Here is a 56,557-nt window from a genome sequence, read left to right as displayed (position 1 = left end):
CGGCGCCTGGACGTCCCGGCCAAGGTCAATGGCTCGGCACGGTTCGGGCTCGACGTGCGGCTGCCGGGCATGCGCTTCGCTGCACTGCGCCTCGCGCCCATGTTGGGCGGCGCACCGGGCCGCGTGGACGCGCAGGCGGCACTTCGCATGCCCGGTGTGGAGCGTGTCGTCACCTTGCCGGCTTATGCGGGCTCGACGGCCGGGATCGCGGTCGTGGCAGACAGCTACTGGCGCGCGCAGCAGGCCGTGGACGCCGTGGAGGTGGACTGGCTGGCGCGCCCGATTGGGGCGCTGGATTCGCGTCATGTGGACGGGGAACTGCGTCGCGCCGTTCGCGAGCGGGAGGGCTACCGCTTCTATGAGAGGGGTGAAGTGGATCGGCCTCAGGAGCCGGGTGCGCGGTCCGTCGAGGCCTGGTACAGCGCGCCTTTTCTGGCGCACGCAACGATGGAGCCGATGAACGCGACTGCGCGTGTCGGCGACGGTCGGGTCGAAGTCTGGGCGCCCACCCAGGTACCGCAGATGTGCCGCGCAGCTGCTGCACGCGTCGCCGGCGTGCCCGAGGACCGTGTCGACTTGCATGTGACGCTGCTCGGGGGCGGCTTCGGTCGCCGCCTGGAAGTGGATTACGTCGCGCAGGCAGTGCGGGTGGCCATGGACATGCCGGGCGTGCCGGTGCAACTGGTCTGGTCGCGCGAGCAGGACATGCGGCACGACTTCTACCGACCCATGCACGTCGCGCGGCTGCGCGCCGTGCTGGGTGCGCACGGCGAGCCGGTGGCGCTCCAGGTGAAGTCGGCTGGAGATGCGATCTCGCCACGCTGGATGGAGCGCGGACTGCCGGCGCTCGCCGGGCCGATCGACCTGCCGGACAAGACGGCGTCCGAAGGGCTGTTCGACCAGCCCTACGCGTTCGAGAACCAGCGCATCGAGCATGTATTCATGCATACCGGTGTTCCCGTCGGGTTCTGGCGGTCCGTGGGGCACTCGCACAACGCGTTTTTCACGGAGTCGTTCATCGACGAACTCGCCGCGGGGCTGGGGCGTGATGCGGTGGAATTCCGCCGTGTCCTCTTGCAGCGGGCCGCTCGCCATCGCGCCGTGCTGGATCTGGCGGCCGAGCGGGCGGGCTGGGGCTCGCGGCCCTTGCCTGCGGGACGCGCTCGCGGCGTGGCCTTGCACGAGAGCTTCGGCTCCGTCGTGGCCCAGGTAGCGGAGGTGTCGCTCGACAAAGGGCAGGTGCGCGTCCACCGCGTGGTGTGTGCGATCGACTGCGGCACGGTCGTGAACCCGCAGATCGTCGCCCAGCAGATGGAGGGTGCCGTCGTGTTCGGCTTGACGGCCGCACTGCACGGCCGCATCGACATTCGCGAGGGTGTCGTCCAGCAGGGGAACTTCCCCGAGTACCGCATGCTCACACTTCCCGCTGCGCCGCTGGTGGAAACGCACATCGTGCCTTCCGAGCGGCCGCCGTCGGGTGTGGGTGAGCCCGGTGTGCCGCCTGCGGCTCCCGCGGTCGCGAACGCGCTCTTTGCCCTCACGGGCCAGCGCCACCGGTCGTTACCAATCGAGCTGTAGGCCTGCGGGTTTTCCCTGTGCTATAGTCGCGGGCTCCGCTGACGAAGGCGCTGCGAAAGCAGCAAGCGACGGCAGCAGAGAAAAGAGCTTCGGTCTCGACGGACGATCAAAAGTCGGTATAGAATCTAAGGCTCCGCTGATGACGAAAGCGAGACGCGACGAAAGAAGCGGATCGCAAACGAAGCGGCGAAAAGAGTTGACGGATCTCTTCAAAATCTGTCATAATCGAGGGCTTCGCTGATCGCGGCGAAGACGGGCAAAAAGAAGGCGGCGCAAGCGGCCGGATGGATGCCAGAAGGTTCGTTAACAACATACAGCCGATAAGCGTGGGCGTTTGATGGCGACTGCCAAGTTCTTCGGAACAAATCAAACGCTCAACGAAAAGAAGTGAAGTTCACTTCGATTCCTAGAGCAAATTCAAGATCGAACTGTAGAGTTTGATCCTGGCTCAGATTGAACGCTGGCGGAATGCTTTACACATGCAAGTCGAACGGCAGCACGGGGGCAACCCTGGTGGCGAGTGGCGAACGGGTGAGTAATACATCGGAACGTGCCCAGTCGTGGGGGATAACGTAGCGAAAGCTACGCTAATACCGCATACGAACTCTGGTTGAAAGCGGGGGATCGCAAGACCTCGCGCGATTGGAGCGGCCGATGGCAGATTAGGTAGTTGGTGGGGTAAAGGCTCACCAAGCCGACGATCTGTAGCTGGTCTGAGAGGACGACCAGCCACACTGGGACTGAGACACGGCCCAGACTCCTACGGGAGGCAGCAGTGGGGAATTTTGGACAATGGGCGCAAGCCTGATCCAGCCATTCCGCGTGCAGGATGAAGGCCCTCGGGTTGTAAACTGCTTTTGTACGGAACGAAACGGTGCTGGTTAATACCCGGCGCTAATGACGGTACCGTAAGAATAAGCACCGGCTAACTACGTGCCAGCAGCCGCGGTAATACGTAGGGTGCGAGCGTTAATCGGAATTACTGGGCGTAAAGCGTGCGCAGGCGGTGATGTAAGACAGGTGTGAAATCCCCGGGCTTAACCTGGGAACTGCATTTGTGACTGCATCGCTGGAGTGCGGCAGAGGGGGATGGAATTCCGCGTGTAGCAGTGAAATGCGTAGATATGCGGAGGAACACCGATGGCGAAGGCAATCCCCTGGGCCTGCACTGACGCTCATGCACGAAAGCGTGGGGAGCAAACAGGATTAGATACCCTGGTAGTCCACGCCCTAAACGATGTCAACTGGTTGTTGGGTCTTCACTGACTCAGTAACGAAGCTAACGCGTGAAGTTGACCGCCTGGGGAGTACGGCCGCAAGGTTGAAACTCAAAGGAATTGACGGGGACCCGCACAAGCGGTGGATGATGTGGTTTAATTCGATGCAACGCGAAAAACCTTACCTACCCTTGACATGTCTGGAATTGCGCAGAGATGTGCAAGTGCCCGAAAGGGAGCCAGAACACAGGTGCTGCATGGCTGTCGTCAGCTCGTGTCGTGAGATGTTGGGTTAAGTCCCGCAACGAGCGCAACCCTTGCCATTAGTTGCTACGAAAGGGCACTCTAATGGGACTGCCGGTGACAAACCGGAGGAAGGTGGGGATGACGTCAAGTCCTCATGGCCCTTATGGGTAGGGCTACACACGTCATACAATGGCTGGTACAGAGGGTTGCCAACCCGCGAGGGGGAGCTAATCCCATAAAACCAGTCGTAGTCCGGATCGTAGTCTGCAACTCGACTGCGTGAAGTCGGAATCGCTAGTAATCGCGGATCAGCATGTCGCGGTGAATACGTTCCCGGGTCTTGTACACACCGCCCGTCACACCATGGGAGCGGGTTCTGCCAGAAGTAGTTAGCCTAACCGCAAGGAGGGCGATTACCACGGCAGGGTTCGTGACTGGGGTGAAGTCGTAACAAGGTAGCCGTATCGGAAGGTGCGGCTGGATCACCTCCTTTCTGGAAATACGCGGTAGTTCAAGTCGAACGCTCACACTTATCGGTTGTTGGAAGATGTCGCCAGCGACGTATTGCTCGCAGCTGAAGCGACCGGCCTGGGTCTGTAGCTCAGTTGGTTAGAGCACCGTCTTGATAAGGCGGGGGTCGTTGGTTCGAGACCAACCAGACCCACCATCTCCAGGAATGAACCCGGGGGATTAGCTCAGCTGGGAGAGCACCTGCTTTGCAAGCAGGGGGTCGTCGGTTCGATCCCGTCATCCTCCACCAAATGTTGTTCGGCGCGGCGCTACAATGCGCGCTTCCACCTCCACTTAACACCAAAGCGGCTTGATCGCAAGACCAGGCTGCTTTGTTGTTGACTCCGGCATCTGCTGGAATCAATCGGCTGTTCTTTAACAATTCATAGAGTTGAATCAGCGTCGTTAGCGGAAACTGCTTTCATGGCAGACCGTGCCGCTAGCGACATTTGATTGCGTCAACCAAACTTCAAGACTTCGAAGCAATTCGAATGTGATTTTGAAGACGGCATAACGCGCGAGGTGAAAGACCTCGCAAGTACTTGAATCGACGGCGAATCCTCGTGAGAGGGGTCAAAGTTATAGGGTCAAGTGACTAAGAGCATGTGGTGGATGCCTTGGCGATTACAGGCGACGAAGGACGTGATAGCCTGCGATAAGCTTCGGGGAGCTGGCAAATAAGCTTTGATCCGGAGATTTCCGAATGGGGAAACCCACCGCGCAAGCGGTATCGCATGATGAATACATAGTCATGCGAGGCGAACCGGGTGAACTGAAACATCTCAGTAGCTCGAGGAAAAGACATCAACCGAGATTCCGAAAGTAGTGGCGAGCGAAATCGGAAGAGCCTGCTAGTGATAGCGCAGAACTTAGCGGAACGATCTGGAAAGGTCGGCTAAAGAGGGTGATAGCCCCGTACGCGAAAAGATCTGTGTGGTACTAAGCTAGCGAAAAGTAGGGCGGGACACGTGAAATCCTGTCTGAAGATGGGGGGACCATCCTCCAAGGCTAAATACTCGTAATCGACCGATAGTGAACTAGTACCGTGAGGGAAAGGCGAAAAGAACCCCGGGAGGGGAGTGAAATAGATCCTGAAACCGCATGCTTACAAAAAGTCGGAGCCCGCAAGGGTGACGGCGTACCTTTTGTATAATGGGTCAGCGACTTACATTCAGTGGCAAGGTTAACCGAATAGGGTAGCCGCAGGGAAACCGAGTCCGAACAGGGCGTCCAGTCGCTGGGTGTAGACCCGAAACCAAGTGATCTATCCATGGCCAGGATGAAGGTGCCGTAACAGGTACTGGAGGTCCGAACCGACTAGTGTTGCAAAACTAGCGGATGAGCTGTGGATAGGGGTGAAAGGCTAAACAAACTTGGAAATAGCTGGTTCTCTCCGAAAACTATTTAGGTAGTGCCTCGCGTATTACCATCGGGGGTAGAGCACTGTTTTGGCTAGGGGGTCATGGCGACTTACCAAACCAAGGCAAACTCCGAATACCGATGAGTACAGCGCGGGAGACAGAGCACCGGGTGCTAACGTCCGGACTCAAGAGGGAAACAACCCAGACCGCCAGCTAAGGTCCCTAAAATTGGCTAAGTGGGAAACGAAGTGGGAAGGCTAAAACAGTCAGGATGTTGGCTTAGAAGCAGCCATCATTTAAAGAAAGCGTAATAGCTCACTGATCGAGTCGTCCTGCGCGGAAGATGTAACGGGGCTAAGCCAGTTACCGAAGCTGCGGATTTGCACGCAAGTGCAAGTGGTAGGAGAGCGTTCTGTAAGCCTGTGAAGGTGTCTCGAGAGGGATGCTGGAGGTATCAGAAGTGCGAATGCTGACATGAGTAGCGTTAAAGCGGGTGAAAAGCCCGCTCGCCGTAAGCGCAAGGTTTTCTACGCAACGTTCATCGGCGTAGAGTGAGTCGGCCCCTAAGGCGAGGCAGAGATGCGTAGCTGATGGGAAACAGGTCAATATTCCTGTACCGATTGCAAGTGCGATGTGGGGACGGAGAAGGTTAACTCAGCCGGGTGTTGGATGTCCCGGTTCAAGCCTGTAGTCGTGCCTGGTAGGTAAATCCGCCGGGCTTAGATGAGGGGTGATAACGAGGCGGCTTGCCGCCGAAGTGAGTGATACCCTGCTTCCAGGAAAAGCCACTAAGCTTCAGCTTGCAACGACCGTACCGCAAACCGACACTGGTGCGCGAGATGAGTATTCTCAGGCGCTTGAGAGAACTCGGGAGAAGGAACTCGGCAAATTGACACCGTAACTTCGGAAGAAGGTGTGCCCTTAGTAGGTGAAGTCCCTCGCGGATGGAGCCCAATGGGGTTGCAAAAAATCGGTGGCTGCGACTGTTTAATAAAAACACAGCACTCTGCAAACACGAAAGTGGACGTATAGGGTGTGACGCCTGCCCGGTGCTGGAAGATTAAGTGATGGGGTGCAAGCTCTTGATCGAAGTCCCAGTAAACGGCGGCCGTAACTATAACGGTCCTAAGGTAGCGAAATTCCTTGTCGGGTAAGTTCCGACCTGCACGAATGGCGTAACGATGGCCACACTGTCTCCTCCCGAGACTCAGCGAAGTTGAAATGTTTGTGATGATGCAATCTCCCCGCGGAAAGACGGAAAGACCCCATGAACCTTTACTGTAGCTTTGTATTGGACTTTGAACGGATCTGTGTAGGATAGGTGGGAGGCTTTGAAGCCCGGTCGCTAGATCGGGTGGAGCCAACGTTGAAATACCACCCTGGTGCGTTTGAGGTTCTAACCTAGGCCCGTTATCCGGGCCGGGGACAGTGCATGGTAGGCAGTTTGACTGGGGCGGTCTCCTCCCAAAGCGTAACGGAGGAGTTCGAAGGTACGCTAGTTACGGTCGGACATCGTGACGATAGTGCAATGGCATAAGCGTGCTTAACTGCGAGACTGACAAGTCGAGCAGATGCGAAAGCAGGACATAGTGATCCGGTGGTTCTGTATGGAAGGGCCATCGCTCAACGGATAAAAGGTACTCTGGGGATAACAGGCTGATACCGCCCAAGAGTTCATATCGACGGCGGTGTTTGGCACCTCGATGTCGGCTCATCTCATCCTGGGGCTGTAGCCGGTCCCAAGGGTATGGCTGTTCGCCATTTAAAGAGGTACGTGAGCTGGGTTTAAAACGTCGTGAGACAGTTTGGTCCCTATCTTCCGTGGGCGCTGCAGATTTGAGGAAGCCTGCTCCTAGTACGAGAGGACCGGAGTGGACGCACCTCTGGTGTACCTGTTGTCACGCCCGTGGCATTGCAGGGTAGCTAAGTGCGGAAGAGATAACCGCTGAAAGCATCTAAGCGGGAAACTCGTTTCAAGATGAGATCTGCCGGGGCCTCGAGCCCCCTGAAGAGTCGTTCTAGACCAGGACGTTGATAGGCTGGGTGTGGAAGCGCAGCAATGCGTTAAGCTAACCAGTACTAATTGCTCGTGCGGCTTGACCCTATAACTTTGATCAAACCGATCAAGGTCTTATGCCGGGTTGAACGCAATCAAACACAGGGCGCGCAACGCGCGCCCGCTGATTCCAACTCTATGAATTGGCTTTGCAGCCCCACAGGCTGCAGGGCAAAAAGTTATGCCTGATGACCATAGCGAGGTGGTCCCACTCCTTCCCATCCCGAACAGGACAGTGAAACGCCTCTGCGCCGATGATAGTGCGGGTTCCCGTGTGAAAGTAGGACATCGTCAGGCTGTTATAGCGAGGCGCCCCGTCTACGGACGGGGCGTTCTCATCAGTGCTCCCAACGAGCCTTGATGAGAACGCCCAAAAGCGTGCTACAATGTGAGTCTTCACCGACAAAGCGAGCCGAAGCCATCTGGCAGACAGCAGGCGAACCGGTAGAGACCACAGAGTTTGTCAGGACTCTTCAAAATCTGTCATAATCGAGGGCTTCGCTGATCGCGGCGAAGACGGGCAAAAAGAAGGCGGCGCAAGCGGCCGGATGGATGCCAGAAGGTTCGTTAACAACATACAGCCGATAAGCGTGGGCGTTTGATGGCGACTGCCAAGTTCTTCGGAACAAATCAAACGCTCAACGAAAAGAAGTGAAGTTCACTTCGATTCCTAGAGCAAATTCAAGATCGAACTGTAGAGTTTGATCCTGGCTCAGATTGAACGCTGGCGGAATGCTTTACACATGCAAGTCGAACGGCAGCACGGGGGCAACCCTGGTGGCGAGTGGCGAACGGGTGAGTAATACATCGGAACGTGCCCAGTCGTGGGGGATAACGTAGCGAAAGCTACGCTAATACCGCATACGAACTCTGGTTGAAAGCGGGGGATCGCAAGACCTCGCGCGATTGGAGCGGCCGATGGCAGATTAGGTAGTTGGTGGGGTAAAGGCTCACCAAGCCGACGATCTGTAGCTGGTCTGAGAGGACGACCAGCCACACTGGGACTGAGACACGGCCCAGACTCCTACGGGAGGCAGCAGTGGGGAATTTTGGACAATGGGCGCAAGCCTGATCCAGCCATTCCGCGTGCAGGATGAAGGCCCTCGGGTTGTAAACTGCTTTTGTACGGAACGAAACGGTGCTGGTTAATACCCGGCGCTAATGACGGTACCGTAAGAATAAGCACCGGCTAACTACGTGCCAGCAGCCGCGGTAATACGTAGGGTGCGAGCGTTAATCGGAATTACTGGGCGTAAAGCGTGCGCAGGCGGTGATGTAAGACAGGTGTGAAATCCCCGGGCTTAACCTGGGAACTGCATTTGTGACTGCATCGCTGGAGTGCGGCAGAGGGGGATGGAATTCCGCGTGTAGCAGTGAAATGCGTAGATATGCGGAGGAACACCGATGGCGAAGGCAATCCCCTGGGCCTGCACTGACGCTCATGCACGAAAGCGTGGGGAGCAAACAGGATTAGATACCCTGGTAGTCCACGCCCTAAACGATGTCAACTGGTTGTTGGGTCTTCACTGACTCAGTAACGAAGCTAACGCGTGAAGTTGACCGCCTGGGGAGTACGGCCGCAAGGTTGAAACTCAAAGGAATTGACGGGGACCCGCACAAGCGGTGGATGATGTGGTTTAATTCGATGCAACGCGAAAAACCTTACCTACCCTTGACATGTCTGGAATTGCGCAGAGATGTGCAAGTGCCCGAAAGGGAGCCAGAACACAGGTGCTGCATGGCTGTCGTCAGCTCGTGTCGTGAGATGTTGGGTTAAGTCCCGCAACGAGCGCAACCCTTGCCATTAGTTGCTACGAAAGGGCACTCTAATGGGACTGCCGGTGACAAACCGGAGGAAGGTGGGGATGACGTCAAGTCCTCATGGCCCTTATGGGTAGGGCTACACACGTCATACAATGGCTGGTACAGAGGGTTGCCAACCCGCGAGGGGGAGCTAATCCCATAAAACCAGTCGTAGTCCGGATCGTAGTCTGCAACTCGACTGCGTGAAGTCGGAATCGCTAGTAATCGCGGATCAGCATGTCGCGGTGAATACGTTCCCGGGTCTTGTACACACCGCCCGTCACACCATGGGAGCGGGTTCTGCCAGAAGTAGTTAGCCTAACCGCAAGGAGGGCGATTACCACGGCAGGGTTCGTGACTGGGGTGAAGTCGTAACAAGGTAGCCGTATCGGAAGGTGCGGCTGGATCACCTCCTTTCTGGAAATACGCGGTAGTTCAAGTCGAACGCTCACACTTATCGGTTGTTGGAAGATGTCGCCAGCGACGTATTGCTCGCAGCTGAAGCGACCGGCCTGGGTCTGTAGCTCAGTTGGTTAGAGCACCGTCTTGATAAGGCGGGGGTCGTTGGTTCGAGACCAACCAGACCCACCATCTCCAGGAATGAACCCGGGGGATTAGCTCAGCTGGGAGAGCACCTGCTTTGCAAGCAGGGGGTCGTCGGTTCGATCCCGTCATCCTCCACCAAATGTTGTTCGGCGCGGCGCTACAATGCGCGCTTCCACCTCCACTTAACACCAAAGCGGCTTGATCGCAAGACCAGGCTGCTTTGTTGTTGACTCCGGCATCTGCTGGAATCAATCGGCTGTTCTTTAACAATTCATAGAGTTGAATCAGCGTCGTTAGCGGAAACTGCTTTCATGGCAGACCGTGCCGCTAGCGACATTTGATTGCGTCAACCAAACTTCAAGACTTCGAAGCAATTCGAATGTGATTTTGAAGACGGCATAACGCGCGAGGTGAAAGACCTCGCAAGTACTTGAATCGACGGCGAATCCTCGTGAGAGGGGTCAAAGTTATAGGGTCAAGTGACTAAGAGCATGTGGTGGATGCCTTGGCGATTACAGGCGACGAAGGACGTGATAGCCTGCGATAAGCTTCGGGGAGCTGGCAAATAAGCTTTGATCCGGAGATTTCCGAATGGGGAAACCCACCGCGCAAGCGGTATCGCATGATGAATACATAGTCATGCGAGGCGAACCGGGTGAACTGAAACATCTCAGTAGCTCGAGGAAAAGACATCAACCGAGATTCCGAAAGTAGTGGCGAGCGAAATCGGAAGAGCCTGCTAGTGATAGCGCAGAACTTAGCGGAACGATCTGGAAAGGTCGGCTAAAGAGGGTGATAGCCCCGTACGCGAAAAGATCTGTGTGGTACTAAGCTAGCGAAAAGTAGGGCGGGACACGTGAAATCCTGTCTGAAGATGGGGGGACCATCCTCCAAGGCTAAATACTCGTAATCGACCGATAGTGAACTAGTACCGTGAGGGAAAGGCGAAAAGAACCCCGGGAGGGGAGTGAAATAGATCCTGAAACCGCATGCTTACAAAAAGTCGGAGCCCGCAAGGGTGACGGCGTACCTTTTGTATAATGGGTCAGCGACTTACATTCAGTGGCAAGGTTAACCGAATAGGGTAGCCGCAGGGAAACCGAGTCCGAACAGGGCGTCCAGTCGCTGGGTGTAGACCCGAAACCAAGTGATCTATCCATGGCCAGGATGAAGGTGCCGTAACAGGTACTGGAGGTCCGAACCGACTAGTGTTGCAAAACTAGCGGATGAGCTGTGGATAGGGGTGAAAGGCTAAACAAACTTGGAAATAGCTGGTTCTCTCCGAAAACTATTTAGGTAGTGCCTCGCGTATTACCATCGGGGGTAGAGCACTGTTTTGGCTAGGGGGTCATGGCGACTTACCAAACCAAGGCAAACTCCGAATACCGATGAGTACAGCGCGGGAGACAGAGCACCGGGTGCTAACGTCCGGACTCAAGAGGGAAACAACCCAGACCGCCAGCTAAGGTCCCTAAAATTGGCTAAGTGGGAAACGAAGTGGGAAGGCTAAAACAGTCAGGATGTTGGCTTAGAAGCAGCCATCATTTAAAGAAAGCGTAATAGCTCACTGATCGAGTCGTCCTGCGCGGAAGATGTAACGGGGCTAAGCCAGTTACCGAAGCTGCGGATTTGCACGCAAGTGCAAGTGGTAGGAGAGCGTTCTGTAAGCCTGTGAAGGTGTCTCGAGAGGGATGCTGGAGGTATCAGAAGTGCGAATGCTGACATGAGTAGCGTTAAAGCGGGTGAAAAGCCCGCTCGCCGTAAGCGCAAGGTTTTCTACGCAACGTTCATCGGCGTAGAGTGAGTCGGCCCCTAAGGCGAGGCAGAGATGCGTAGCTGATGGGAAACAGGTCAATATTCCTGTACCGATTGCAAGTGCGATGTGGGGACGGAGAAGGTTAACTCAGCCGGGTGTTGGATGTCCCGGTTCAAGCCTGTAGTCGTGCCTGGTAGGTAAATCCGCCGGGCTTAGATGAGGGGTGATAACGAGGCGGCTTGCCGCCGAAGTGAGTGATACCCTGCTTCCAGGAAAAGCCACTAAGCTTCAGCTTGCAACGACCGTACCGCAAACCGACACTGGTGCGCGAGATGAGTATTCTCAGGCGCTTGAGAGAACTCGGGAGAAGGAACTCGGCAAATTGACACCGTAACTTCGGAAGAAGGTGTGCCCTTAGTAGGTGAAGTCCCTCGCGGATGGAGCCCAATGGGGTTGCAAAAAATCGGTGGCTGCGACTGTTTAATAAAAACACAGCACTCTGCAAACACGAAAGTGGACGTATAGGGTGTGACGCCTGCCCGGTGCTGGAAGATTAAGTGATGGGGTGCAAGCTCTTGATCGAAGTCCCAGTAAACGGCGGCCGTAACTATAACGGTCCTAAGGTAGCGAAATTCCTTGTCGGGTAAGTTCCGACCTGCACGAATGGCGTAACGATGGCCACACTGTCTCCTCCCGAGACTCAGCGAAGTTGAAATGTTTGTGATGATGCAATCTCCCCGCGGAAAGACGGAAAGACCCCATGAACCTTTACTGTAGCTTTGTATTGGACTTTGAACGGATCTGTGTAGGATAGGTGGGAGGCTTTGAAGCCCGGTCGCTAGATCGGGTGGAGCCAACGTTGAAATACCACCCTGGTGCGTTTGAGGTTCTAACCTAGGCCCGTTATCCGGGCCGGGGACAGTGCATGGTAGGCAGTTTGACTGGGGCGGTCTCCTCCCAAAGCGTAACGGAGGAGTTCGAAGGTACGCTAGTTACGGTCGGACATCGTGACGATAGTGCAATGGCATAAGCGTGCTTAACTGCGAGACTGACAAGTCGAGCAGATGCGAAAGCAGGACATAGTGATCCGGTGGTTCTGTATGGAAGGGCCATCGCTCAACGGATAAAAGGTACTCTGGGGATAACAGGCTGATACCGCCCAAGAGTTCATATCGACGGCGGTGTTTGGCACCTCGATGTCGGCTCATCTCATCCTGGGGCTGTAGCCGGTCCCAAGGGTATGGCTGTTCGCCATTTAAAGAGGTACGTGAGCTGGGTTTAAAACGTCGTGAGACAGTTTGGTCCCTATCTTCCGTGGGCGCTGCAGATTTGAGGAAGCCTGCTCCTAGTACGAGAGGACCGGAGTGGACGCACCTCTGGTGTACCTGTTGTCACGCCCGTGGCATTGCAGGGTAGCTAAGTGCGGAAGAGATAACCGCTGAAAGCATCTAAGCGGGAAACTCGTTTCAAGATGAGATCTGCCGGGGCCTCGAGCCCCCTGAAGAGTCGTTCTAGACCAGGACGTTGATAGGCTGGGTGTGGAAGCGCAGCAATGCGTTAAGCTAACCAGTACTAATTGCTCGTGCGGCTTGACCCTATAACTTTGATCAAACCGATCAAGGTCTTATGCCGGGTTGAACGCAATCAAACACAGGGCGCGCAACGCGCGCCCGCTGATTCCAACTCTATGAATTGGCTTTGCAGCCCCACAGGCTGCAGGGCAAAAAGTTATGCCTGATGACCATAGCGAGGTGGTCCCACTCCTTCCCATCCCGAACAGGACAGTGAAACGCCTCTGCGCCGATGATAGTGCGGGTTCCCGTGTGAAAGTAGGACATCGTCAGGCTGTTATTCGACGAAGGCCCGGCAGAAATGCCGGGCCTTTTGTTTTTGTCTCGCCGCGCAGCAGACTGTTTTCTCCCGGATCGGATCGGATCGCGCTGTTCCGTTCACAATGCAACGGCGACGCAATGCGAACGCTTCCGTCCGCTCAGGCATTGGTGACGAAGCCGCGCTCATTCCGCAGTGCGCGACTTTCCGCCAGCTCCCTTAGCAGCGTTTCAATCCATTCGCCAAGCTCCACTGCAGGAGCGAAGCGCGAATGTAGGACTCGCAAGTACGGTGTCGCCGTCGCCCAGGCAAGGAACTCCCCGCGCGGAACCCGCTGTACCTCCAGCAACTTGAATTTCAACAGCACCTTTGCCGCATGCATGGCGTGCTTCTGTGGATTGGCAACGAACGCCTGCAGGCGGCTGCGGGCGCGCCCTAGGGCCTCCGCCACCGTGACAAAGGGCCGGCCGTGGCCGGGAATGACGAGTCGTGGTTCGAGGCCTTCAATGACGTCCAGGGTCGCCCCGACTTCGCCGAACGCGCGCTCCCCTTCCAGTTCGGGAAAGACGATGCCAAACCCGTTCTCCCACAGCGCATCGGCGGAAACAAGCGTGCGCGTCTCCGGGTGGAACAGGACCACCGAATGCGGATCGTGGCCTGGTGCCGCGTGGATCTCCCACGTCCCACCCGCAAGGGCGATCCGCGTCCCTGGGCGCAACACGGAGTCGAACCGGAATCGAGGGCACTCCTGCCCTGTCGGGGTGTAGCTGAGGGCCACCGGATCCCAGCTTCGCACCGAATCCACCTGCCCGGGCGGGATGAAGGTGCGGATCCCTGGATACCGATCCTGCAGCGCGGCGTTCCCACCGCAATGGTCGCTGTGCAGATGCGTGTTCAGCAAGGTCGTCAGCGGCCGAGCGCCGATTGCTTGCGCAACAAGCGACAGGGTCTGCGCCGAGTGCGTCCAGTACCCGCTGTCGATCAGCGCTGCCTCGCCATCGTGCAGCAAGACGACGTTGTTGGAAGACAACCAGCCCCGCTCCAGCACGAGCACCCCCGGCGGCAAGGCAATCGCGCTCACCGCCGGCTCCCCTCAGCGCGCCGCACGCAGTTCGCGCCGCAGGATCTTGCCCACGTTGGATTTCGGCAGCTCATCCCTGAATTCGATGTACTTGGGTTGCTTGTAGCCGGTCAGGTTGTCGCGGCAATGGCGCGCGACCGCGTCTTCGGTGAGCGTCGGATCGTTCTTCACCACGAAAACCTTGATCGCCTCGCCCTGCTTCTCATCGGGGATGCCGATGGCGGCGCACTCCACCACGCCGGGACACAGGGAAATGACATTCTCCAGCTCGTTGGGAAAGACGTTGAAACCGCTCACCAGGATCATGTCCTTCTTCCGGTCCACGATGCGCGTGTAGCCGCGCTCGTCCATGATGCCCACGTCGCCTGTGCGGAGGAAGCCATCGCGGGTGAAGGCCTTGGCATTCTCTTCCGGCTTCTGGTAGTACCCGGGTGTGACGTTTGCGCCGCGAATGCAGATTTCGCCGGCTTCCCCGGGCGGAAGATCCACTCCGGCATCGTCCTTGATCGCAATGTCGATGCCGGGCAGCGGCACGCCGATCGTGCCGGAGAACTCCGTGGCATCGAGCGGATTGTTGGTGCCGATCGCGCAGGTCTCGCTCATGCCCCAGCCTTCCACCATCACGCAGCCCGTGGCCTGCCGCCATTGCTGCGCGGTCCCTTCAGAGGCCGCCATTCCGCCGGCTTGCGAAACATAGAGCTGCGAGAAGTCGATCGAGCGGAACTGCGGATGCTGCAACAGCGCATTGAACAAGGTGTTCACCGCCGGCAGCATGTGGAAGGGGCGCTTCTTCAGTGTCTCCACGAAGCGCCCGATGTCGCGCGGATTCGGGATCAGCGTCAGGTGCGCACCCGAGCGGATGGCAAGCAGGCACAGCGTGAGCGCGAAGATGTGATACAGCGGCAGTGCGGCGATGCCATTGGTCCGGCTCACATCGCCCACCTTGCGCAGGGCGGGCGTGAACCAGGCCTCAGCCTGCAGGATGGCCGCGACGACGTTCCTGTGCGTCAGCACCGCGCCCTTGGACAAGCCCGTCGTCCCGCCGGTGTACTGCAGGAAGGCGGCCGAATCCAGCGTTTGCGGTGTCGGGCGCAACGTGGTCCGCGAACCCGCGGACAACGCCTGCGCCCAGGGCGTGACGGTGCGCCCCTCATGCAGGGGCAAGCGGAAGGGAGGCACCATCTTGGCCAGGTGCCGGACCGCGAAGGTGAGCCAGCGGCCGTACACCGCGCCGAGCAAATCGCCCATGCCGGTCACGACGACGTGCCGCACCGGTGTTTGCTCCACCACCTGCTCCAGCGTGTGGCAGAAGTTCTCCAGGATGATGATGGCCGTCGAACCCGAGTCCCTCAGCTGATGCTCCAGCTCGCGCGCCGTGTACAAGGGGTTGACGTTCACGCAGGTCATGCCTGCACGCAGCACCGCCGCCATCGCCACCGCGAACTGTGGGATGTTCGGCAGCATGATCGCCACGCGCGCCCCCGGCTCCAGGCCCTGCGACTGCAGGAACGCGCCAAGGGCGTGCGACAGGTCGTCGAGCTCGCGGTAGGAGGTCCACCGCTCCATGCAGACGCTGAACGGGCGATTCGCATTCGTGCGAAAAGACGCCTCCAGCAGCTGCGTCAAGGACGCGTACTGCTCCACGTCGATGTCATGCGGCACCCCTTCCGGGTACTGCCTCAGCCAGGGCCTGTGCTCCATCGGTCGCTCCTTCGCGGCGGATTCTGCGGGGCGGGCAAGCCGCGGGTTAGCGGGCTTGTCCTAGGATGCGGTGCAGCTCGGTCTCGCAAGCGACAGATTCGTCGGCAAACAGCAGCACCAGGAGGCGCTGTTCGCGCTCGCGGATCGTGCCCAGGAAGCGCTCGGCTCCGCCTTGGTGCCGGGCGACCGCCGCGAAGGTGTCGAAGCCGCCCTCGAGAAACGTCTGCAGCGAGCCCAGTCCCGCCGCCGTGGCGGGTCGCCGCATCATCCTGAGCACGGTGCGCAGCCCTGGTAATCGCGTGAGCCGTGTCATCTCGGTGCCCAGTTCGACCACCGCGTCCAGCTGCCGCTCGCGGTCCGCGCGGCGCCCCACGGCCTTCCACGCATGCACGTAGGCTGCGACGTCCTGCGCATCCGCCAAGGGACGCGCCCGAGCCATGGCGTGGTCCAGCGACTCGGTGAGGGCATGCAGCTCCGCGAGCGCGGCGGCAGTCTGCGCCACGTCCTTGGGGAACATCCTCTCCACGGCGCCGGCGATGCGCGCGAACTGGGTGTCGCGTTCTGCGTAATCGCGCTCGCCATACAGCTCCTCCAGGAAGAAGCGTGCTGCGGCGCCGTAGATGCCGGAAGCCAGGAGGTCGGAATAGCTGCCAGCAAACCGCGCAGCCTGGAAGCGCTTCAGGCGCCCGACGGCCTGGGCGATGTCCGGCACCGACCGGCTCTCCTCGCGCAGGCGCTCGACTTCGGCCACGGCGTCCCGGATTCTTTGCGCGGTGCTCATGCCAGCCGCAGTCTAGCGGTCCCACGCCGGGCTGCGCGGCACGCAGCCCGTGGGATACTGCGCCGGATGCCCAGACATTCGCGCGTGGCGCGGCTGCTGGCGGTAGCCTGCGGCGCCCAGATGGTCCTCGTGCTGGCTGCGCTTGCCTGGCGGTGGACGGTCTCGCCAGCGCAAGCCATCGCCGTGGCACTTGCCATCCTTTTCGTGGCGCCGGCCGCGCTGGGCGTCGAGCTTGCGATCCTCTCGCGCGTCGGCACGGCTGCCGCCGTGCCGCAACCAGCGACACGGGAGCTCTGGCGTGCCTGGTGGATGGAGACCACGCATCTTTTCCGCACCTTCTACTGGCGCCAGCCCTGGCGCTGGCGCGCCCAGCCTGATCATCTCCCGGTCGCGACCGCCGGACGTGTCGGCGTGGTCCTGGTGCACGGCTTCATGTGCAACCGCGGTTTCTGGAACGACTGGATCCAGGAACTGCGCACGCGCGGGCACGCTTGCGTCGCCGTCAACCTCGAGCCGCCCTTCGGCCCCATCGACGCGTACACGGCCTCCATCGACGCCGCCGTCGCGCGCATGACCACGCATACCGGCCGAGCGCCCGTCCTCGTCTGCCACAGCATGGGAGGCCTTGCAGCACGTGCGTGGTGGCGAAGTACGGAAGGCCGGCATGCGGTGGCGCACCTGGTGACGATCGGCACGCCGCATCGCGGGACGTGGCTGGCGCGCTTCAGCCGCAAAACCAATGGCCGGCAGATGCGCCTCGGCAGCGAGTGGGTGACGCAGCTCGCACGCGATGAACGCACCCGTCCCCTGCCGCCCGCAACCTGCTGGTACTCGAACTGCGACAACGTGGTGTTTCCGGCCGACACCGCGACCTTGCCCCAGGCGGACAATCGTTTCGTGCCGGGCGCGCCGCATGTCGCCCTCGCGTTCACGCGCGAGGTGCGAACCGGCACCCTCGAACTGATTTCCCGTCTGCAAGTGTCCTGTCAAGGTGAATCGTTCACTGGAACTGCTGCCGAGAATATCTAACGCCACTCACGGTCGCGTTCATAAGCTTTCCATCACACAGGGGGATAGCAAATGGATGCATCGACGGGCGGCGCGCGTGGCGCCAGGTACGCGGCCACGATCCCGGACGGACCGGGGCACGGGCTCTCGCTCGTCATGGACGAACTCGCGCATGGCGTGTTGCTGGCCTCGGCGAAAGGGCACCTGCTGCATGCCAACCAGGCCGCACGGCAAGAGCTCGCCCTGGGCCGCGTCCTCACCGTCGAGGAAGGGCACTTGCACACGACCGACGCAGCGCAATCCAAGGTGCTGGTCCAGGGTCTTGCACGCGCGGAGACGGGCCGGCGCAGCCTCATCGCGCTGCGCACCGCGAGCCGCCAGCGCGTCAGCATCGCCGTCGTGCCCTTGCGGCCCGAGCGCCTGCAAGCCACGTGCTCCGTCGCCCTGCTGTTCTCGCGCGCCTCCGTGTGCGACGCAGTGATGCTCTGCTTTTTCGCCCGCACCCACGGCCTCACTCCGGCGGAGGAGCAGGTGCTCGGCATCCTGTGCCAGGGCTACTCCGCGCCGCAGATCGCCGTGCAGCTCAAGGTCGCCGTGTCCACCATCCGCAGCCACGTACGCAGCATGTGCGCGAAGACGCATTCTCATGGCGTGCGCGCGCTCGTCGGCCAGGTCGCCGTGCTCCCGCCCATCGGGGCAGCCCACCTGCAGGACCCGCTGCACTAGTTCGCCCTCTTGGGCGGGGCGGGGGGCCGTGCTAGAGTTTTTCGCAAGGGGGAGTGCATGAATGTGTCCAGGGCTGCCATGGAGCAGGACAGGTTGCTGGCCTCGCTGGAGCCGTCGCTGGCCCGGCTCGCCGCGCGGGGAATCATCCGCAGCTACCGCAAGAACACCATCGTCCTCAACGAGGGCGAACCGGGGGACTCCCTGTTCGTCCTGTTGCAAGGCCACGTGAAGGTGTACGCCACCGACGAGAACGGCCGCGAGATCACCTACGGCACGATCGAGGAAGGCGACTACTTCGGTGAGATGTCGCTCGATGGCGGCGCGCGCTCGGCTTCGGTGATGACGCTGGAGCCCTCCTTGTGCGCGCTGGTGTCCAGGGCCGCCGTGCAGCAGCACCTGGCCGACGAACCCGGCTTCGCGCTGCAACTGGTGACGCAAGTGATCCGCCGTGCACGCTCCGCGACCGAAACCGCGCGCCAGATGGCCCTGATGGACGTCTACGGGCGCGTGATCCACACGCTCGAGGGGCAACAGGGGCCTGCCAGCACGCAGGCGCCGGTGCAGCTGATGCAGATCACCCACCAGCAGATCGCCAGCCGCGTCGGCGCCTCGCGCGAGATGGTCAGCCGCCTGCTGAAGGACCTCGAGAAGGGCGGCTACGTGGAACTGGGCATCAAGCGCATCACGTTGAAGAAGAAGCTGCCCGCGCGCTGGTAGCCGCGCTCAGCGCGCCGGTGCGCCCGCCTGCAGCAAGGCATCCGCGAAACGCTCTTCCAGCTCCTCGCCCATGGCCGTGGAGCCGACGAAACTCCCGACGGTGAACGCGGGCTGGCGCCGAAGAAGCTGCTGCTGGCTCGCACGCGCTTCCCCGAGGCGTTCGCACTCCACCTGCGCCACGATCAGGGTGCGCCACGCCGGCAGGTAGCGTGGATTGCGCTGCACGCACGCACGCGCCAGACCTGCCGCGGCCTCGGGGTCGTGGTCCGCCAGCGCCGCCAATGCGGCGATCGCGTCATAGAGGGGGCGCAAGGGCTCCAGCGCCAGCAGGCTGCGGGCCGTGAGCGCCGCGGCGCGCGCCGAGCGGGCGGCGCCGCGCAGGGCGAGGAGTTCCGCATGGAACAGCAGCGCCAGCGAGTGTTCCGGCCGCAGGCTCAGGGCCTGCCCGTAGCGCTCCGCTGCCGCTTCCAGGTTGCGCAGGCCGTGTACGCAGGAGTATCCGTCCAGGGCCAGCACCAAGGGCGACTCCGGATCCGATTGCGCCGCCAGGGCCGCGTGGGCGCGCGCCAATGCCGCGTCCTGCTGCGTGATTCCGGCGGAGGCCTGCTGCACGCGCAGGACATGCAGGTGCGCGAGCCAGGCATTGGCCGTGGGGTGCCGGCGCCAGCGATCCAGCAGGTGCTCCAGCAGGCGCCGCGCACGCTCCATGTCCACCGGCGACAGCCTGTGCATCAGTCCGACGGCCCCGAGAACCAGCGTGGATCCTTCCAGCGCCGGCACGGGGCGCGCAGCGGTGAGTTCCATCTCGTGTTCGATCACGGCGGCGTGCACCGCTGCGACAGCCTGCGCGCGCAGGCGGCTGTCCAGCACACCGGACGCTCCCGCGGCGCACTGGAAACTCTCCGCAAAAATCACGTGGCCACTCGTGGCCTCGGCAAGTTCCAGGTACAGCCCCAGCGCCTCCGACTGCGAACGCGCGCGGCCCGTCAGCACGTAGCGCGCACCCACCTCCTGCAGCACCGTGCGCAGCGTGTCGCGATCGGCATCCAGCGCCGCCGTGGACATGCGCGAGACCACCTGCAGCGCGTCGCTGCGGGCGATGCCGGCAACGAGTTCGTCGGCCAGGGTTTCGCCGCTCAAGCCCTCCACGACGTCGCCGCGGGTGCCGAAGGGAAGCACGGCCACGGTCGCCCGCAGTCCGCCCGGTTCGATGGAATGCGCGGGCAGCACCGGGGCCTGCACTGCCTGTGCGACGCGGAATGCACGCACCGGTTGCTTGACGTGCTTCAGGTGGCAATGCCCCAGGTCCACGAGGTGCAGCGGCAGCGAGCGGCCCAACTTGTCGCGCAAGGCCGCGGAGATCACCACCTCCCCGGGGCCGGCCAGGCTGGACAGGCGCGCGACGACGTTCACGTCGGTCCCGTAGATGTCGTACTTGTCCGCGACGAAATCCGCCAGGTGCGCGCCGATGCGCAGATGCACGCGTTCTTCCGCGGACAGCCCGTGGTTGACGTCGCGGAACCAGGCCTGCATGGCCATCGCGGCGCGAATGCAGCCTTCCCCGTCGGGGAATTCCAGCATCAGCCCGTCGCCCAGGCTCTTGTGGAAGCGGCCGCCGTGCACCGGAATGTGTTCCAGTACGAAGTCGACGAACCGGCGCCAGCGGCCGATGAATTCCTGCTCGCCTTGTTCCATCAGCCGCACGGACTCGACGACGTCCGCCACCGCGATCACCTTGGTGGCGCGTGTGAAGGGAGAGGTCGCGTGCGGTGAGGGCATTTCGCTCTGCTCGGCAATGAAGGGAATTTGTAGCACATTGTTATTAACGTGGCGGCATGCTTCGTGGCATGGCGTGAACACGTTGAAAGCCCGGCCTCTGCAATTCCTAGGGGAAACCCTTATATTTGCCGCATGCAAGCACCGCAGCCAGACGTCCGCAACGGGCGCATCGTGCCCATCCGCTCCCTGGGCGCGGCACACCGGCGGCGCATCGTCGACCACCTGCTCGCCCTCGACGCGCAGGACCGCTACCTGCGTTTCGGTTATGCCGCGAACGACGAGCAGATCCAGCGCTACGTCGATCGCCTGGATTTCGAGCGCGACGACATTTTCGGGATCTTCAACCGGCGACTGGAGCTGATCGCGGTCGCGCACCTGGCCTTCCTGCCCGGTGACGCAGGCTCGCCCGCAGGCGCCGAGTTCGGGGTTTCGGTCTCAAAGGAGGCGCGCGGCCGTGGCTATGGCAGCCGACTGTTCGACCGGGCCGTCGTCCATGCGCGCAATGAAGGCGTGGAGCTCATGTTCATCCATGCGCTCTCCGAGAACACGGCCATGCTGCGCATCGCCCGCAACGCCGGTGCGACGCTGGAGCGGGCCGGCAGCGAGACCGATGCGTACCTGCGCCTGCCGCCGGCCACGCTGGACAGTCGCGTGAGCGAGCTGTTCGAAGAGCAGGTCGCGCAGGCCGATTACCGTCTGAAGCGGCAGGCCAAGAACTTCCTCGACTTCCTCGCGCAGCTGCAGGAAATCCGCCGCGGCGCGCTCGACGCGCGCGGCAAGAGCGGCCGCTGAGTTCGTGCCCGCCGGTCGGTTGTGCAGCGTGCACAGCCAATCCGGTATCCTATGGCCACTTCCACTCCGCCTCACGGCTGTGTCAGATCCACACCCTGCGCGCCCCGCGCATGAGAAGCAGGACAAACGCACGTTCCTGCAAAAGGTCGCCGAGTTCATCCATCCTGGTCCGGACTCCAAGGCCGAACTGATCGAGACGCTTGCCGACGCCGAGGAAGCCGACATCATCGGGCCCGAGTCCCGCGTGATGCTCGAGGGCGTCATCAACATGGCCGAGCTCACGGCGGGCGACGTGATGGTCGCCGCGCCGCGCATGGACCTGGTCAACATCGACGCGCCCTACGACGAGATCCTGCACGTCGTGATCGACACGGCGCACTCGCGGTTCCCGGTGGTCGAGGGCGATCGCGAGAACATCATCGGCATCCTGCTCGCCAAGGACCTGCTCAAGCTCCAGCGCTCGCCGGACCTGAACCTGCGCGCCTTGCTGCGCCCGGCCGTGTTCGTGCCCGAGACCAAGGGGCTGAACGACCTGCTGCGGGAATTCCGCGGCAACCGCAACCACCTGGCCATCGTCATCGACGAGTTCGGCCGCGTGGCCGGCCTGATCACCATCGAGGACGTGCTGGAGCAGATCGTCGGCGAGATCGAGGACGAATTCGACATCGTCGAGGACGAGGGCGACATCTTCGGCCTGGCGGACCGCACCTACCGCGTCAGCGGCGACACCTCCATCGATCGCGTCGGCGAGGCCTTCGGCGTGAAGCTCGCGAGTGCGGACGACGAGCGCGAGTTCGACACCATCGGCGGCCTGATCGCGCACCGCATGGGCCACGTGCCCAAGCGCGGTGAGGTCGCCACCGTCGGCGGCCTGAACTTCGTGGTGCTGCATACCAAGGGCGGGGCCGTGCGCTGGTTCAAGGTCTCGCCCGCCGAGGCGGACGGCCAGCCCGCTTGAGTCCGCGCGCGCATCGCTTCGCCCCTGCGATGGGCGCCGGCGCCGCGGGCGTGCTGCAGGCGATGTCGCTCGCCTGGCCAGGCAACGGGCAGCCCCTGTGGTGGCTGCAGATCCTCTCCCTGGCGGTGCTCGCCGGGCTGCTGCAGCGCCAGTCGGGCGCGCGCGGCGCCGGCTTCGTCGCCTGGTGCTTCGGTTGCGCGTGGCTCGTTGCCACCTTCTGGTGGCTGTTCATCTCCATGCACAGGTATGGCGGCCTGGCCGCTCCGCTGGCGGCGGCGGCCGTGCTGCTGCTGGCCGGCTTCCTGTCCCTGTTCTATGCGCTGGCCGCCGCCTGGTGGCGCAGCGCCGCGGCGCAGCGTCCCGCGCGCGATGCGCTGCTGTTCGCGGGCCTCTGGACGGGCGCGGAGCTCGTGCGGGGCACGCTCCTGACCGGTTTCCCCTGGGGCGCCGGCGGTTACGCCCACACCGACGGTCCGCTGGCCGCGCTCGCGCCCTGGGTCGGCGTCTACGGCATTGGCCTGGCCGCAGCGTGGATCGCGTACCTGCTTTCGCTGCTCGTGCGCCAGCCGGTGCTGAACTCCCGGCGTTACTGGCTCGCGGTGCTGGCCAGCGCAGCGCTCCTGGCGGCATGCAACGCGCAAACACGGATGGCGCCCCCCGATCCCGGCGGGCCGCGGCTGCGTGTCGGCTTGCTGCAGGGGAACATCGCGCAGGACGAGAAGTTCGAAGGCGGCACCGGCATTCCCCTGGCCCTGGAATGGTACGGCAAGCGGCTGCGCGACACCGACGCGCAGCTGGTGGTCGCCCCCGAGACCGCCATTCCGCTGCTGCCTGCGCAGCTGCCCGAAGGCTACCTGGAGGCGCTGCGCGACACCTTCGCGCAGGGCGCTCGCGCCGCGCTGGTCGGCATCCCGCTGGGCAACTACGACGACGGCTACACCAATTCCGTCATGGGCTTCGCGCCCGGCGCTGCGCCCTATCGCTACCACAAGCACCACCTGGTGCCCTTTGGCGAGTTCATCCCGCCCTTCTTCAAATGGTTCACGCGGATGATGAACATCCCGCTGGGCGACTTCAACCGGGGCGACGTGGGCCAGGCCTCCTTCGCCTGGGCCGGGCAGAGGCTCGCGCCCAACATCTGCTACGAGGACCTGTTCGGGGAAGAGCTGGGCGCGCGCTTTGCCGATCCGGCCACGGCACCGACGGTGTTCGTGAACCTCAGCAACATTGCCTGGTTCGGCGACACGGTCGCCATCGACCAGCACCTGCAGATCAGCCGCATGCGCGCGCTGGAGTTCGAGCGGCCGATGATCCGGGCCACCAACACCGGCGCCACGGTGATCATCGACCGGCGCGGGCAGGTCACCGCGGCCCTGCCCCGGCTCACCCGCGGCGTGCTGGTCGGGGAGGTGCAAGGCGGCACGGCGCTCACGCCCTTTGCCCGCTGGGTGTCGCGCTTCGGGCTGTGGCCCTTGTGGGCCGTGGTGGCGGTCGCGGCACTGGTGGCCTGGCGCGGGCGCCGCCGCGGCGCACAGCCCTAAAATGGAAGGTTCCGCGGGCCGCCGGCCCGCGCCGCAACGGGACGGCCCCTGCGTCCCGCAGCCTATGCTCACATTCCAGCAATTGATCCTCAAGCTGCAGTCGTACTGGGACGCCCAGGGCTGCGCGCTGCTGCAGCCCTACGACATGGAGGTCGGCGCCGGCACCTCGCACACCGCGACCTTCCTGCGCGCGATTGGCCCGGAGCCCTGGAAGGCTGCCTACGTGCAGCCCAGCCGCCGCCCCAAGGACGGCCGCTACGGCCAGAACCCGAACCGGCTGCAGCACTACTACCAGTACCAGGTGGTGCTCAAGCCCGCGCCCGCCAACATCCTGGAGCTGTACCTCGGTTCTCTGGAAGCGCTCGGCTTCGACCTGAAGAAGAACGACATCCGCTTCGTGGAGGACGATTGGGAAAATCCGACACTGGGCGCATGGGGACTCGGCTGGGAGGTGTGGCTCAACGGCATGGAAGTCACCCAGTTCACCTACTTCCAGCAGGTGGGCGGCATCGACTGCAAGCCGATCACGGGCGAGATCACCTACGGCCTGGAGCGCCTGGCCATGTACCTGCAAGGCGTCGACAACGTCTACGACCTCGTCTGGACCGAGGGCCTGAGCTACGGGGACGTGTACCACCAGAACGAGGTCGAGCAGTCCACGTACAACTTCGAGCACAGCGACGTCGACTTCCTGTTCACGGCCTTCGGCGCGTACGAGAAGCAGGCGAAGCATCTCATGGAGCAGCAACTGGCGCTGCCCGCGTACGAGCAGGTGCTCAAGGCGGCGCACACGTTCAACCTGCTGGACGCGCGCGGCGCGATCAGCGTGACCGAACGCGCGGCCTACATCGGCCGCATCCGCAACCTCGCGCGCAGCGTCGCCCAGAGCTACTTCGAGAGCCGCGAGCGCCTGGGCTTTCCCATGGCGCCACGCGAGTGGGTGGCCGAACTGCAGAAGAAAGCCGCCTGATGGACACTCTCCTGGTCGAACTCTTTGTCGAGGAACTGCCGCCCAAGGCGCTGAAGAAGCTGGGCGAGGCCTTCGCCGGCGTGCTGCTGGAGCAGCTCAAGGCGCAGGGCCTGGCTTCCGCAGAATCGACGCTCACGGCGTATGCCTCGCCGCGCCGCCTGGCGGCGCTGGTCACGGCGGTGGCGCCACGCGCCGCCGACAAGTCGGTCTCGCAAAAGCTGATGCCCGTGAGCGTCGGCCTGGACGCGAGCGGCAACCCGACGCCCGCGTTGCTCAAGAAGCTGCAGGCCGTCGGCGCCGACGCCTCCGCCGTGCCCAGGCTCAAGCGCGCCATGGACGGCAAGGCCGAAGCGCTGTTCCACGACAGCACCGTGCCTGGCGTGACGCTCGCCGAGGGCCTGCAGAAAGCGCTCGACGAAAGCATCGCGAAGCTGCCCATCCCCAAGGTCATGACCTACCAGCTGGGCGACGGCTGGACCGACGTGAAGTTCGTGCGCCCCGCGCATGCGCTGCTCGCGCTGCACGGCAGGAACGTCGTGCCGGTGCGGGCGCTGGGACTGCAGGCGGGTCGCGTGACGCACGGCCACCGCTTCGAGGCGGCACAGGCCCAGGTCAGCATCCCCGATGCCGACAGCTACGCGTCCACGCTGGCGCGCGACGGGGCGCTGATCGCCGGATTCGCCGAGCGCCGGGTGGAGATCGTGCGGCAGTTGCAGGAAGCGGCCGCCAGGGTCGGAGGCGGCGCCCGGCCCATCGAGGACGACGCGCTTCTCGATGAAGTGACGGGGCTGGTCGAGCGGCCGAACGTGCTCACCTGCGAATTCGAGCCCGAATTCCTGGAAGTGCCGCAGGAGTGCCTGATCCTCACGATGAAGGCGAACCAGAAGTACTTCCCGCTGCTGGACGCGCACGGCAAGCTCACGAACAAGTTCCTGCTCGTGAGCAACATCCGGCCGCAGGACGCGAGTGCGGTGATCGGCGGCAACGAGCGCGTGGTCCGCCCGCGCCTGGCCGACGCCAAGTTCTTCTTCGACCAGGACCGCAAGAAGTCGCTCGAGTCGCGCGTGCCGGGCCTGGCGAAGGTCGTGTACCACAACAAGCTGGGCACGCAGGGCGAGCGCATCGAGCGGGTGCGCGCCATCGCCAAGGTGATAGGCGCCGAACTCGGGAGCGACCACCTCGCGCACGAAGCCGACATCGCCGCGCGGCTGGCCAAGGCCGACCTGCTCACTGACATGGTGGGCGAGTTTCCCGAACTGCAAGGCGTCATGGGCGGCTACTACGCGCGCCACGACAAGCTGGGCGAGGACATCGCGTTCGCCATCGAGGACCACTACCGTCCGCGCTTCGCCGGCGACGCCCTGCCGCGCAACCCGCTGGGCCTGGTCGTCGCCCTGGCCGACAAGCTGGAGACCCTGGCGGGCCTGTTCGCCATCGGCCAGCTGCCCACCGGCGACAAGGATCCCTTCGCGCTGCGCCGCCACGCGCTGGGCATCGTGCGCATGCTGATGGAAAAGGACCTGCCGCTGGACCTGCGCGAGCTCGTGACGGTGGCCCTGGGCCTCTTTCCGCAAGCGGGGGCCGAGACGGCGGAACTGCTGCTGGACTTCATCTACGACCGCCTTGCCGGCCAGCTGCGCGAGCAGGGCTACAGCGCGCAGGAGATCGAAGCCGTGCTGGCGCTCAAGCCGCAGCGGCTCGGCGACGTCGCCAAGCGGCTGGCCGCAGTGCGCGCGTTCGCCGCGCTGCCGGAAGCGCCCGCCCTGGCCGCGGCCAACAAGCGCATCGGCAACATCCTGAAGAAAGCGGAGAAGGCCGATCCGCACGTGAACGAGCGCCTGCTCAAGGAAGACGCCGAAAAGGCGCTCTTCGCCGCCACGCAGAAGGTGGCGCCCCAGGCGCGTGCGCAGTTCGAAGCCGGCGACTACATCGGCTCGCTGCAGACGCTCGCCGTGCTGCGCGGACCGGTCGACGCCTTCTTCGACGACGTGATGGTGAATGCGGAAGAAACGGACCTGCGCCTGAACCGGCTGGGCCTGCTCGCGACGCTGCACCAGGCCATGAACCGCGTGGCGGACCTGTCGCGCCTGGCACAGTAGGGGGGCCGCCATGAAGCTCGTGATCCTGGACCGCGACGGCACGATCAACGTCGACAGCGACGAGTTCATCAAGACGCCGGAGGAGTGGCAGCCGCTGCCCGGCGCGCTGGAAGCGATCGCGCGGCTGAACCACGCGGGCTGGCACGTGGCCGTCGCCTCCAACCAGTCGGGCCTCGGCCGCGGGCTGTTCGACGTGGGCTCGCTCAACGCGATCCACGCCAAGATGCACAAGGCGCTGGCCTCGCTCGGCGGCCGCATCGACGCGGTCTTCTACTGCCCGCACACGCCGGACGACAACTGCCAGTGCCGCAAGCCCCTGCCCGGGCTGTTCGAGCAGATCGGCGAGCGCTTCGGCGTGGACCTGCGCAGCACGCATGTCGTGGGCGACACGTCGCGCGACCTGCAGGCGGGTGCCGCCGTCGGATGCCGGCCGCACCTCGTGCTCACGGGCAAGGCGCAGGCCCTGCGCGGCCAGCCGCTGCCCGAAGGCTTTCCGGCCGACACCCGGGTGCACCAGGACCTGGCCGCCTTTGCCGACTGGTTGATCGCCCGCGCGCCGGCGCCCAAGCCGGTCACGGGCGCCGAGCGCCCCGCCTGAACCGAGGAAAACCAATCGATGGCGTTGCTCCGCTCGCTCCTGCACGGCCTCTGGATGCTCTTGACCGTCATTCCTTGGGGCATCTGGATGGTGCTCGCATCCCTGTGGTCCACCGGCGAGTCCATGTACTGGAAGGCGGAGCGCTGGCTGTCCTGGCAGATCGACGGCCTGCGCATCCTGTGCGGCGTGCAGGTGCGGGTCACGGGCATGGAAAACCTGCCCGAGGGCAAGACCAGCCCCGCCATCCTGCTGGTCAAGCACCAGTCGACGCTGGAGACTTTCCTGATCCCGACGCTGATGCCGCACCCGCTGGCCTACGTGTTCAAGAAGGAGCTGATCTACATCCCCTTCTTCGGCTGGGCGATCGGGCGCATGGACATGATCCACATCGACCGCAGCCAGCGCACGCAGGCCTTCAACAAGGTGGTGGAACAGGGCAAGCGCCTGCTCGCGCAGGGCGTGTGGGTGATCATGTTCCCGGAAGGCACGCGCATCCCGCGCGGCCAGGTGGGCACGTACAAGACCGGCGGCACGCGGCTGGCGATCGCCACGGGGGCGCCGGTGATCCCCATCGCGGTGAGTTCCGCCAGGGTCTGGCCGCGCAAGGCCTTCGTCAAGCGTCCCGGGGTGGTGGACGTGTCCATCGGCAAGCCGATCCCGAGCGCGGGCCGCACGCCGGAGAACCTGATGCAGGAAGTGCAGGCCTGGATCGAGGCCGAGATGCGCCGCCTCGATCCCGAGGCCTACGCGCACGAGGCGAAAAAGCAGACCGCGGAAGCCTGAGCGCCTTGGCGGGGCATGGGGTGCGCCCTTAGAATCGCGCCCCATGCAGTCGCCGCTTCAGCTTCTCCTCGACCTGTTCGACGAGCCGAAGAAACCGCCCCCGGTCGCTGCACGGCCCGCCCCCGCCGTTGCCCCCGAGGACCTCGCCTCCGTGCCGGGCGAGCCGATCGAGCCGCTGCTGGCCCCCATCGCCTTTCGCCATCCCGATGCCAACCGCGAGATCCGCCTGGGCGGTGTGGTGGTGGCCTACGAGTTCCGTCGCGGCAAGCGCAAGAACATCGGCTTTTCCGTCAGCCCCGAGGGCCTGGTGGTGAGCGCCCCGCGCTGGGTGCCCGTGTCCGAAGTGGAGCAGGCCACGCGCAGCAAGGGGCGCTGGATCGTCAGCAAGCTGGAAGCCGCGCGCGAGCGCCAGCAGCGCATGGCCGCCGCGCGCATCACGTGGGCGGACGGCGCCGTGTTCCCCTACCTGGGCGAGCAGGTGATCGTGGTGCTCGATCCCCGGCATGACATGGGTGGGGTGCTGAAGACCGACAAGAGTACCTTGCCCGGCGTGGCGCGCCAGACCCTGCACATCGGCCTGCCGCACACCGCGCAGCCCGCGCAGATCCGCGACGCGGTGCAGGCCTGGCTGATGCGCCAGGCCAAGGCGCTGTTCGTCGAGCGCCTGAACCACTACGCGCCGCAGCTGCGGGTGCAGTGGCGCAAGCTGGCGCTTTCCAGCGCGGGCACGCTCTGGGGCACCGCCCACAGCGACGGCTCGATCCGCCTGAACTGGCGGCTGGTGCATTTCCGCCTGCCGGTGATCGACTACGTGGTGGCCCACGAACTGAGCCACCTGCGCGTGATGGACCACAGCCCGCGCTTCTGGGAGACGGTGAAGACCGTGGTGCCGAACTACCCGGAGCTGCGCGGGCAGTTGAAGGACGAGCCGCTGCCGGCGTGGTGAGGGGAGTCGGTCGGCCCGGTGGAGCTCGGCTCACACCGCCGCGAACAGCCACACCCCTTGCGCATCCATCGTCCGCCGCAGCCTGCCTGCGTGCCACAGCGCATGCAGGTGCGCCACCGACTCGCCCATCGCGAAGGTCGTCTGGTGCAGGTCCAGCTTGCGCTTGAACAGGATGGGGAGCACGTCCCAGGCCGACACGGCCCGGTCGCGGCTGGCGGCCATCACCTCGTCGAGGCGCTCGCGGTGGTGCTCGTGCAGCTGGCGGATGCGCGCGTGCAGGCCGCGGAAGGGCTTGCCGTGCGAGGGCAGCACCAGCGTGTCGTCGGGCAGCGGCCGGAACTTGTCGATGGACGTCAGGAACAGCGCCAGCGAATTCGCCTCGGGCTCCATCTCGTACACGCTCACGTTGGTGGAGATGCGCGGCAGCACCATGTCGCCGCTGATCAGGACGTCCACGTCCTGGCAGTGCAGCGCGATGTGCTCGGGCGCGTGGCCGTAGCCGCTGATGCAGCGCCAGCTGCGGCCGCCGATCGCCAGCAGGTCGCCGTCCTGCAGGCGGCGGTAGCGCGGGGGCAGGGCGGGGACGAGGCCGGGGAAGTAATTGGCCCGGCCGCGGATCTGCTCCAGCGAGGCCGGGTCGCTCATGCCGTGCGCCGCGAAGAAGCGGGCCGCACCTTCGCCGCCGAAGGCCAGCGTGCTCTGCGACGCCAGCCGCGCGGCGTTGTAGTCGGTCGCGCTGATCCACAGGCGGCACTCTTGCTCGGGCGTGTTCCAGCGCTCGCAGATCCAGTGCGCCAGGCCGATGTGGTCCGGGTGCATGTGCGTGACCACCACGCGCAGCACGGGCAGGCCGTCCAGCTCGTTGGCGAACACCTGCTCCCACTGGGCCTTGGCCTGGTCGTGCGTGATGCAGCAGTCCACCACCGTCCAGCCCTCGCGCCCGTCCAGCCGGTCGCGCAGCAACCAGAGGTTGATGTGGTCCAGCGCGAAGGGCAGGCCCATGCGGATCCAGCGCACGCCGGGCGCCAGCTCGCTCGTCTTGCCGGGCTCCGGCAAGGTGTCGCCCAGGGGGTACTGCAGTTCGCGTTCCAGGAGGTTCATGGGCTCGCCCGTTGACGTTGACGTAAACGTCAGATGTAATCGCGCCATTGTAGGCAGCCCCCGGGCGTGCCGCTGTCCCCTGCCGTACAAGACCATGGCCGCCACGCATTCCCACACCTACACGATCAGCGACCTGGCCCGCGAGTTCGACCTCACCACCCGGGCGATCCGCTTCTACGAGGACATGGGGCTGCTGCAGCCGGCGCGCTCCGGCCCGGGCGGCCGCAATCGCGTCTACAGCACGCGCGACCGCACCCGCCTGAAGCTGACCCTGCGCGCCAAGCGCCTGGGCCTGTCGCTGACCGAGGCCAAGGACATCATCGAGATGTACGACAGCCCGCGCGACACGGGCCCGCAACTGCGCAAGTTCCTCACCATCCTGGCGGCGCACCGGCAGCAGCTGGAGGAGCAGCTCGCCGAGTTGCAGGCCAACCTGGACGAGGTGCGCACGCACGAGCGCGAGGCCAAGGCCCTGCTGGGACGGCTGGAAAAGGACAAGGCGGACAAGGTGCGGGCATAATTGACGTTAACGTAAACGTCAATTCCCCCGCCATGGCCGCAGACCGCCTCGTACCGCAGGACCCCGCCTTCGCCGAACGCGTGCGCGCCAGCTTCGACAAGCAGGGGGCGATGCACACGCTCGGCGCCACGCTGGCGGAACTCGCGCCGGGCCGCGCCGTCATCGCGCTGCCCTGGCAGCAGGCGCTCACGCAGCAGCACGGTTTCCTGCATGCGGGCATGGTCGCCGCGGCCCTGGACTCCGCCTGCGGCTACGCGGCCTCCACCCTGATGCCCGCCGACGCCGGCGTGCTCACCATCGAATACAAGATCAACCTGCTCGCGCCGGCACAAGGCGAGCGCTTCCGCATGGAAGGTGTCGTGCTCAAGCCGGGCCGCACGATCACGGTGGCCGAAGGCCGCGCGTTCGCCCTGCACGAAGGCCGGGAAAAGCTGGTGGCCACCATGACCGCCACCCTCATGACCATCACGGGCCGCGCGGACGTCCGCCACTGAGCCCAAGGAGACAAGCATGCAGCAGCTACCCGGCCTGGACTTCGGCCTCGGCGAAGACCTCGAGGCCCTGCGCGACACCGTGCACCAGTTCGCCCAGAGCGAGATCGCACCGCGCGCCGCGGAGATCGACCGCAGCGACCAGTTCCCGGCGGACCTCTGGCGCAAGATGGGCGAGATCGGCGTGCTGGGCATCACGGTGCCCGAGGAATACGGCGGCGCCAACATGGGCTACCTGGCCCACATGCTCGCGATGGAGGAGATCTCGCGTGCGTCCGCTTCCGTGGGCCTGTCCTACGGCGCGCACAGCAACCTGTGCGTGAACCAGATCAAGCGCAACGGCAGCGAGGCGCAGAAGAAGAAATACCTCCCCAAGCTGATTTCCGGCGAGCACGTGGGCGCGCTGGCCATGAGCGAGCCGGGCGCGGGAAGCGACGTCATCTCGATGAAGCTCAAGGCCGAGGACAAGGGCGGCTACTACGTCCTGAATGGCAACAAGATGTGGATCACCAACGGCCCGGACGCCGACACCCTGGTGGTCTACGCCAAGACCGAGCCGGAACTGGGCGCGCGCGGCGTGACCGCCTTCCTGATCGAGAAGGGCATGAAGGGCTTCTCCATCGCGCAGAAGCTCGACAAGCTGGGCATGCGCGGCAGCCACACGGGCGAACTCGTCTTCCAGAACGTGGAGGTGCCGGCGGAGAACGTTCTGGGCACCCTCAACGGCGGCGCCAAGGTCCTCATGAGCGGCCTCGACTACGAGCGCGCCGTTCTGGCCGCCGGCCCGATCGGGATCATGCAGGCCGTGATGGACAACGTCGTCCCCTACATCCACGACCGCAAGCAGTTCGGCCAGAGCATCGGCGAGTTCCAGCTGATCCAGGGCAAGGTGGCGGACATGTACACCGTGCTGCAGGCGGGCCGCGCCTTCTGCTACACGGTGGGCAAGAACCTGGACAAGCTGGGCGCCGGGCACGTGCGCCAGGTGCGCAAGGACTGCGCCTCGGTCATCCTCTGGTGCGCCGAGAAGGCGACCTGGATGGCCGGCGAGGGCATCCAGATCCTGGGCGGCAACGGCTACATCAACGAGTACCCGGTCGGCCGCCTGTGGCGCGACGCCAAGCTCTACGAGATCGGCGCCGGCACCAGCGAGATCCGCCGCATGCTCATCGGTCGCGAGCTGTTCGCCGAGACGATGTGACGACCCAAATGACCGTGCTGCGCAACGATGACAAAATGAACCCGGCTCGTCTTTCCGTCATGCGGCGCGCAGCGCGCGCCATCCCGTCCTGAGCAACATGCCCTCCATCAACGACCTCTTCGCCCACAACCGCGCCTGGGCGGCGCAGATGGAAAGCGAGCGCCCCGGCTTCTTCAGCCGCCTGCAGAAGCAGCAGAAGCCCAAGTTCATGTGGATCGGCTGCTCCGACAGCCGCGTGCCGGCCAACCAGATCACGGGCCTCGACCCGGGCGAGGTCTTCGTCCACCGCAACGTCGCCAACGTGGTGGTGCACTCGGACCTGAACGCGCTGTCCACCGTGCAGTTCGCGGTGGAGATGCTCAAGGTCGAACACATCATGGTGGTGGGCCACTACGGCTGCGGCGGCGTGCTGGCCGCGCTGCACGGCGATCGCATCGGCCTGGCGGACAACTGGATCCGCCACATCCAGGACGTGCGCGACCGCCACCGTGGCCTGCTGGACAACATGGCACCCGAGCGCCGCGCCGATGCACTGGTGGACCTGAACGTGATCGAGCAGGTGGTGAACCTGTCGGTGAGCACCGTGATGGTCGACGCCTGGGCCAAGCACCAGAACGTCACCATCCACGGCTGGGCCTTCGGCGTGCACGACGGCCTGCTGCAGGACCTGCAGATGACGGTGGCCAGCACCGACGCGATCGAGCCCACCTACCGCGCCGCCGTGGAAGGCGTGGTCGCCGCCAGGAGCCGCAGCTAGGCGGCGCAGCGCCCATGTTCCCCGAGCGCCTGGACTCGCCGCAAGCCTTCGACATCGCCAAGGCGATGCTGGACGGCTTCAACCGGCACTACCAGTTGTTCCGCAGCGAGTCCGCGCGCGCCAAGCACCGTTTCGAGACCGCCGACTGGCACGGGCAGCAGCGGGCGCAGCGCGAGCGCATCGAGTTCTACGAGCTGCGCGTGAAGGAGGCGGTGCAGCGCCTGGACAAGGAGTTCAGGGCCGGCCAGCAGCCCATGGAGGTGTGGCACCAGGTCAAGCTGCACTACATCGGCCTGCTGATCGACCACCACCAGCCGGAACTGGCGGAGACCTTCTTCAACACGGTCACCACCAAGATCCTGCACCGCACCTACTTCCACAACGATTTCATCTTCGTGCGCCCCGCGGTCAGCACGGAGTACATCGAGAACTGGGAACCGGCCGCCACCCCGACCTACCGCTCCTACTACCCCACGCGCGAAACGCTGCGCGAGGAGCTGGTGCGCATCGTGCACAACTTCCGGCTGAACCGGCCCTTCGAGGACCTGGAGCGCGATGCCGGCTTCGTGCTGGAGGCCATCGGCGCGCGCCTGTCGCACGTGAAGCTGCGCGCCAACTTCCAGATCCAGGTGCTGTCGTCCCTGTTCTTCCGCAACAAGGGCGCCTACGTCGTCGGCAAGATCATCAACGGCTTCTCGGAGCTGGGCTTCGCGCTGCCCATCCTGCATGGCCGCGACGGCAAGCTGGCGATCGACACCTGCCTGTTCGGCGAGGACGAGCTGCTGATGCTGTTCTCCTTTGCCCGCGCCTACTTCATGGTGGACATGGAGATCCCGGCGGCCTACGTGCAGTTCCTGCGCTCGCTCATGCCGCGCAAGCCGCGCGGCGAGATCTACACCGCGCTGGGGCTGGCCAAGCAGGGCAAGACGCTGTTCTACCGCGACTTCCTCTTTCACCTGCGCCACTCCAGCGACAAGTTCCGCATCGCGCCCGGCATCAAGGGCATGGTGATGCTGGTGTTCGACCTGCCGTCCTTCCCTTACGTGTTCAAGATCATCAAGGACTTCTACCCGCCGCAGAAGGACACCACGCGCGAGCAGGTGCAGGGCAAGTACCAGCTGGTCAAGCAGCACGACCGGGTGGGGCGCATGGCCGACACCCTGGAATACAGCCTCGTGGCCTTCGCGCGCGAGCGCTTCGAGGACGAGCTGATCGAGGAGATCCGCCGCTTCGCGCCCAGCCAGCTGGAGATCGGCGACCGCGACGGCGACGGCCACGAGGAGGTGGTGATCAAGCACCTCTACATCGAGCGCCGCATGATCCCCTTGAACATCTACCTGCAGGAAGCCTTCGACGCGGGCGCCACCGAGCAGGTGGAGCACGCGGTGGTCGAATACGGCAATGCGATCAAGGACCTGGTGGCGGCCAACATCTTTCCCGGCGACATGCTGTGGAAGAACTTCGGCGTCACCCGCAACGGCAAGGTCGTCTTCTACGACTACGACGAGATCGAGTACCTGACCGACTGCAATTTCCGCAAGGTGCCGCAGGCGCGCACCGAGGAGGAGGAGCTCTCGGGCGAGGTCTGGTACAAGGTCGGCCCGCGCGACGTGTTCCCGGAAACCTTCGAGCCTTTCCTCCTCGGCAACCCGGCGGTGCGCGAGGTGTTCATGCGCCACCACGCGGACCTGCTCGACGCCGCATTCTGGGAAGGGCACAAGGAGCGCATCCTCGCCGGACACGTGCACGACGTCTTTCCCTATGCGCGCGAGCAGCGCTTCGGGCGCCGCCAGCAGGTGGCCGGCGTCGAGGCCGTCGCATGAACGGCGGCTGGCGCGACGCATGGGAACTGGCCAGCTTCATCGTCACGGCGCTGGGCCTGCCCTTCGCCATCGCTTTCTTCGCCTGGGAGCAGCGCAAGGAGCGCGACAACGAGGAGGAAGAGGCCTACCAGCTGCTCTCGGACGCGTACAACGACTTCCTGAAGATCGTGCTGGCCAACCCCGACCTGCACCTGCGCACCAACGACCCGCTGTTCAACCCTTCGCCGGAGCAGAGGGAGCGCATGCTGGTGATCTTCGACATGCTGATCTCGCTGTTCGAGCGGGCCTACCTCGTCGCCTACAAGCCGCGCATGGGGGAGACCGAGGCGCGGCGCTGGAACAGCTGGGACGACTACATGCGCGAATGGTGCCGCCGCGAAGACTTCCACAACGCCCTGCCGCTGCTGCTGCGGGGCGAAGACCCCGAGTTCCAGGGCTACATCCGCCGCATCGCCGAGGAGGAGCGCGGTGCGCTCGTCCTCCCCTCGACCACTTACTGAAGGAGCACAAGCATGGCTGAATCCATCGTCATCGTCGGCGCCGCACGCACCCCCATGGGCGGCTTCCAGGGCGACTTCTCCGCGCTGGCCGCGCACGACCTCGGGGGCGCGGCGATCAAGGCCGCCGTGCAGCGCGCCGGCATCCCCGCCGATTCCGTCGGCGAAGTGCTGTTCGGCAACTGCCTGATGGCCGGCCAGGGCCAGGCCCCGGCGCGCCAGGCGGCCTTCAAGGCGGGCCTGCCCAAGGGCGCCGGCGCCGTGACGCTGTCCAAGATGTGCGGCTCCGGCATGAAGGCCGCGATGCTCGCGCACGACATGCTGCTGGCGGGCAGCCACGAGATCATGGTCGCGGGCGGCATGGAGAGCATGACCAACGCGCCTTACCTGCTGCTCAAGGGCCGCGGCGGCTACCGCATGGGCCACGACAAGGTCTACGACCACATGATGCTGGACGGCCTGGAGGACGCGTACGAAGCCGGCCGCTCCATGGGCACCTTCGGCGAGGACTGCGCGGCCAAGTACAAGTTCACGCGCGAGGCGCAGGATGCCTTCGCCATGGCGTCCGTCAAACGCGCGCAGCAGGCCACCACCTCCGGCGCCTTCGCCGCCGAGATCACGCCGGTGACCGTGAAGGACCGGGCCGGAGAGCGTGTCGTCAGCATCGACGAGGGCCCGGGCAAGGTGAAGCTGGACAAGATCCCGCAGCTGCGCCCCGCGTTCAGGAAGGACGGCACCATCACCGCCGCGTCCAGCTCCTCGATCAACGACGGCGCCGCGGCCCTGGTGCTGATGACCGAGAGCACCGCCAGGCGCCTGGGCGTGAAGCCGCTCGCGCGCATCGTCGGCCACGCCACCCACGCGCAGGAGCCGGAGTGGTTCACCACGGCCCCCGTGGGCGCGACGCAGAAGCTGCTCGCGAGGACTGGCTGGAAGGTGTCCGACGTGGACCTGTGGGAAGTGAACGAGGCCTTCGCGGTCGTCCCCATGGCGTTGATGGAGGAGCTCAAGGTCTCGCACGACATCCTCAACGTCAACGGCGGCGCCTGCGCGCTGGGGCATCCCATCGGCGCTTCCGGTGCGCGCATCATGGTCACGCTGCTGCACGCGCTGAAGGCGCGCGGCGGCAAGCGCGGCATCGCGACGCTGTGCATCGGCGGCGGCGAGGGCACGGCGGTGGCGCTGGAGCTGGTTTGAGGTTCTTCGGTGGGGTTTCGCTTCGCTCCACCACCACCCTACGGGCCCCCGGTCTTCGTAGGGTGGCGGCGCGACAGCGCCGGCAGGTAAACGCAGTGAACCCCACCGTGCCCGCAAGACCATGAACATCCTCATCCTCGGCGCCTCCCGCGGCATCGGCCTCGAATTCGTGCGCCAGTACCGCGAAGCGAAGCATGCCGTCATCGCCACCGCGCGCGACGCCGAGGGCCTCGCGCGCATCGAAGACCTCGGCGCCAGGCCGCTGAAGGTCGACGTCGCCGAGCCGGCCAGCGTCAGCGGGCTGGGGTGGCAGCTCGATGGCGAGAAGATCGACCTGGCGATCTATGTGGCGGGCGTGATGTCGCGGGGTGACGCGAAGCAGCCACCCGCCCGCGACGATTTCGACCGGGTGATGCGCACCAATGTCTGGGGCGCGATGCAGGCGATCGTGCAGGTCGCGCCGCTGGTGGGGGCGGCGCGCGGCCAGTTCGCTTTCATCAGCAGCCAGATGGGCCACATCGCGGGCGTGGACTCCAGCTACAGCTGGGTGTACCGCGCCAGCAAGGCGGCGCTGAACATGGCCGTGGCTGCCGCCCAGCCCGATTACCCCGAAGCGTCCTTCGTCGCGATCAGCCCCGGCTGGGTGCAGACCGACATGGGCGGCTCCGGTGCGCCGTTGACCGTGGAAGCCAGCGTGGACTGGATGCGCCACACCCTGGACAAGCAGCATCGCCACCCGCGGCACGTGCACTTCATCGACTACGACGGCAGCCCCTTCAAGGGCTGGTGAACACGGAGACCGCATGCTCCTGAATTCCGACCAGGAAATGATCCGCGACGCGGTGCGCGACTTCGCCCGCGAGCAGCTGTGGCCGCATGCCGCGCAGTGGGACCGCGAGCACACCTTCCCGCGCGAGGCGCACCGCGGGCTGGCGGCGCTGGGCGCCTACGGCATCTGCGTGCCCGAGGAGTACGGCGGCGCGGGGCTGGACTACCTGACCCTGGCCCTCGTGCTGGAGGAAATCGCCGCCGGCGACGGCGGCACCAGCACCGCGATCAGCGTGACCAACTGCCCGGTGAATGCCATCCTCATGCGCTACGGCAGCCAGGCGCAGAAAAAGCAATGGCTCACGCGCCTGGCGCAAGGCGAGCTGCTGGGCGTGTTCTGCCTGACGGAGCCGCACGTGGGAAGCGACGCTTCCGCGCTTCGGACCACCGCCACCAGGACCGGCGAAGGCTACGTCCTCAACGGCGTCAAGCAGTTCATCACCAGCGGCCAGAACGGCCAGCTCGCCATCGTCATCGCGGTGACGGACAAGGGCGCGGGCAAGCGCGGCATGAGCGCCTTCGTCGTTCCGACCGACACGCCCGGCTACGTCGTGGCACGGCTGGAGGACAAGGTCGGCCAGCACTCCAGCGACACGGCGCAGATCCGCTTCGAGGACTGCCGCATTCCCGCGGCCAACCTGATCGGCGAGGAGGGCGAGGGCTACCGCATCGCCTTGTCGGCGCTGGAGGGCGGCCGCATCGGCATCGCGGCGCAGAGCGTGGGCATGGCGCGCAGCGCCTTCGAGGTCGCGCTGCAGTATGCGAAGGAGCGGGAGAGCTTCGGCACGGCCATCTTCCACCACCAGGCGGTGGGCTTTCGCCTCGCCGACTGCGCGACGCAACTCGAAGCCGCGCGCCAGCTGATCTGGCACGCCGCGAGCCTGCGCGACGCGGGCAAGCCCTGCCTCAAGGAGGCCGCCATGGCCAAGCTGTTCGCCAGCGAGGCGGCGGAGAAGGTCTGCAGCGCGGCGATCCAGACGCTGGGCGGCTACGGCTACGTCAGCGACTTTCCGGTCGAACGCATCTGGCGCGACGTGCGCGTCTGCCAGATCTACGAAGGCACGTCCGACGTGCAGAAGATCCTGATCCAGCGCGCGCTGGCGTGAGGGCGGCGCGCGGCCGGATAAGCGAAGCAGGCGCGTGGTGAAGCCCTCGCTGTCGGATCCCTGTCCCTGCGGCCGCGCCGACGCCCGCGGCCGGCCGCTGTCGTTCCAGCGCTGCTGCGCACCATTCCTGGCCGGCTTCCCCGCCACGCCCCCGCCCGATGCGGAGTCGCTCATGCGCTCGCGCTACAGCGCCTTCGTCGTCCAGGACGCCGCGTACCTGGTCGCCACATGGCACCCGTCCACCCGCCCACCGGCCATCGACTTCGAACAGGGGCTCAAGTGGCTGGGCCTGCAGGTGCGCGAGCACCGCGTGCTCGACCCCACGCACGCCGAAGTCGAGTTCGTCGCCCGCTCCCGGCTCGCCGGACGCGCCCACCGCCTGCACGAGCGCAGCCGCTTCGTGTGCGAGGATGGGCGCTGGTACTACGTGGAAGGAACGATCCGGTGATGCAGCGATTCGATGCCGTGCTGTTCGACTGCGACGGCGTGCTGGTGGACAGCGAGGGCATCACGCACCAGGTGCTGCGCGGCATGCTGGCGGAGATGGGGTGGACGCTGTCGCGCGAGGAGGCCATGCGCATCTTCCTGGGCAAGGCCGTGAAAGACGAGCGCGCACTGATCGAGGCAAAGACCGGACGCGAGCTCACCGAGGACTGGCTCGTGCGCTTTCGCGAGCGCCGCAACGAGGCGCTGCTGGCCGCCGTGCAGCCCATGCCCAATGCGGTGCAGGCCGTGGAAGCGATCAGCGAAAGATTCTCGGGCCGCATCGCCTGCTGCTCGGGCGCCGACCGCTGGAAGGTGGAGATGCAGCTCGCCAAGTGCGGCCTGCTGCCCTTCTTCGCAGGCCGCATCTTCAGCGGGCACGAGCTGCCCCGGTCCAAGCCCTTCCCCGACGTGTACCTCGCGGCCATGGAGCCGCTGGGCGTCCTGCCGGGGCGCTGCCTCGTGGTCGAAGACACGGTCACGGGCGTCACGGCAGGCGTGCGCGCCGGCTGCGAGGTGTGGGGCTACAGCCCGCCCGAGGCCGGCCACGACACACCCGGCGCGTTGCGCGCGGCGGGGGCGGCGCGCATCTTCCCGGACATGGGGCAGCTCGCGGCTCTGCTGGAATGAGGCTCAAAGTATGTCGGCGTTCTCCTACACGGACTAGCTCGACCGCACTCCCATAATGCCTGCTCCCTAGCCTCGCCTCCCCCAACAACATGTCCCAAGAAACGGAAACGGTGCTGCAGCTCCTCGCGCGGCACGAACAACAAGTCCTGACCGACTGGCTTCAGGAGGCAGGGTCCGCATCCGCGCGCCTGACCGACGCGAACCGCCGGACGATGCGCGGCGAAGCCGAAGAGATCCTGCAGTCGCTGCGCACGGCGCTGCAGGCCGGCGGCGACCCGGAGAACTTCCAGCAGCCCGCATGGGCACCGCTGCGGCAGACGCTGGAGGGTCTTTCGCGCTCGCGTGCCGCGCAAGGCCAGTCCGCCGGCGACACCAGCGCGTTCGTGCTGGCCTTCAAGCGTCCGCTGTTCGCCGTCGTCCAGCGTGACCTGGCGGGCAAGGGCGAGCAGCAGATGGCGGTCGTGTGGGCGATCTCGGCCCTGGTGGACCGCATGGCCCAGTCCACCGTCACCACCTACCAGCAGACCCGCGAGGACATCATCAAGCGCCAGCAGCAGGACCTGCTGGAGCTGTCGACGCCCGTCATCAAGCTGTTCGAAGGCGTGCTCGCCGTGCCCATGATCGGCACGCTCGATTCCGCGCGCACGCAGGTCGTCATGGAGACGCTGCTGCAGCGCATCGTCGAGACCGGCTCGCGCCTGGCCATCATCGACATCACCGGCGTGCCCACGGTGGACACGCTGGTCGCGCAGCACCTGCTCAAGACGGTGAGCGCGATCCGCCTCATGGGCGCGGAGTGCATCATCAGCGGCATCCGCCCGCAGATCGCGCAGACCATCGTGCACCTGGGCATCGACCTGCAGGGCATCGCCTCCAAGGCGAACCTGGCGGACGCGCTGCAGATGGCCATGGAGCAACAGGGCTTCACCGTCACCCGCGCGCGGTCGGCGGGGTAGCCATGAACCGCATCCCGATCCTGCAGATGGGCCAGACGCTGCTGGTCACCATCCAGGTCGACATGCAGGACCAGATGGCGCTGGCCCTGCAGGACGACCTCGCCAACAAGATCTCCACCAGCGGCGCCAAGGGCGTGCTGATCGACATCTCCGCGCTGGAGATCGTCGACTCCTTCGTCGGCCGCATGCTTGCGGGCATCTCCGGCATCTCGCGCATCCTGGATGCCACGACGGTCGTCGTCGGCATGCAGCCCGCCGTGGCGATCACGCTCGTCGAGCTGGGGCTTTCGCTCGAAGGCGTGCGCACCGCGCTCAACGTGGAACGCGGCATGGAGCTGCTGGCGCAGAGCCGCAAGGAGAAGGTATTTGCCCGCTGAAGAAGCCAACGGGACGCTGCCCCTGCGTTCCGAGGAAGACATCGTGGCCAGCCGGCAGAAAGTGCGTGTCCTCACCCAGCAGCTGAAGTTCTCCCTGGTCGACCAGACCAAGATGATCACGGCCGCCAGCGAATTGTCCCGCAACACCGTGGTGCACGGCCGCGGCGGCGACATGCGCTGGGAGCTGCTCGACGACGGCGTGCGGCGCGGCTTGCGCCTGCACTTCGAGGACACCGGCCCGGGCATCCCGGACATGAAGCTCGCGCTGACCGATGGCTGGACCTCCGGCGGCGGCATGGGCCTGGGACTGCCGGGCAGCAAGCGCCTCGTGCACGAGTTCGACGTGCAGTCCACGCCCGGCCAGGGCACCCGCGTGAGCATCACCCGGTGGAAATGATCGCCGGCAGTCTCCACACGGCCCTCCCGATGGAAGACCCGAGCCGCGTGGGAGAGGCGCGCCGGCATGCGACGCTGCTGGCGGCGGAGTGCGCGTTCGACGACGTGGAGGCCGGGCGGCTGGCGCTGGTCGTGACCGAGCTCGCCACCAACCTGCTGCGGCATGCGCGCGCGGGCCGTCTGTGGCTTTCGATGCGCCGTGACCGCCGCGAGGTCGAGGTCCTTGCGGTGGACGCCGGCCCCGGCATGCACGATGTCGAGCGGGCGCTGGGCGATGGCTTCTCCACCGGCGGGACGCCGGGCACGGGGCTGGGCGCGGTGCGCCGCCTGGCCGACACCTTCGACCTGCACACGGCGGTGCCGCACGGCACCGTGGTCGTCGCGCGCGTGCGTGCCGCGGATGCCGGGGCGACCGGGGGCGGCGCGTGCATCGGGGCCGTGTCGCTCGCCGCCCCGGGCGAACTGGTGTGCGGTGACGACTGGAGTTTCGCCCTCGACGGCGAGCGTTCCGCGCTGCTCGTGGTCGACGGGCTGGGCCACGGGCCCGATGCGGCGGAGGCGGCCGCCGTGGCCATGGAGACCTTCGCGCAGGAGCCGTTCGCCGCTCCGCGCCAGTCGCTGGAGCGCGTCCACCAGGCCCTGCGCCGCACCCGCGGCGCCGCCGTGATGCTGCTGCAGGCGGATGCCGCCGAGGGCACCGTGCGCAGCGCGGGCGCCGGCAACGTGCTGGCGCGCCTCGTGTCGGGTGTTTCCGACCGCACCATCCTGTGCCAGCACGGCACCGCCGGGATCACCATCCGCAGCCCGGAAGAGACCGTCACCCCGTGGCCGCCCCACGCGCTGCTGGTGGTCTACACCGACGGCATCGAGACGCGCTGGCCGCCGGGACTCCTGATGCCGGTCCTCGGCCGCGATCCGGCACTTGCCGCCGCCCTGCTGGTGCGCGACCATAGCCGGGGGCGCGACGACGCCACGGTCGCCGTGCTCCGGCGCAAGGACTGACATGCCGCCCGAGACGTCCCAGACCCCTGCCGACCTGCACGCTGCCCTGGCGGAAAGCCGCCAGGAATCACAAGACCTGCGCGCGGAGCTGGAAGAAACCAACCGGGGTGTGCTTGCGCTCTACGCCGAGCTGGACACGCAGGCCGAACAGCTGCGCCTGGCCACCGAGCTCAAGAGCCGCTTCCTGGCCTACATGAGCCACGAGTTCCGCACGCCCATCAACTCGATCCGCAGCATCACCCGCCTGCTGCTGGACCGCGTCGACGGCCCGCTCACCGAGGAGCAGGAGCGCCAGGTCAACTTCGTGCAGCAGAACGCGGAGGAATTCGCGGAGATGGTCGACGACCTGCTGGACCTCGCGAAGGTCGAGGCCGGGCGCGTGGAGATCTCGCCCGCGTGGTTCGAGATGGTGGACCTGTTCTCCGCGCTGCGCGGCATGTTCAAGCCCGTGCTGACCAATCCCGCGGTCCATCTCGTGTTCGAGGAGCCGCAGGACGTGCCCAAGCTCTTCACGGACGATCGCAAGCTGTCGCAGATCCTGCGCAACTTCATCTCCAATGCCCTGAAGTTCACGCCCAAGGGCGAGGTGCGCGTCGGGGCGAAGCTCGAGGGCGACGGCATGGTGACGTTCACCGTGTCCGACACCGGCATCGGCATCGCGCCGGAGTTCCACGCCTCCATCTTCGAGGACTTCCAGCAGGTGCAGTCGCCCCTGCAGAAGCGCCTGCGCGGGACCGGCCTGGGCCTGTCGTTGAGCAGGAAGCTGGCGCAGTTGCTCGGTGGCAGCGTCGCGCTGCACAGCGAACCGGGCAAGGGATCGGTGTTCTCGGTCACGCTGCCCGTGCAACTGGAGGGTGCAAAGCCGGAATGATCGATGCGGAGGTCATCAGCCCCACCATCGACCGCGCGGCGCACACCGTGCTGGTGGTGGACGACAACGCCGCGACGCGCTATTCGACGGGTCGGGTGATCCGTGCCGCGGGCTTCCGCACGGCGGAGGCGGGCAGCGGCGCGGAGGCGCTGGAGCTGATCGCGCAAGGCGTGTCGGCGGTGGTGCTGGACGTGCACCTGCCCGACATCGACGGCTTCGAGCTGTGCCGGCGCATCCGCGCCAACCCGCCCACGGCCACCTTGCCGGTCGTGCACCTCTCGGCCGAATACGTCCGCAACGAGGACCGGGTCACGGGCCTCAACGCCGGCGCCGACGGCTACATGATCCACCCCGTGGAGCCGGCGGTGCTGGTGGCCACGCTGCAGGCGCTGATCCGCGCGCGCACGGCCGAAGACCGCCTGCGCCGCAGCGAGCAGCGCTTCCGCGCCATCTACGACCAGGCGCAGAGCGGCATTGCCCTGCTGGACGAGCAAGGCCGCTTCGCCGACGTGAACCCGGCGCTGCTGGCGCTGCTCGGCCGCAGCCACGAGGCGCTGGTCGGCCGGCCCGTCAGCGACTTCGTGCCGCCCGAGTGGCAGGCGGCCGTGACCGTGCAGCTCGCCACGGGGGGCGGCGAAGGCGCACCCTGGCGCGGCGAGTTCCCGCTGCTCAACGCCGCGGGCCGGCCCGTGCACCTGGAATGGAGCGTGTCCTCGCACGTGGAGCCCGGCGTGCGCATCGCCATCGCGATCGATGCGTCGGAGCGCCACGAGCTCGAGCAGCGCCGGCGCGACGTGCTGGAGCGCGAGCAGGCCGCGCGCCAGGTGGCCGAGCGGCACAGCCGCACCAAGGACGACTTCATCGCGGTGCTGTCGCACGAGCTGCGCACGCCGCTCAACGCCATCATCGGCTGGGTCCACATCCTGAAGCGCCGCGGCATCACGCCCGAGGGCGCGAAGGGGCTGGATGCGATCGAGCGCAACGTGAAGACGCAGGCGCGCATCATCTCGGACATCCTGGACGTGTCGCGCATCAATTCGGGCAAGTTGCACCTGGACCGCGAATGGACGGACCCGGCGGAGCTGGTGGCGAACTCGATCGACGCGCTCGCCGGGCCGATCAACGAGAAGCGCATCCACGTGGAAACGGACCTCCTGGGCGCCCATGCGCCGGCCTGGCTGGACCCGGCGCGCTTCCAGCAGATCTTCTGGAACCTGATGACGAATGCGGTGAAGTTCTCGCCCGAACACGGCCGCATCGAGGTGACGTTGCGGCGCGAGGCGGACGCGCTGTTGCTCGTCGTGCGCGACTTCGGGCAAGGCATCACGCCCGAGTTCCTGCCGCACCTGTTCGACCGCTTCACGCAGAGCGACGCGCCGGGCAACCGGCGCCACGGCGGCCTGGGCCTGGGCCTGTCCATCGTCAAGCACCTGGTGGACCTGCACGGCGGCGAGGTGGGCGCGCACAGTGCGGGGGAAGGGCAGGGCACCGCGATGCGGGTGGTGCTGCCGGCGCTGCAGCCGGGCGAGCCGGGCGTGAGCGAGGCGCCGGAAGCGGAGAGCGGCTTCGATGCCGAGGACAGCAGGCTGCAGGCGCTGCAGGGCCTGGACGTGCTGCTGGTGGAGGACGACCGCGAAGCCACCGAGATGATGACGATGGTGCTGGCCGAGCGCGGCGTGCATGTGCGCACGGCGGGCGATTTCGACAGCGCCCCGCAGGCGCTGCAGCAGGCCTGGCCCGACGTCCTGGTCAGCGACATCGGCTTGCCCGGGCGCGACGGCTACGAGCTGGTGCGGCGCATGCGCGAGATCGAGCGCGAGCGGCGCAGCCCGCACCTGCCGGCGATCGCGCTCACGGCGTTCGCGCGCGCCGAGGACCAGCGCAAGACCCTGGCGGCGGGCTTCGACCTGCACCTGAGCAAGCCCTTGCGCCCGCACCTGCTGCTCGACGCGATCGTGCGCAGCCGGCCCGCTTGAAGGCGGGGCGACGCGCCCGCAAGGACGACCCCGGCGCCAAGGGCGTATCGCCGCGTTACCGGGCGGCAATGCGCGCAGGGAGGGCCCGCATAATCGGTCCTTTCCCTTCACGCCCGAGAACATGCGCTTCCTCACCCATGCCTGGTCGCTCGTCATGCTGGCCGGCGTCGCCGCCTGCACTCCCCCCAGCAACCCGCCCGCGGCGACTGCGCCCGCCGCCGCGTCGACCGTGCCGAATGCGACCGCGCTGACCGGCAAGGCGCGCGCGACGACGCCCAGCGGCATCGTGTTCGAGAACGTGCTGACCGGCTCCGGCGCATCGCCCAAGGCGACGGACACGGTGACCGTCCACTACCGCGGCACCTTCCCCGACGGCCGCGAGTTCGACAGCTCCTACAAGCGCGGCCAGCCCACGTCCTTTCCGCTCAACCGCGTGATCCCCTGCTGGACCGAGGCGGTGCAGCTGATGAAGGTCGGCGGCAAGGCGCGCATCACCTGCCCGCCGCAGCTGGCCTACGGCGAACGCGGTGCCGGCGGCGTGATCCCGCCCGACGCCACGCTGGTGTTCGACATCGAACTGGTCTCCATCGGCTCCTGAGGAGGGCGCATGCTCACCTTCCACTACGCTCCGGGCACCTGCGCCCTCGCCTCGCACCTCGCGCTGGAATACGCCGGCGCGCCCTACGAGGCCGTGCGGCTGGACTTCAAGCAGCAGCAGCAGCGCTCGCCCGAGTACCTGCGCATCAATCCCAAAGGGCGCGTCCCTGCGCTCTCCACGGACCGGGGCGTGATCACGGAAACGCCCGCGATCCTGCAGTACGTCGCGCAGGCCTTCCCGGCGGCGCAGCTGGCGCCGCTGGACGACGCCTTCCTGCTGGCGAAGATGAACGAGTTCAACACCTTCCTGTGCTCCACGGTGCACGTGAACCACGCGCACAAGGGCCGCGGCTACCGCTGGGTCGACCCGCAAGACACGGCCGCGCTGGAAGCGATGAAGAAGAAGGTGCCGCAGACCATGGCGGAGAGCTTCACCCTGATCGAGGAGAAGATGCTGCAGGGGCCCTGGGTGCTCGGCGAGCGCTTCAGCACCAGCGACCTCTACCTGTACACCATCGCGCGCTGGCTCGAAGGCGATGGCGTCGACGTCCAGCGCTTCCCCAGGGTCGCGGACCACATGGCGCGGCTGGACGCGGCGCCGCAGGTGCGCAGGGTGCTGGCCGCGCAGCAGGCGTGAGGCCATGTACAAGCCCTTCGACCTGAGCGGGCACGGCGCCGTCGTCACCGGCGGCAACGGCGGCATCGGCTACGGCATGGCGCGCGCGCTGCTCGCCGCCGGTGCCAACGTCGCCATCTGGGGCTCCAACCCGGACAAGACCGAACGCGCGCGCGCCGCGCTGGCGCAGGACTGCGGCGACGCGGCGCGGGTGCACGCCTTCGTCTGCGACGTGGGCGAGGAGTCGCAGGTCGACCGCGCCTTCGGCGAGTCCGTCCAGGCGCTCGGGCGCGTCGACAGCTGCTTCGCGAACGCGGGCGTCTCCAGCAAGGGCACGGTCCTCACCGAGATGACGCTGGAGGAATTCCGCCGCGTGCAGCGCGTCAACGTCGAAGGCGTGTTCCTGACGTTCCGCGCGGCTGCCCGCCACATGGCGCAGCACGGGCAGGGCGGCTCGCTGGTGGCCACGGCCAGCACGGCCGCCGTCGAAGGCGCGGCGCGCAACAGCCACTACGGCGCCTCCAAGGGCGCGGTGACCTCCATGGTGCGTGCGCTCGCGGTGGAGCTGGCCCGCCACCAGATCCGCGTCAACTCCATCCTGCCGGGCTGGATCGTGACCGACATGACCGAGCGCTCCGTGCAGAACCCCAGGTTCGCCGAGGCCGTGCTGCCGCGGATCCCGGCCCGGCGCTGGGGCCAGGCAGAGGACTTCGGCGGCATCGCGGTGTATCTCGCGAGCAAGGCCTCGGCGTATGCGACGGGCGAGCAGTTCCTGATCGACGGGGGCTACACCAAGTTCTAGGCCCGGCGGTGGGGTTCGCCGTCGCGTCGGCAGCTTCCCCCCACCTGTGCCACAATCTCCGCAGCTCCGGGGTGTACGTGCAGACGTGCTGAGATCCAGACCCGCGAACTTGAACCGGTTCAGACCGGCGGAAGGAGAGCTGCAACCCTGACCCCGCGCGCGCGGTCGGGGGCAAACCCTTCGGAGCTGTTGACGCCTCGCGAAGGAGCCCCCTTGAACCGCACCGCAGCCTTCTCCTACCCCCGCGTCCTGTCCATCGCAGGCTCCGACTCGGGCGGGGGCGCCGGCATCCAGGCCGACCTCAAGACCTTCTCCGCCCTCGGCTGCTTCGGCATGACGGCCATCACGGCCCTCACCGCGCAGAACACGCGCGGCGTGCGCTCCATCCATGCGGTGCCGCTGCAGGTGCTGGCGGACCAGATCGATGCGGTGGTCGAGGACATCGGCGTCGACGCCGTGAAGATCGGCATGCTGCATTCGGCCGACACCGTGCGCACGGTGGCGGCGGCCCTGCAGCGGCACGCGCTCAGGCACGTCGTGCTCGATCCGGTGATGGTCGCCACCAGCGGCGCCAGGCTCATCGACGAAGCCGCGATCGACGTGCTCGTGCGCGAACTCTTCCCCCTGGCCACCGTGGTCACGCCCAACCTCGACGAGGCGGCGCTGCTGGTCGGCCGGCCCCTGGCCAGCGAAGCGGACATGGAGGGCGCCGCACGCGAGCTCCTCGCGCGTGGTGCGCGCGCGGTGCTGGTCAAGGGCGGCCACCTCGCCGGCGACACGGTCAGCGACCTGCTGCTCGCGCGCGACGCCGCGCCGCAGTGGCTGCGCGCGCCCCGCATCGCCACGCCGAACACGCACGGCACGGGCTGCACCTTGTCCAGCGCGATCGCGAGCCACCTCGCGCTGGGCGCCAGCTTGCCGCAAGCGGTGGCGCGCGCGAGCGCCTACGTGCGCGGCGCCCTGGAGGCGGGCGCGCGGGTGCGCACCGGCGGCGGCAGCGGTCCCTTGAACCACGGGTACGCGCCGCGACCCATGCAGCTGCGGCCGCTGTGATGCACGAAGACATCGTCCGGGCGCTGCTCGCCTTCCTCGCGCAGGACGGCTGCAGCGACGCGCAGTTCGATGCGATGGCGCTGCGCCTGTTCGCGCACCAGCATGCGAACAACGCGGCCTACCGGCGCTTCTGCCAACTGCGGGGCGCCGCGCCGCGCATGGTGAAGGGCTGGCGCGACGTGCCCGCCGTTCCCATCAGCGCGTTCAAGGAGGTCCCCCTCACCTGCACCCCGCCGGAGCAGGCCGAGCGCGTGTTCATGACCAGCGGCACCACCCGCGGCGACGTGAAGGGGCGCAACTACCACCCCACCATCGCGGTGTGGGATGCCTCCTGGCAGGGCAACTTCGCGCGCCGCTTCCTCCAGGGCACCGGGCGCATGCCGATGGCGATCCTCTTCCCCGACGAACAGGCGCTGCCCAATTCCTCGCTCGCGCACTACCTCGCCATGGCGGTGCGCCACTTCGGCGGCGAAGGCAGCGCCTGGTTCGTGGGGCCACAAGGCATGGACCGCGCGGGGCTGCTCGCATGGCTGCGGCGCGCCGAGGCCGGCGGCGTGCCATGCGCCGTGCTGGGGGCGAGCTACAGCTTCGTGCACCTGGTGGACGCGCTGCGCGAAAGCGGTGAACGCCTGCGCCTGCCGCCAGGCAGCCGCCTCCTGGACACCGGCGGCTACAAGGGCCACTCGCGCGAGCTGCCGCTGGAGGAGTTCTACGCAAGCCTGGAGACCTTCTTCGGCGTGCCGCGCGCGCGCTGCATCAACATGTACGGCATGACCGAGCTGAGCACGCAGCTCTACGACGACGGCAACGTACGCGTGCCCTCCGTCAAGACCGGGCCGCACTGGATCCGCTCGCGCCTGGTGGATCCGCTGACGGGGCGCGAGGTGCCGCGCGGCGAACGCGGCGTGCTGGTCCACTGCGACCTGGCGAACTACAACGCCGTCACCAGCATCCTCACTGAGGACGTAGGCGTCGCCGAGGGCGCGGGCTTCCTGCTGCTGGGCCGGGCCGAGGGTGCGCAGGCCAAGGGCTGCTCGCTCGCCGTGGCCGAATTCCTGCAGGCGGCGCAATCGTGAACCCCTGGACTGCCGGCCACATCCCGGGCCTCGCCGAACACGAGGTCGCCTGGCAGGTCCTGCCCTTCGACGGGCTGGAGGTCCGCGTGCCCGTGCTGCAGCCCGGGCAACTGGCGGCGCTGGCGCGCCGCGTGAAGGCCGCAGCTGCCCGACACCTGGCGCCGTTGCCGGTTTCGCGCATCGTGGAGATCCTCGACGCGGCCATCGCGCGCCTGCTGGATGCGCGCGACCCGTACCGCGAACAGGCGCAGGCGATGCTGCCGCGCGTGAGCGGTTACGACCCGGAGATGGTGCGCCTTGCGCTCGGCGGTTTCCTGCAGTCGTTCCGCGCGCCGCAGCTGCACCGCTTTGTCGCCGAGGACTTCGCCAATCCCAAGGTGCTGGACGAGTTCCAGCCGGCGGCCAAGGGCGGCTTCGTGCGCGCCTTCGGCCCCGGCCTGCTGGTGCACAGCTGGGCCGGCAACGTGCCCGCGCTGCCGCTGTGGAGCCTCGCCTGCGGCCTGCTCGTGAAGGCGGGCAACATCGGCAAGCTGCCGAGCGCGGAGCCGGTGTTCGCGACGCTCATGGCGCGCCTGCTGGCCGAGGTGCACCCGCCGCTGGCCGACTGCCTTGCCGTGGTCTGGTGGAAGGGCGGCGATGCGGCCAGTGCCGGCGCGGTTTTCAGCGAGGCCGACACCGTGCTGGCCTATGGCGGCAACGAGGCGATCGCGCAAGTCCGCGCGCAGGTGCCGGGGAGCACGCGCTTCCTCGGCTACGGCCACAAGCTGGGGTTCGGCCTGGTGTCCCGCGCGGCGCTCGACGCGCAGCGTGGGCCGGCGACGGCGCGGCTGGCGGCGCACGACATCGCCCGCTACGAGCAGCAAGGCTGTTATTCGCCGCACCAGTTCTACGTGCAGCGCGGCGGGCGGCTGGACCCGCGCGCGTTCGCGCAGCACCTGGCGGCGGAGCTGGCGGGACTGCAGCACCGCTTCCCGCGCCGGGCCCTGGGGCTGGAGGAGGCCGCGGCGGTCTCCGGCTGGCGCCAGTCCGAGGAACTGCGCGCGCTGTCCGACGCAGGCTGCGAGTTGCTGGGTGCGCCGGACGCGACCTGGTGCGTCGCCTACAGCGAGCAGCCGCGACCGCTGGCGCCGACGGCGGGTGCGCGCAGCATCCTGGTCTGTGCCGTCGACACGCTCGAGGCGGTGGTCCCGCTGGTGGCGCCGCACGCGCGCTTCCTGCAGACGGTCGGCCTGGCCTGCGATCCGCGCGAGCTCTTCGCGCTGGGCGAAGCGCTGGGGCACGCCGGCGTGACCCGCATCGCGGCGCTGGGCGCGATGACGTCGCCGGAAGCCGGCTGGCACCACGACGGCCGCTTCAACCTGGCGGACCTGGTGCGCATGGTGGAGATCGAGGCGTCCGCCGAGCGCGCAGCCGACCGGCTCGCACCCTATGCGCAGGAGGAGCGGCCGTGAGCGTTCTGCTCTCGCTGCAGCAGCTGCGCTTCGCCTTCCCGGGCTGGCCGCCAACGGTGGACGGCGCCGACCTGGACCTGGAGCAGGGCGCCTTCCACTGCCTCGTGGGCCGCAGCGGCTGCGGCAAGACCACGCTGCTGAAGCTGGCCGCCGGCTTGCTGGTCCCGCAGCAGGGACGCGTTGTGTTCCATGGCCGGGCGCAGGACATCGGCTTCGTCTTCCAGTCGCCCAACCTGCTGGAGTGGCTGCGCGTCGTCGACAACGTGCTGCTGCCGGTCACCCTGCACCACCGGCCCAATGCGCAGGAGCGCGAGCGCGCGCAGCGCCTGCTGGAACAACTCGGCCTGGCGGCGCACGCGCACAAGTACCCGCGCCAGCTCTCCGGCGGCCAGCAGAGCCGCGTCGCGCTGGCACGCGCACTGATCCTGCGGCCCTCGCTGCTGCTGCTGGACGAACCCTTCGCGGCGCTGGACGCGATCACGCGCGAGGAACTGCAGCGCGACCTGCTGCAGATGGCGCGCGCCACCGGCACGACGGTCCTGTTCGTGACGCACGACATCGCCGAAGCGGTGTTCCTGGGCGACCGCGTCCACGTGGTGGAGGGCGGCCGCATCGCGCAGGAGATCCCGGTGGCGCTGCCACGGCAGGAGGCGCAGGTCCGCTACAGCCCGGAGTTCGCGCGCCTGTGTGCGCAGGTGCGCGCCGCCTTGCACCTCGAAGCGGTGGCTGCATGAAGACTACGCACTGGGCCCTGCGTGCGGGCTCGCTGCTGTTCGCGGCGGCGCTGCTGCTCGCATGGGAGGCCGCCTGCCGCACCCTGCACGTGCCGGCGCTGGTGCTGCCGCCGCCCAGCGCCGTCGCGGCGTCGCTGTGGCAGGGCCTGGCCAGTGGCTACTTCTGGCCGCACCTGCGCGCCACGGCGCTGGAGCTGCTGCTGGGCGTCGTCGCCGGCAGCAGTCTCGGGTTCGCCGCAGGGATACTGCTGGGCGAGCACGCGACCTTGCGCCGCCTGCTGATGCCGTACGTCATCGCCAGCCAGGTCGTGCCCAAGCTGGCCCTGGCGCCGCTGTTCGTCCTGTGGTTCGGCTTCGGCATCACCTCCACCGTCGTGATCACGGCGCTGATCTGCTTCTTCCCCTTGATGGAGAACACGCTCACCGCGCTGCAGCAGGTGGCGCCGGAGCGGCTGGAGCTGTTCCGCATGCTGGGCGCGACCCGCAGGCAGACGCTGTGGCGGCTGAAGCTGCCCTCCGGCCTGCCCTCCATCCTGGCGGGCCTGCGCGTGGCCGTGGTGCTCGCGCTGGTCGGCGCCGTGGTCGGGGAATTCATAGGGGCGAGCCAGGGCCTGGGCGCCCTCGTCATCGCCGCGCAGGGCACGATGGACACCGCGCGCATGTTCGCGGTGCTCGTGCTCATCGCCGCGCTCGGCCTGGCCGCCTACCAGGCCACGTTGCTGCTGGAGCGCTGGCTGCTGCTGCCTTTCACGCGCACCACCTGAGGAGAAATCGATGAACACCATTCCACGCCGGTCGCTGCTCGCCGGCCTGCTGGCCGCCCCCGTCGTCCTGCGCGCCCAGGGCACGCAACGCCTGGAGCGCTTCGTCGTCGCCGGCTGGAGCAAGCCCATCACGGAGGTGACGCCGCTGCTGGTGGACGAGGACAAGGGCTTCTACCGCGCCCAGGGGCTCGCGCTGGAATACGTGCCGGGCGCGGGCAGCGCCGACGCGATCCGCAACATCCTCGCCGGCCAGGCCGACGTCGCCTTCAGCGACCCGGGGACCTTCTTCGCCGCGCTGGACAAGGGCGAGAAGCTGCGGGCGATCTACGACATCTATCCGCAGAACGTGTTCAACGTCGTGGCGCTGAAAAGCAGCGGCATCACCAGGCCTGCGGACCTCAAGGGCAGGAAGATCGGCGTGTACAGCCTGGCCAGCGGCACCCGCCAGGCGCTGCAGGTGCTGCTGCACACCGCGGGGCTGTCCGAATCCGACGTGACCGTCGTCGTCACCGGCCTGCTCAATTTCGCGCCGCTGATGCAAGGGCAGGTGGACGCCACCGCGGCGACCGACACCGGACTGCTGGTCGGCCGCCGCCGCGGGCTGCCGGACGTGAACGTGATCGAGGTCGGCAAGTACCTGCCGGTGTCCAGCGACCTGTTCGTGGTGCGCGAGGAGACCTACCGCGCGCGGCGCGACGTGCTGCAGCGTTTCCTGCGCGCCTACCGCGACGCGGCCGCCTGGATGATCCGCGAGCCGCAGGAAGCGGCGCAGCTCGCGACCCGGCGCGCCATCGACGGCACCGATGCGGCGCTCAACCTGGACATCATCCGGCTGCGCAATGCGGCGAGCGTCTCGGAGCTCACGCGCCGCAACGGGCTGGGCAGCATGGATGTCGCCTCCTTGCAGACCGCCGCGGACACCTACCGCAAGCTGGGGCTGCTGCAGCAGCCCCTCGACGTCGCGCCGCACGTGAGCCAGGACCTGCTGCCGGGACGCAAGGGAGAACCGGGATGAACTTCGCCGGCCAGGTGGTCCTGGTCACGGGCGCCAGCCGCGGCATCGGCGCGGCGATCGCACGCGCCTTCGCGGCGGAGCAGGCCACGGTCGCGATCAACTACCTGCGCAATGCCGACGCGGCGCAGCGCGTGGTGGCGCAGTGCCGCGAGGCGGGCGGCGACGCGTTTGCGGTCCAGGCCGACGTGACGCAGCCGGCCCAGGTGCAGGCGCTGGTGGCGCAGGTCGTGGCCGAAGCCGGACGCATCGACGTGCTGGTGAACAACGCCTTCCGCGCCTATGCCTTCGACCCCGAGCAGCGCCGGCGCTTCGAGGAGCTGACCTGGGCCGACTACCAGGCGCAGTTCGAGGGTTCGGTGGGCGCCGCCTTCCAGGTGTGCCGGGCCGTGCTGCCGCATTTGCGCCAGCGGGCGCAGGGCAGCATCGTCAACATCGTGAGCGACCTCGTCGAGCAGCCCACGGTGCCGTACCACGACTACACGACCGCCAAGTCGGCGCTGGTGGGCTTCAGCCGCAACCTCGCCAGTGAGCTGGGGCCGCTGGGCGTGCGTGTGAACTGCGTGGCGCCGGGCCTGGTGTATCCGACGGAGGCGAGCGCGGCGACACGCGCGCCCTTCCGCGAAAGCCTCATGGCGGCGACGCCGCTGCGGCGCCTCGCGCGCCCCGAGGACGTGGCCGGGCCGGTGCTGTTCCTGGCCTCGCCCTGGAGCGCCTTCGTGACGGGGCAGGTGCTGGTCGTCGACGGTGGATTGGTGATGCGATGAAGGCCACGCAGGAACTCCTGGTGTGCACCCTGGCGCAGGCCGTCGAACGCGCGGGCAGGGTGGGCGAGGTGCCACGGCTGGCCGCCGCGCTGCGCACGCAAGGCCAGCAGGCCGTGTGCATCGCCGCGGCACGCCCCGGCCTGCACTGGCTGGACACGCCGCACGCACGGGGATGGCTGGCGGGGCCGGCGCAGGACGCCGCCTCGCTGGACGCGGCCGCGCACGCTGCGCTCGCGCGTGGCTTCGTCGCCGCCGATGCGCTGGTCGTGGCCACCATGGGGGCGCCGCACGCGTTGCCGCTGCTGTCCTGGGGCGAGGAGCCGCCGGAGGCACCGCGCCTCGTGCCGGCGCGCCGGCGCCTGGATCTTTACGCCATCGTCGACAGCGCCGCCCGGCTGCGCCAGGTGCTGGACGCGGGCGTGCGCACCGTGCAGCTGCGCATCAAGACGCCGGTGGCACCCGATGCCGCCTGGCACGCCATGCTGCGCGATGAAATCCGGCAGGCCGTCGCGGACAGCGCGCGTGCCGGCGCCGAGCTGTTCGTCAACGACCACTGGCGCGTCGCCCACGCGCTGGGCGCCCCGGGCGTGCACCTGGGGCAGGAAGACCTGCTGGCGCTGGGCGAGGCGGGGCGCAGCGAATTGCGCGCGACCGGCATGGCGCTGGGCATCAGCTCGCACAGCCTGTGGGAACTGGCGCGGGCGCGCACGCTTTCGCCGCGCTACATCGCCTGCGGTCCGGTGTGGCCGACGCTCACCAAGGACATGCCCTGGCTCCCGCAAGGGCTGGACAACCTCGCCTGGTGGTGCCGCGCGGCCGGCGCGCCGGTGACCGCCATCGGCGGCATCCTGCAGCCGCGCGAAGTCGAGGCCGCTGCCAGCACCGGCGCCGACGGTGTCTGCATCGTGCGCGGCCTGGGCGAGGACCCGCGCCTGGCCTTGCCCGCGTTCGAGGCGGCGCTGGCCACCGGCCGTGCCCGGCTCCTGCAAGAATCCCCTGCATGGCCGCACCCGAGCTTGCCCCGCCGCTGCTGAACGCGCAGCGCACCGTCGTGCGCTGGCATGCGGCGTGGATGCTGGCCTGCCTCGCGGTCGTGGCTCTGCTGCTGGTGCAGGTGCTCACGCACGGACCGGCCCTGGAACTGGACCAGGAGGTGAGCGGGTTCTTTGCAGCCCACCGGGGCGCGGCGCTCACGGCCGTGATGCTGGCCGTGAGCACGGTGCACGAGACGCTGCACGTGCTCATCGCGGCGGCGGCCATCGCGTCCTGGCGCGCCTGGCGCCGCGACTGGGGCTCCGCGCGCCTGCTGCTCGTGGTGCCCGCGGCCATGCTGCTGAACGTGGGGCTCAAGAACCTCATCCACCGCGCGCGCCCCGCCTGGAGCGACCCGCTGGTGCAACTGGCCACCTACAGCTTTCCCAGCGGCCACGCCGTGGCCTCGACCGTGTTCTACGGCATGTGCTGCGCGCTGGTCCTGGCCCACGCACGCTCGCGGCTGCACCGCGGGCTGGCGCTCGCGGGGGCTGTGTTCATGGTGCTGCTGGTCGGCGCCAGCCGGGTGGTGCTGGGCGCGCACTACCCGAGCGACGTGCTGGCCGGCATGGCGCTGGGCCTGTTCTGCGTGCTGGCCTTCCTCGGCTGGCTGCCGCCAGTGCGGGACGGCCGTTGAGTGGCTGGGCGCGGCTCAGCCAACCTTGCGGTGGTTGCCGGCGCGGAAGGCTTCGCGCCAGCGCGCGTCCTCGGGGCCCAGCGCCGGGACCACTTCCAGGTCGGCCAGCGGATACCAGGCGGTGCGCTTGACGCCGCCGTCGATCCAGGCGCACTCGGCGTGGTCGCCGAGGATCTGGTCGACGGCCATGTAGCGGCCGCCGCGTCTCGGGCGGACGACGTTCAGCAGGGAGACGTGGCTGCCGGACTCGGAGTCCCCACAGGCGGAGCGGCGCCGCCGGGGGGCGAGCCGGCGGATCAGTCGGTCCAGCCAGGTGAGGCGGCCGGGCCAGGAGCGCAGGTGCATTTGCATGGATGCATCGATGCTAACGGCGCGGCCGCCGCGCGGATGTGCATTGGCCGTCTCATCCGTGCGCGTCTCG

47 protein-coding genes, 4 tRNA genes and 6 rRNA genes (1 of these 57 cut by a window edge) are annotated in these 56,557 nt (G+C 66.5%); 51 read left to right on the top strand and 6 right to left on the bottom strand.

The window, feature by feature from the left end:
* From AC3EGR_RS11520 to rrf (AC3EGR_RS11470), 11 genes are all read left to right on the top strand, one after another.
* On the top strand, positions 1 to 1,578 hold the 3' portion of the coding sequence (locus tag AC3EGR_RS11520) for a xanthine dehydrogenase family protein molybdopterin-binding subunit (protein ID WP_488546611.1). Its footprint begins 699 nt before the window's first position; 1,578 of the gene's 2,277 nt are visible here — the last part of the coding sequence; the start codon falls outside the window, past its left edge; it ends in the stop codon at positions 1,576 to 1,578.
* Between the two features lie 425 nt (positions 1,579 to 2,003).
* Positions 2,004 to 3,534, top strand: a 16S ribosomal RNA gene (locus AC3EGR_RS11515).
* Positions 3,535 to 3,631: 97 nt separating this feature from the next.
* Positions 3,632 to 3,708, top strand: a tRNA-Ile gene (locus AC3EGR_RS11510).
* A 17-nt stretch (positions 3,709 to 3,725) separates the two neighbouring features.
* Positions 3,726 to 3,801: transfer RNA gene (locus AC3EGR_RS11505), tRNA-Ala, on the top strand.
* Between the two features lie 335 nt (positions 3,802 to 4,136).
* Positions 4,137 to 7,016 (top strand): 23S ribosomal RNA (locus AC3EGR_RS11500).
* Between the two features lie 136 nt (positions 7,017 to 7,152).
* Positions 7,153 to 7,265: ribosomal RNA gene (rrf, locus tag AC3EGR_RS11495) — 5S ribosomal RNA — on the top strand.
* A gap of 392 nt (positions 7,266 to 7,657) precedes the next feature.
* Positions 7,658 to 9,188 (top strand): 16S ribosomal RNA (locus tag AC3EGR_RS11490).
* A 97-nt stretch (positions 9,189 to 9,285) separates the two neighbouring features.
* Positions 9,286 to 9,362: transfer RNA gene (locus AC3EGR_RS11485), tRNA-Ile, on the top strand.
* 17 nt (positions 9,363 to 9,379) lie between these two features.
* Positions 9,380 to 9,455 (top strand) — tRNA-Ala (locus AC3EGR_RS11480).
* A gap of 335 nt (positions 9,456 to 9,790) precedes the next feature.
* A 23S ribosomal RNA gene (locus AC3EGR_RS11475) occupies positions 9,791 to 12,670 on the top strand.
* 136 nt (positions 12,671 to 12,806) lie between these two features.
* Positions 12,807 to 12,919, top strand: a 5S ribosomal RNA gene (gene rrf, locus AC3EGR_RS11470).
* The 16S, 23S and 5S rRNA genes sit together here with 4 tRNA genes alongside, the layout of an rRNA operon.
* Positions 12,920 to 13,063: 144 nt before the next feature.
* Here rrf (AC3EGR_RS11470) and AC3EGR_RS11465 read toward each other — a convergent pair.
* Genes AC3EGR_RS11465 through AC3EGR_RS11455 form a run of 3 tightly spaced genes read right to left on the bottom strand, consistent with a single transcriptional unit; the run spans position 13,064 to position 16,466 of the window.
* The gene (locus tag AC3EGR_RS11465) at positions 13,064 to 13,984 is read right to left on the bottom strand and encodes an MBL fold metallo-hydrolase (protein WP_488546610.1); all 921 of its coding nucleotides are present in this window, start codon (positions 13,982 to 13,984) and stop codon (positions 13,064 to 13,066) included.
* A gap of 12 nt (positions 13,985 to 13,996) precedes the next feature.
* On the bottom strand, positions 13,997 to 15,685 hold the full coding sequence (locus tag AC3EGR_RS11460; protein ID WP_488546609.1) for an AMP-binding protein: 1,689 nt from the start codon (positions 15,683 to 15,685) through the stop codon (positions 13,997 to 13,999).
* Between the two features lie 46 nt (positions 15,686 to 15,731).
* Entirely contained in the window at positions 15,732 to 16,466 is a 735-nt protein-coding gene (locus AC3EGR_RS11455) for an FFLEELY motif protein (protein WP_488546608.1), read from the bottom strand.
* A gap of 66 nt (positions 16,467 to 16,532) precedes the next feature.
* Between AC3EGR_RS11455 and AC3EGR_RS11450 the strand changes: the two genes are divergently transcribed.
* From AC3EGR_RS11450 to AC3EGR_RS11440, 3 genes are read left to right on the top strand one after another with little or no spacing between them, the layout of a single operon-like run.
* Positions 16,533 to 17,495: an esterase/lipase family protein gene (locus AC3EGR_RS11450; RefSeq protein WP_488546607.1), complete on the top strand. Its 963-nt coding sequence runs from the start codon at positions 16,533 to 16,535 to the stop codon at positions 17,493 to 17,495.
* A 51-nt stretch (positions 17,496 to 17,546) separates the two neighbouring features.
* Positions 17,547 to 18,200 (top strand): helix-turn-helix transcriptional regulator, encoded by a 654-nt coding sequence (locus AC3EGR_RS11445; protein ID WP_488546606.1) that lies wholly within the window; start codon positions 17,547 to 17,549, stop codon positions 18,198 to 18,200.
* A 57-nt stretch (positions 18,201 to 18,257) separates the two neighbouring features.
* Positions 18,258 to 18,917 (top strand): Crp/Fnr family transcriptional regulator, encoded by a 660-nt coding sequence (locus tag AC3EGR_RS11440; RefSeq protein WP_488546605.1) that lies wholly within the window; start codon positions 18,258 to 18,260, stop codon positions 18,915 to 18,917.
* Between the two features lie 6 nt (positions 18,918 to 18,923).
* Here the strand turns inward: AC3EGR_RS11440 and AC3EGR_RS11435 are convergent, their stop codons facing one another.
* Positions 18,924 to 20,696 (bottom strand): adenylate/guanylate cyclase domain-containing protein, encoded by a 1,773-nt coding sequence (locus tag AC3EGR_RS11435; protein WP_488546604.1) that lies wholly within the window; start codon positions 20,694 to 20,696, stop codon positions 18,924 to 18,926.
* Between the two features lie 132 nt (positions 20,697 to 20,828).
* On the opposite strand from AC3EGR_RS11435, the gene AC3EGR_RS11430 reads away from it, so the two are divergent.
* The 8 genes from AC3EGR_RS11430 (at position 20,829) to AC3EGR_RS11395 (ending at position 29,383) form a co-directional block, all read left to right on the top strand.
* A complete protein-coding gene (locus AC3EGR_RS11430; protein ID WP_488546603.1) occupies positions 20,829 to 21,488 on the top strand; it encodes a GNAT family N-acetyltransferase in 660 nt (219 codons plus the stop codon).
* A 79-nt stretch (positions 21,489 to 21,567) separates the two neighbouring features.
* Positions 21,568 to 22,446, top strand: coding sequence for a CorC family transporter (locus AC3EGR_RS11425; protein ID WP_488546602.1), 879 nt, complete (start codon positions 21,568 to 21,570; stop codon positions 22,444 to 22,446).
* Positions 22,447 to 22,475: 29 nt separating this feature from the next.
* Complete coding sequence (lnt, locus tag AC3EGR_RS11420; protein ID WP_488546601.1) at positions 22,476 to 23,987, top strand: apolipoprotein N-acyltransferase; 1,512 nt, start codon at positions 22,476 to 22,478, stop codon at positions 23,985 to 23,987.
* A 64-nt stretch (positions 23,988 to 24,051) separates the two neighbouring features.
* Positions 24,052 to 24,957: a glycine--tRNA ligase subunit alpha gene (glyQ, locus tag AC3EGR_RS11415; RefSeq protein ID WP_488546600.1), complete on the top strand. Its 906-nt coding sequence runs from the start codon at positions 24,052 to 24,054 to the stop codon at positions 24,955 to 24,957.
* Entirely contained in the window at positions 24,957 to 27,056 is a 2,100-nt protein-coding gene (glyS, locus tag AC3EGR_RS11410) for a glycine--tRNA ligase subunit beta (RefSeq protein WP_488546599.1), read from the top strand. The genes glyQ and glyS overlap by 1 nt, the downstream gene beginning before the upstream one ends.
* 10 nt (positions 27,057 to 27,066) lie before the next feature.
* Positions 27,067 to 27,654 (top strand): D-glycero-beta-D-manno-heptose 1,7-bisphosphate 7-phosphatase, encoded by a 588-nt coding sequence (gmhB, locus tag AC3EGR_RS11405; RefSeq protein ID WP_488546598.1) that lies wholly within the window; start codon positions 27,067 to 27,069, stop codon positions 27,652 to 27,654.
* Between the two features lie 18 nt (positions 27,655 to 27,672).
* Positions 27,673 to 28,437: a lysophospholipid acyltransferase family protein gene (locus AC3EGR_RS11400; RefSeq protein ID WP_488546597.1), complete on the top strand. Its 765-nt coding sequence runs from the start codon at positions 27,673 to 27,675 to the stop codon at positions 28,435 to 28,437.
* A 43-nt stretch (positions 28,438 to 28,480) separates the two neighbouring features.
* Positions 28,481 to 29,383 (top strand): M48 family metallopeptidase, encoded by a 903-nt coding sequence (locus AC3EGR_RS11395; protein ID WP_488546596.1) that lies wholly within the window; start codon positions 28,481 to 28,483, stop codon positions 29,381 to 29,383.
* Between the two features lie 30 nt (positions 29,384 to 29,413).
* Here AC3EGR_RS11395 and AC3EGR_RS11390 read toward each other — a convergent pair whose 3' ends face one another.
* On the bottom strand, positions 29,414 to 30,484 hold the full coding sequence (locus tag AC3EGR_RS11390; protein WP_488546595.1) for an MBL fold metallo-hydrolase: 1,071 nt from the start codon (positions 30,482 to 30,484) through the stop codon (positions 29,414 to 29,416).
* A 94-nt stretch (positions 30,485 to 30,578) separates the two neighbouring features.
* On the opposite strand from AC3EGR_RS11390, the gene AC3EGR_RS11385 reads away from it, so the two are divergent.
* From AC3EGR_RS11385 to AC3EGR_RS11245, 29 genes are all read left to right on the top strand, one after another.
* Entirely contained in the window at positions 30,579 to 31,004 is a 426-nt protein-coding gene (locus AC3EGR_RS11385) for a MerR family transcriptional regulator (protein WP_488546594.1), read from the top strand.
* A gap of 32 nt (positions 31,005 to 31,036) precedes the next feature.
* Complete coding sequence (locus AC3EGR_RS11380) at positions 31,037 to 31,498, top strand: PaaI family thioesterase (protein WP_488546593.1); 462 nt, start codon at positions 31,037 to 31,039, stop codon at positions 31,496 to 31,498.
* 16 nt (positions 31,499 to 31,514) lie between these two features.
* Positions 31,515 to 32,696, top strand: a complete 1,182-nt coding sequence (locus AC3EGR_RS11375) for an isovaleryl-CoA dehydrogenase (RefSeq protein ID WP_488546592.1) — start codon at positions 31,515 to 31,517, stop codon at positions 32,694 to 32,696.
* A 97-nt stretch (positions 32,697 to 32,793) separates the two neighbouring features.
* A complete protein-coding gene (can, locus tag AC3EGR_RS11370; RefSeq protein WP_488546591.1) occupies positions 32,794 to 33,453 on the top strand; it encodes a carbonate dehydratase in 660 nt (219 codons plus the stop codon).
* 14 nt (positions 33,454 to 33,467) lie between these two features.
* A complete protein-coding gene (aceK, locus tag AC3EGR_RS11365) occupies positions 33,468 to 35,276 on the top strand; it encodes a bifunctional isocitrate dehydrogenase kinase/phosphatase (RefSeq protein ID WP_488546590.1) in 1,809 nt (602 codons plus the stop codon).
* Positions 35,273 to 35,776 carry a hypothetical protein gene (locus AC3EGR_RS11360; RefSeq protein WP_488546589.1) on the top strand — a complete coding sequence of 168 codons (504 nt, stop codon included), beginning with the start codon at positions 35,273 to 35,275 and terminating at the stop codon, positions 35,774 to 35,776. Before aceK ends, AC3EGR_RS11360 begins: the two co-directional genes overlap by 4 nt.
* A gap of 12 nt (positions 35,777 to 35,788) precedes the next feature.
* Positions 35,789 to 36,970 (top strand): acetyl-CoA C-acyltransferase, encoded by a 1,182-nt coding sequence (locus tag AC3EGR_RS11355; RefSeq protein ID WP_488546588.1) that lies wholly within the window; start codon positions 35,789 to 35,791, stop codon positions 36,968 to 36,970.
* Positions 36,971 to 37,091: 121 nt separating this feature from the next.
* The gene (locus AC3EGR_RS11350; RefSeq protein WP_488546587.1) at positions 37,092 to 37,760 is read left to right on the top strand and encodes an SDR family oxidoreductase; all 669 of its coding nucleotides are present in this window, start codon (positions 37,092 to 37,094) and stop codon (positions 37,758 to 37,760) included.
* 13 nt (positions 37,761 to 37,773) lie between these two features.
* On the top strand, positions 37,774 to 38,904 hold the full coding sequence (locus AC3EGR_RS11345) for an acyl-CoA dehydrogenase family protein (protein WP_488546586.1): 1,131 nt from the start codon (positions 37,774 to 37,776) through the stop codon (positions 38,902 to 38,904).
* Between the two features lie 37 nt (positions 38,905 to 38,941).
* Positions 38,942 to 39,352 carry a YchJ family protein gene (locus AC3EGR_RS11340; RefSeq protein WP_488546585.1) on the top strand — a complete coding sequence of 137 codons (411 nt, stop codon included), beginning with the start codon at positions 38,942 to 38,944 and terminating at the stop codon, positions 39,350 to 39,352.
* Positions 39,352 to 40,017: an HAD family hydrolase gene (locus AC3EGR_RS11335; protein WP_488546584.1), complete on the top strand. Its 666-nt coding sequence runs from the start codon at positions 39,352 to 39,354 to the stop codon at positions 40,015 to 40,017. The genes AC3EGR_RS11340 and AC3EGR_RS11335 overlap by 1 nt, the downstream gene beginning before the upstream one ends.
* Positions 40,018 to 40,106: 89 nt before the next feature.
* Complete coding sequence (locus AC3EGR_RS11330) at positions 40,107 to 40,973, top strand: STAS domain-containing protein (RefSeq protein WP_488546583.1); 867 nt, start codon at positions 40,107 to 40,109, stop codon at positions 40,971 to 40,973.
* A 2-nt stretch (positions 40,974 to 40,975) separates the two neighbouring features.
* Positions 40,976 to 41,350: an STAS domain-containing protein gene (locus AC3EGR_RS11325; protein ID WP_488546582.1), complete on the top strand. Its 375-nt coding sequence runs from the start codon at positions 40,976 to 40,978 to the stop codon at positions 41,348 to 41,350.
* A complete protein-coding gene (locus AC3EGR_RS11320) occupies positions 41,340 to 41,747 on the top strand; it encodes an anti-sigma regulatory factor (protein WP_488546581.1) in 408 nt (135 codons plus the stop codon). Before AC3EGR_RS11325 ends, AC3EGR_RS11320 begins: the two co-directional genes overlap by 11 nt.
* Positions 41,744 to 42,748, top strand: coding sequence for an ATP-binding protein (locus AC3EGR_RS11315; RefSeq protein WP_488546765.1), 1,005 nt, complete (start codon positions 41,744 to 41,746; stop codon positions 42,746 to 42,748). Before AC3EGR_RS11320 ends, AC3EGR_RS11315 begins: the two co-directional genes overlap by 4 nt.
* A 1-nt stretch (position 42,749) precedes the next feature.
* Complete coding sequence (locus AC3EGR_RS11310; RefSeq protein ID WP_488546580.1) at positions 42,750 to 43,619, top strand: sensor histidine kinase; 870 nt, start codon at positions 42,750 to 42,752, stop codon at positions 43,617 to 43,619.
* Positions 43,616 to 45,595: a hybrid sensor histidine kinase/response regulator gene (locus tag AC3EGR_RS11305; protein ID WP_488546579.1), complete on the top strand. Its 1,980-nt coding sequence runs from the start codon at positions 43,616 to 43,618 to the stop codon at positions 45,593 to 45,595. The genes AC3EGR_RS11310 and AC3EGR_RS11305 overlap by 4 nt, the downstream gene beginning before the upstream one ends.
* Before the next feature lie 121 nt (positions 45,596 to 45,716).
* A complete protein-coding gene (locus tag AC3EGR_RS11300; RefSeq protein WP_488546578.1) occupies positions 45,717 to 46,193 on the top strand; it encodes an FKBP-type peptidyl-prolyl cis-trans isomerase in 477 nt (158 codons plus the stop codon).
* A 9-nt stretch (positions 46,194 to 46,202) separates the two neighbouring features.
* Positions 46,203 to 46,829 (top strand): glutathione S-transferase family protein, encoded by a 627-nt coding sequence (locus AC3EGR_RS11295; RefSeq protein WP_488546577.1) that lies wholly within the window; start codon positions 46,203 to 46,205, stop codon positions 46,827 to 46,829.
* A gap of 4 nt (positions 46,830 to 46,833) precedes the next feature.
* Complete coding sequence (locus AC3EGR_RS11290; protein WP_488546576.1) at positions 46,834 to 47,610, top strand: SDR family NAD(P)-dependent oxidoreductase; 777 nt, start codon at positions 46,834 to 46,836, stop codon at positions 47,608 to 47,610.
* A gap of 213 nt (positions 47,611 to 47,823) precedes the next feature.
* Positions 47,824 to 48,663: a bifunctional hydroxymethylpyrimidine kinase/phosphomethylpyrimidine kinase gene (gene thiD, locus AC3EGR_RS11285; protein ID WP_488546575.1), complete on the top strand. Its 840-nt coding sequence runs from the start codon at positions 47,824 to 47,826 to the stop codon at positions 48,661 to 48,663.
* Positions 48,663 to 49,739: a LuxE/PaaK family acyltransferase gene (locus tag AC3EGR_RS11280; protein WP_488546574.1), complete on the top strand. Its 1,077-nt coding sequence runs from the start codon at positions 48,663 to 48,665 to the stop codon at positions 49,737 to 49,739. Before thiD ends, AC3EGR_RS11280 begins: the two co-directional genes overlap by 1 nt.
* Complete coding sequence (locus AC3EGR_RS11275) at positions 49,736 to 51,190, top strand: acyl-CoA reductase (RefSeq protein ID WP_488546573.1); 1,455 nt, start codon at positions 49,736 to 49,738, stop codon at positions 51,188 to 51,190. The genes AC3EGR_RS11280 and AC3EGR_RS11275 overlap by 4 nt, the downstream gene beginning before the upstream one ends.
* Entirely contained in the window at positions 51,187 to 51,924 is a 738-nt protein-coding gene (locus tag AC3EGR_RS11270) for an ABC transporter ATP-binding protein (RefSeq protein WP_488546572.1), read from the top strand. Before AC3EGR_RS11275 ends, AC3EGR_RS11270 begins: the two co-directional genes overlap by 4 nt.
* A complete protein-coding gene (locus AC3EGR_RS11265; protein ID WP_488546571.1) occupies positions 51,921 to 52,688 on the top strand; it encodes an ABC transporter permease in 768 nt (255 codons plus the stop codon). The genes AC3EGR_RS11270 and AC3EGR_RS11265 overlap by 4 nt, the downstream gene beginning before the upstream one ends.
* Before the next feature lie 10 nt (positions 52,689 to 52,698).
* Positions 52,699 to 53,703 carry an ABC transporter substrate-binding protein gene (locus tag AC3EGR_RS11260; protein WP_488546570.1) on the top strand — a complete coding sequence of 335 codons (1,005 nt, stop codon included), beginning with the start codon at positions 52,699 to 52,701 and terminating at the stop codon, positions 53,701 to 53,703.
* Positions 53,700 to 54,467 carry a 3-oxoacyl-ACP reductase gene (locus AC3EGR_RS11255; RefSeq protein WP_488546569.1) on the top strand — a complete coding sequence of 256 codons (768 nt, stop codon included), beginning with the start codon at positions 53,700 to 53,702 and terminating at the stop codon, positions 54,465 to 54,467. Before AC3EGR_RS11260 ends, AC3EGR_RS11255 begins: the two co-directional genes overlap by 4 nt.
* A complete protein-coding gene (locus AC3EGR_RS11250; protein ID WP_488546568.1) occupies positions 54,464 to 55,501 on the top strand; it encodes a thiamine phosphate synthase in 1,038 nt (345 codons plus the stop codon). The genes AC3EGR_RS11255 and AC3EGR_RS11250 overlap by 4 nt, the downstream gene beginning before the upstream one ends.
* The gene (locus AC3EGR_RS11245) at positions 55,468 to 56,136 is read left to right on the top strand and encodes a phosphatase PAP2 family protein (protein WP_488546567.1); all 669 of its coding nucleotides are present in this window, start codon (positions 55,468 to 55,470) and stop codon (positions 56,134 to 56,136) included. Before AC3EGR_RS11250 ends, AC3EGR_RS11245 begins: the two co-directional genes overlap by 34 nt.
* 15 nt (positions 56,137 to 56,151) lie before the next feature.
* Here AC3EGR_RS11245 and AC3EGR_RS11240 read toward each other — a convergent pair whose 3' ends face one another.
* Positions 56,152 to 56,487 carry a hypothetical protein gene (locus tag AC3EGR_RS11240; protein ID WP_488546566.1) on the bottom strand — a complete coding sequence of 112 codons (336 nt, stop codon included), beginning with the start codon at positions 56,485 to 56,487 and terminating at the stop codon, positions 56,152 to 56,154.
* Positions 56,488 to 56,557 lie beyond the last annotated feature (70 nt).

It is taken from the genome of Ramlibacter sp. G4-7 (assembly GCF_057784995.1).
The sequence above is the reverse complement of the archived record's forward strand: the minus strand, read 5'-3'. Positions and strand labels throughout refer to the sequence as shown.

What these genes read in the sequence shown, in the direction of transcription:
- AC3EGR_RS11460 (WP_488546609.1), bottom strand. Translation starts at nt 15,685, where the DNA reads ATGGAGCACAGGCCCTGGCTGAGGCAGTACCCGGAAGGGGTGCCGCAT.
- AC3EGR_RS11455 (WP_488546608.1), bottom strand. Translation starts at nt 16,466, where the DNA reads ATGAGCACCGCGCAAAGAATCCGGGACGCCGTGGCCGAAGTCGAGCGC.
- AC3EGR_RS11450 (WP_488546607.1), top strand. Translation starts at nt 16,533, where the DNA reads ATGCCCAGACATTCGCGCGTGGCGCGGCTGCTGGCGGTAGCCTGCGGC.
- AC3EGR_RS11445 (WP_488546606.1), top strand. Translation starts at nt 17,547, where the DNA reads ATGGATGCATCGACGGGCGGCGCGCGTGGCGCCAGGTACGCGGCCACG.
- AC3EGR_RS11440 (WP_488546605.1), top strand. Translation starts at nt 18,258, where the DNA reads ATGAATGTGTCCAGGGCTGCCATGGAGCAGGACAGGTTGCTGGCCTCG.
- AC3EGR_RS11435 (WP_488546604.1), bottom strand. Translation starts at nt 20,696, where the DNA reads ATGCCCTCACCGCACGCGACCTCTCCCTTCACACGCGCCACCAAGGTG.
- AC3EGR_RS11430 (WP_488546603.1), top strand. Translation starts at nt 20,829, where the DNA reads ATGCAAGCACCGCAGCCAGACGTCCGCAACGGGCGCATCGTGCCCATC.
- lnt (WP_488546601.1), top strand. Translation starts at nt 22,476, where the DNA reads ATGGGCGCCGGCGCCGCGGGCGTGCTGCAGGCGATGTCGCTCGCCTGG.
- glyQ (WP_488546600.1), top strand. Translation starts at nt 24,052, where the DNA reads ATGCTCACATTCCAGCAATTGATCCTCAAGCTGCAGTCGTACTGGGAC.
- glyS (WP_488546599.1), top strand. Translation starts at nt 24,957, where the DNA reads ATGGACACTCTCCTGGTCGAACTCTTTGTCGAGGAACTGCCGCCCAAG.
- gmhB (WP_488546598.1), top strand. Translation starts at nt 27,067, where the DNA reads ATGAAGCTCGTGATCCTGGACCGCGACGGCACGATCAACGTCGACAGC.
- AC3EGR_RS11400 (WP_488546597.1), top strand. Translation starts at nt 27,673, where the DNA reads ATGGCGTTGCTCCGCTCGCTCCTGCACGGCCTCTGGATGCTCTTGACC.
- AC3EGR_RS11395 (WP_488546596.1), top strand. Translation starts at nt 28,481, where the DNA reads ATGCAGTCGCCGCTTCAGCTTCTCCTCGACCTGTTCGACGAGCCGAAG.
- AC3EGR_RS11390 (WP_488546595.1), bottom strand. Translation starts at nt 30,484, where the DNA reads ATGAACCTCCTGGAACGCGAACTGCAGTACCCCCTGGGCGACACCTTG.
- AC3EGR_RS11385 (WP_488546594.1), top strand. Translation starts at nt 30,579, where the DNA reads ATGGCCGCCACGCATTCCCACACCTACACGATCAGCGACCTGGCCCGC.
- AC3EGR_RS11380 (WP_488546593.1), top strand. Translation starts at nt 31,037, where the DNA reads ATGGCCGCAGACCGCCTCGTACCGCAGGACCCCGCCTTCGCCGAACGC.
- AC3EGR_RS11375 (WP_488546592.1), top strand. Translation starts at nt 31,515, where the DNA reads ATGCAGCAGCTACCCGGCCTGGACTTCGGCCTCGGCGAAGACCTCGAG.
- can (WP_488546591.1), top strand. Translation starts at nt 32,794, where the DNA reads ATGCCCTCCATCAACGACCTCTTCGCCCACAACCGCGCCTGGGCGGCG.
- aceK (WP_488546590.1), top strand. Translation starts at nt 33,468, where the DNA reads ATGTTCCCCGAGCGCCTGGACTCGCCGCAAGCCTTCGACATCGCCAAG.
- AC3EGR_RS11360 (WP_488546589.1), top strand. Translation starts at nt 35,273, where the DNA reads ATGAACGGCGGCTGGCGCGACGCATGGGAACTGGCCAGCTTCATCGTC.
- AC3EGR_RS11355 (WP_488546588.1), top strand. Translation starts at nt 35,789, where the DNA reads ATGGCTGAATCCATCGTCATCGTCGGCGCCGCACGCACCCCCATGGGC.
- AC3EGR_RS11350 (WP_488546587.1), top strand. Translation starts at nt 37,092, where the DNA reads ATGAACATCCTCATCCTCGGCGCCTCCCGCGGCATCGGCCTCGAATTC.
- AC3EGR_RS11345 (WP_488546586.1), top strand. Translation starts at nt 37,774, where the DNA reads ATGCTCCTGAATTCCGACCAGGAAATGATCCGCGACGCGGTGCGCGAC.
- AC3EGR_RS11335 (WP_488546584.1), top strand. Translation starts at nt 39,352, where the DNA reads ATGCAGCGATTCGATGCCGTGCTGTTCGACTGCGACGGCGTGCTGGTG.
- AC3EGR_RS11330 (WP_488546583.1), top strand. Translation starts at nt 40,107, where the DNA reads ATGTCCCAAGAAACGGAAACGGTGCTGCAGCTCCTCGCGCGGCACGAA.
- AC3EGR_RS11325 (WP_488546582.1), top strand. Translation starts at nt 40,976, where the DNA reads ATGAACCGCATCCCGATCCTGCAGATGGGCCAGACGCTGCTGGTCACC.
- AC3EGR_RS11315 (WP_488546765.1), top strand. Translation starts at nt 41,744, where the DNA reads ATGATCGCCGGCAGTCTCCACACGGCCCTCCCGATGGAAGACCCGAGC.
- AC3EGR_RS11310 (WP_488546580.1), top strand. Translation starts at nt 42,750, where the DNA reads ATGCCGCCCGAGACGTCCCAGACCCCTGCCGACCTGCACGCTGCCCTG.
- AC3EGR_RS11305 (WP_488546579.1), top strand. Translation starts at nt 43,616, where the DNA reads ATGATCGATGCGGAGGTCATCAGCCCCACCATCGACCGCGCGGCGCAC.
- AC3EGR_RS11300 (WP_488546578.1), top strand. Translation starts at nt 45,717, where the DNA reads ATGCGCTTCCTCACCCATGCCTGGTCGCTCGTCATGCTGGCCGGCGTC.
- AC3EGR_RS11295 (WP_488546577.1), top strand. Translation starts at nt 46,203, where the DNA reads ATGCTCACCTTCCACTACGCTCCGGGCACCTGCGCCCTCGCCTCGCAC.
- AC3EGR_RS11290 (WP_488546576.1), top strand. Translation starts at nt 46,834, where the DNA reads ATGTACAAGCCCTTCGACCTGAGCGGGCACGGCGCCGTCGTCACCGGC.
- AC3EGR_RS11280 (WP_488546574.1), top strand. Translation starts at nt 48,663, where the DNA reads ATGCACGAAGACATCGTCCGGGCGCTGCTCGCCTTCCTCGCGCAGGAC.
- AC3EGR_RS11265 (WP_488546571.1), top strand. Translation starts at nt 51,921, where the DNA reads ATGAAGACTACGCACTGGGCCCTGCGTGCGGGCTCGCTGCTGTTCGCG.
- AC3EGR_RS11260 (WP_488546570.1), top strand. Translation starts at nt 52,699, where the DNA reads ATGAACACCATTCCACGCCGGTCGCTGCTCGCCGGCCTGCTGGCCGCC.
- AC3EGR_RS11255 (WP_488546569.1), top strand. Translation starts at nt 53,700, where the DNA reads ATGAACTTCGCCGGCCAGGTGGTCCTGGTCACGGGCGCCAGCCGCGGC.
- AC3EGR_RS11250 (WP_488546568.1), top strand. Translation starts at nt 54,464, where the DNA reads ATGAAGGCCACGCAGGAACTCCTGGTGTGCACCCTGGCGCAGGCCGTC.
- AC3EGR_RS11245 (WP_488546567.1), top strand. Translation starts at nt 55,468, where the DNA reads ATGGCCGCACCCGAGCTTGCCCCGCCGCTGCTGAACGCGCAGCGCACC.
- AC3EGR_RS11240 (WP_488546566.1), bottom strand. Translation starts at nt 56,487, where the DNA reads ATGCAAATGCACCTGCGCTCCTGGCCCGGCCGCCTCACCTGGCTGGAC.